Source organism: Foliimonas ilicis (genome assembly GCF_039939195.1).
Lineage (GTDB): Bacteria > Pseudomonadota > Alphaproteobacteria > Rhizobiales > Rhizobiaceae > Foliimonas > Foliimonas ilicis.
Genome location: NZ_JBDUUH010000002.1, coordinates 334,121 through 388,323, shown reverse-complemented (window position 1 = coordinate 388,323; position 54,203 = coordinate 334,121). Strand labels below are relative to the sequence as shown.

The following is a 54,203-nucleotide window of genomic DNA, read 5'->3' as shown; positions in this document are numbered from 1 at the left end:
GATCACATCCGCGATCGTGCCTTATTTGTTCTTCAAACGTCGCGGCTGGCTCTGAATCGAACTAAAAACCCCTCAAACTATGTTTTGAGGGGTTTTTGTTTTCAGAACGCCGTTTGCGCGCTGCGTTTTTCACGGTGGCTGAACCGCAGGATGATGTAACCCGCCAGACCGGCCACGAGCGAGCCTGCGAGAATGCCGAATTTAGCGCCGTCCTGCATGGCTGGATCGTCGAAGGCCAGCAGTCCGATGAACAGGCTCATGGTGAAGCCGATGCCGCAGAGCAGGGAGACGCCGAGCGTCTGCATCCAGCTTGCGGCGGCAGGCAGATCTGCGAGGCCGGCACGCACCAGAATGGCGACGGTGCCGAAGACGCCGACAAGCTTGCCGACGACCAGTCCCGCCGCGACGCCCAGTGTCAGCGGCCCGACGAGAACGGCAGGTGTCACGCCCGCGAATGAGACGCCTGCATTCGCAAAGCCGAAGATCGGAACGACGACGAAGGCGACCGGCTTGTGCAGGGCGTGTTCGAGACGATGAAGCGGCGAGATGTCAGGCGATGCCTCCGGCTTGCCGGGGGTGGCGCTGAGAGGAATGGTCAGCGCCAGAATGACACCCGCCAGCGTGGCGTGCACACCCGAACTCAACACGAGCACCCAAAGCACCGCGCCAAGCGCCAGATAGGGGAGAAGCCGGTTCACGCCCTGCCTGTTCATGAACGAAAGCGCGATCACGACCACTGCCGCACCGCCCAGCGCATAAAGGTTCAGGTCGGACGTGTAGAACAGCGCGATCACGATCACCGCGCCTAGATCGTCGATGATGGCCAGCGCCGCCAGAAATATCTTGAGCGAGGCGGGCACGCGCGGTCCGAGAAGCGAGAGAACGCCGAGCGCAAACGCAATGTCGGTGGCGGACGGGATCGCCCAGCCGCGTAAAGCTGCCGGATTGTCGAGGTTGAACGCGATATAGACCAGTGCAGGCACGGCCATGCCGCCCGCTGCTGCAGCACCGGGGAGAATTCTGCGGCTCCAGGTCGAAAGCTGGCCGTCCAGCATTTCGCGTTTGATTTCGAGGCCGACCAGCAGGAAAAACAGCGCCATCAGCGCATCATTGATCCAGTGATGCAGGCTCAACGGGCCGATATAACTGCCGAGCGCGGAGAAATATCCGTTCGCCAAAGGCGAGTTAGCGACCACAATGGCAAGCACGGCGACTGCCATGAGCACGATGCCGCCCGACGCTTCATTGTCGAGAAACTGGCGAAGGGTGAAATTCGTGCGGCCCTTTTTCTGGGCATTCGGCTGGCGGGTAGACATGGCTCTGCGTCCTCTCGGAGAAAAGGTTGTTCATTTCTCCGTATTGGGGTGAACCCCCGGCGCACGCAGCACACGCCGTGATCCGATTATATTACTCAAAGACAGGGTCTTTTGCCAGAAAAACCGGCTTTCGAACGCAGCTTCCAAAGAAAAAGCCGCCGGCAGGCGATACCTGCGGGCGGCTTTTCATAGATACAGCGTTTACTTGTTTGCCGTGACCTTCAAGCCAAGCTGTTTTGGCAGTTCCAGCGGCTGCGACATGCCAGTTGCAGCGATTGCCGCAAACGGCACCGGCTGCGGCGGAACGGCTGCGATTTCGAGGTTCTTCGGGTTATCGAGATACGCGTTGACCGCCGATGTGATCTGCGACGAGAGCTCCGGGTTCTGAAGCTGAGCCGTCAGGAAGGGCACGATCGCCTTTGCCTGATTGACGATGTCGGCAGGCTTCACGCCCTGCTGCTTGGCGACATAATCGACGACCTTGCCGGTCAGCGAATCGTCGGCAAAGTGGATCGTCGCGCCCTGGAAGTTGAGCTGCTGCATGAGGCCGAGCATCGCGATGCCCTGCGCGGATTTATCGGCTTCCGGCTGTTCGGCCATCTTCTTGCTCATGTCCTGGACGGATTTCAGGAAGTCGAGCGTATAGCCGTTGAGATCGAAGGTCAGGCCGATCGTACCGGCATTGTCGACCGTCACGTCATATTTGCTGAAAGTCATGCGGCCATCCGTTGGCTGCCACGAACCTTCCATCTGCATGTTTCCGTTTATGGTCTGGTAGCCAAGCGCGTCGATGGCATCCTTGGCTTTCGGATCTTTTACGGTCGTCAGATCGGCGGTGAATTTCTCCGCGGCTGCGGTGAATTCCATCGCCTTGCCATCCTGCGGCGAGGTGATGTCGGCCGACGCATTGGTCAGTGCGAAGACTTCCTTGTCGTCCTTCTTGACCGTTACGCTGGCCATTTTGGCGGTCTCGTAGAACAGCACTGATCCGAGCGGATCGGTCGACCCTTCCGCCGGCAGAACGACGCCGGAGAAGATTGCCGGGCTTACATCTACCGTCAGGCCGTTCGATACGATGTGGGCGGCATCGGTGGTCGCCGTCTGGATTTTATAGGCGCCATTGTCCTCGGTAATGCCTTCAAGCGTGAGATTGCCGATTGCGACACTTTCCTTGGGGCCGCTGCCGATCTTCACGCCCTCAAGCACCGTTTTCGAGGCATCGCCCGAAACGCTGGTCCAGGAGATATCAGTGGCTTGCTCGGCAAGCAGCACCTTGAGGCGTTCTGCGACGGCATTGGCGTCTTGTGCGAATGCCGGAAAGGATACGGATAAAAGTAAAGCTGAAACGGAAAGCGTGCGGAGTGCGGAGTTGCGGAGGCTCATACTGTCTTCCCTGTAAATAGGTTTTCGAATTCTTGTCGCTGATCTTTCCGCAAAGAAGTGGTCCGGAAAGAGGCAAGGGGCGCACAACGTTGAAATTGCGCCATCAGGCAAATAGGGGCGTTCAGGCGTTTCGGACAGGGCTTAGGTAGAATTCTTTGCGGAAAGTATTCAATAAGTTGCAATCGATCGAATGAAATGTGCGTTGCGCACATCGAAAAACCTGCATGCTCTTGCCGCGAATCACCCTCTCGGATAACCGGAAGCCATGGGAAAAGGGCTTACACCGCCGGGCTCCGGCGACGGCGATCACATTGAACCAGTCGATCTGCGCAAGGCGCTGGAAGAGCGTTATCTTGCCTATGCGCTATCGACCATCATGCACCGTGCTTTGCCCGATGTGCGCGATGGGCTGAAGCCTGTGCATCGGCGCATCATGCATGCCATGCGCCTGCTGCGCCTCAATCCCGACCAGGGTTTTGCAAAGTGCGCGCGTATCGTCGGCGAGGTCATGGGTAAGTTCCACCCGCATGGCGATCAGTCGATCTATGATGCGCTGGTGCGCCTGGCGCAGAGTTTCGCAGTCCGCTATCCGCTGGTCGACGGGCAGGGCAATTTCGGCAATATCGATGGCGATAATGCTGCAGCCATGCGCTACACCGAAGCGCGGATGACGGAAGTTGCGTCGTCGCTTCTCGAAGGCATTACCGAAGACGCGGTCGACTTCCGCCCGACCTACAATGAAGAAGACGAAGAGCCAACCGTTCTGCCGGGGGCGTTTCCGAACCTTCTGGCAAATGGATCGTCCGGCATTGCCGTTGGCATGGCGACATCCATTCCGCCGCACAATGCGGCCGAGCTTTGCGATGCGGCCCTTCACCTGATCGAGCACCCGGAAGCGACCGTCACCAAATTGATGGAATTCGTGCAGGGACCGGATTTCCCGACAGGCGGCATTATCGTCGACAGCCGCGAATCGATGCTCGAAGCCTATGAAACGGGCCGCGGCGGTTTCCGCGTCCGCGCGCGCTGGTTTCAGGAAGATCAGGGTCGCGGCACCTGGAATATCGTCGTCACCGAAATTCCCTATCAGGTGCAGAAGGCGCGGCTGATCGAGAAGATCGCCGAGCTATTGATTGCGCGCAAACTGCCGCTTCTGGAAGATATTCGCGACGAAAGCGCGGAAGACGTGCGCGTCGTGCTGGTGCCGAAGAGCCGGGCGGTTGATCCCGGCCTTTTGATGGAATCGCTGTTCAAGCTGACCGAGCTTGAAACGCGCATTCCCATGAACATGAACGTGCTTTCGCGCGGCAAGGTGCCGAACGTCCTGTCGCTAAAAAACGTGCTTCAGGAATGGCTCGAACACCGCAAGGATGTGCTGCTGCGCCGTTCGCGCCACCGCCTTGCCGAGATCGAGCGCCGTCTCGAAATTCTCGCCGGTTATCTGATCGCCTATCTCAACATCGACGAGGTGATCCGCATCATCCGCGAGGATGACGAGCCCAAGCAGGTCATGATGGCCCGCTGGGATCTGAGCGATGTTCAGGCCGAATCCATCCTCAATATGCGCCTGCGCGCATTGCGCAAGCTCGAGGAATTCGAAATCCGCAAGGAATTCGACACGCTTTCGGCAGAAAAAGCGCAGATCGAGGGGCTTCTGGAATCGCCCGAAAAGCAGTGGAAGACGATTTCCTGGCAGGTGCAGAAGGCGCGCCGCGACTTCGGCCCGGAGGAAAATCTAGAACTCGGCCCGCGCCGTACGACCTTTGCCGATGCGCCGGAACACGATCTGAGCGACATCCACCACGCGATGATCGAGAAGGAACCCGTCACCGTCGTCGTCTCCAACAAGGGTTGGCTGCGCGCGATGAAGGGTCACATGACCGATTTCGCGTCGCTCACCTTCAAGGAAGGCGACAGCCTCAAATTCGCGTTCCATGCGCAGACGACCGACAAGATCATCGTCTTCACCACAGGCGGCAAGTTCTACACGATCGGTGTCGACCGCCTGCCGGGCGGGCGCGGTCATGGCGAGCCGATCCGCATCATCGTGGATATGGAGAACGATCAGGATATCGTGACGGTTTTCGTCCACGATCCGGCGCGCAAGCTGCTGCTGGTTTCGCACGATGCCAATGGTTTCGTCGTTCCGGAAAGCGATGTCGCAGCCAACACCCGCAAGGGCAAGCAGGTGATGAATGTACGCTCGCCCGACGAGGCGGTGCGCTGCATTCCGCTGACCGGCGATCATCTGGCAATCGTCGGTGAGAACCGCAAGATGCTCGTCTTCGCGCTTTCCGAAATCCCGGAAATGACGCGCGGCAAGGGCGTGCGCCTGCAACGCTACAAGGATGGCGGCGTGCTCGACCTGAAGCCATTCGTCATGGCCGACGGGCTTTCCTGGCAGGATTCGGCAGACCGTACATTCGTGCGCACGCGCGAAGAACTGACGGAATGGCTGGGCAATCGCGCCGCTGCCGGTCGCATGGTACCCAAGGGCTTTCCGCGCACTGGCAAGTTTGGGTAAATTAATTATCTGATCGAAATCAACTAATTAGAGCGCTTCCCGGACTCTTTTTATTAGAGCGGTTCCTGTTTTGATGGAATCACGAGGCGCCCCCCTCTGTCCTGCCGGACATCTCCCCCACGGGTGGGGAGATTGGCTGACATAGCTCTCCGCATTCGTTCTGCAACGTCGGTAATTGCTACTGTGCTTTAATGACAGGGTAATCTCCCCACCTGTGGGGGAGATGCCCGGCAGGGCAGAGGGGGGCGCTGTCCCGCCAGCGTTTCCATCTAAAAATGAAGGGCTTTATGCGCTTCAAGTGGGATGGCGGACCATTGCTGCGGCACGTCGTTTCCGCCCATGCGCGATCTGCCACAGCGAATGTGCGATCAGCGTGACGATCAGGAGCGTGCCGCCGATCAGGCTGTTGCGGGAGGGGACTTCCGCAAAAATCATCCAGACCCAGATCGGTGCCAGGATGGTTTCGAGCAGGTAGAACATCGCGACTTCGGGTGCCGAGATGTATTTCGGTCCATTCGCCAGGCAGAAGAACGCGATGGGTATGATCACCGCGCCATTCAAAATGATCCACCACGGCGCTTCGACCTGAATGCCTGTCGTGCCGGCGACCATGAAGGCCGCAACGCTGAATGGCAGAATGACGCCCATCAATGCCGCAAAGCCCATATCCCTGCCGCTTGCCCGGCTGATCGTGATGGCGCTTGCCAGGAAGAAGGTGGAAATCAGCGCAATTATGTCACCGAACAGATTGCCGCTGCCGGCGCCATCGCCGACGATGATGAGCACGCCGACGACCATCAGCGCCATTGCCGCGAATGTGACGGGTCTTGGCCGCTCCTTGAGGAACCCCCATGAAAGCAGCGCCGCGAATACGGTGTTGAACGCCAGTATGAAAACCAGATTGGCGGTCGATGTGTTGAAAACGGCGGTGATGAAAGTAATGGAACTGAGGCCGTAAAGGACGGCCACCGCGAGGCCCGTTTTGCCCGGTATCAGTGCAGGCGCATTGCCTTTCAGGATGCGCCAGATGAACCAGACGGCGAGCGCAACGATGAATGTCGTGCCGGTGCGCAGCATCAGGATGGTCCACGGCTCGCCCTTGGCAAGCAGGATCAGGGGAATATCAACGGAAAGTACGAGCCCGCCGAAGGCGGTCAGCATCAGTCCTTTGGTATGAAGATCGCTATCCGCAGACAAATACGCTCCCGTCATGAATTCGAACGGCAGCGTTGATTACGGGCCAGTTCCTATTCCGATTGCCCGAAAGGCTCCCAGCCCTTGGGGCCGAGATGTTCCTGAGGCGTGAAGCGCACCTTATAGTCCATTTTCTTCGAGCCGTTGACCCAGTATCCGAGATAGACATGGGGCAAGCCGAGCGCGCGCGCCCGCGCAATGTGATCCAGAATCATGAAGGTACCGAGAGAGCGGTCTTCGAATTCGGGATTGTAGTAGGAATAGACCATCGAAAGCCCATCCGACATCTTGTCGGTGAGGGCGACCGCGATCAGCTCGCCTTCGCCGCGTCCGGTGATGAAGCTGTCCGGCCCGCGCCTGCGATATTCGATGACCTTGGTGTCGACATGGGTGTCCTCGACCATCATCGCATAGTCGAGCACGGTCATGTCCGACATGCCGCCCTTGCGATGGCGCGCATCGAGATAGGTACGGAAAAGCGAATATTGCTCGGTGGAAGGCTCGGCCTCGTGCATCGAGCCCATCAGATCGGAATTGCGCTGGATAGTGCGCTTCATGCTTTTCGTGGCGGTGAAGTCTCCGGCCAGGATGCGCACAGATACGCAGGCGCGGCATGTCTCGCAGGCGGGCCGGTAGGCGATGTTCTGCGACCGGCGAAACCCGCCCTGCGTCAGCAAATCGTTCATCTCGGCTGCGCGGTCACCGACCAGATGCGTGAACACCTTCCGCTCGAACTGTCCCTCAAGATACGGACAGGGCGAGGGCGCTGTCAGAAAGAACTGGGGGGATTGTTTCGGATGGTGCGTCATTTTCTGGTGTTCAGGCTCCCGCTGTTCCGTTCGCCGGATGCGATTTGATCTCTATGATTTTGAGCCGGTTTTCAGATTCTGCAAGATGCCATCGAACAAACAGTCGAACATATTGACGTGCCAGGCCGGATCATTGCGCCTACGCCATTCGGTAAGGCTTGGCACGCATGGCCTACTATCGGTCGGTGCGGGTAACCACGGTGCCAAGCAAAAGATCGTGAAGCGCGCGCTTGCGGTCGGTGAACAGCGTCACCAGAAGCACCAGCGGCGTCAAAATGACATTGCCGGCCCAGAACAGCACCGAATGGACGATTGCGAACATTCCGTCGACGGGTCGGCCATCCAGCCTGTCGAGGCGTATGCCCATCATCTGCATGCCGGTGGTTGCCTGCTTCGGCCCGCCCAGCGTGCTCCAGACATAGATCAGGGCAACGACGGGGCCGATGACGCCGAACAGCATCCAGCCCAGCCCAAGCGTAATAATGCCCAGCAGGAACACCACAATAGCAACTGGAATGAGCAGGAGGCCGACGATCAGATAATCGATGCAGAAGGCAAGGATGCGCCGTGTGCGCACGCCATCATAGGCGCGAACGTCCTCAAGTCTCGAATTGATAATCTCGCCGTCCAGAGTTCTGGTGTTCATGGGCTTCCCGTTCCAAGCGGACAATACCGCGTCTAGTCACAGTATTAGAAGTGGGAAATCCTGCCGAAAATTCAAGATTTGAGCATTTCGGCCACTCTTGGCGCGAAATAGGTGAGAATTCCGTCGCAACCTGCGCGCTTGAAGCACAGCAGGCTTTCCAGCATCGCCTTGTCGCCGTCGATCCAGCCATTGGCGGCTGCAGCACTGATCATCGAATATTCGCCCGACACCTGGTAGGCGAAGGTCGGCACGCGGAATTCGTCCTTGAGCGTCCTTATGATGTCGAGATAGGGCAGGCCGGGCTTGACCATGATCATGTCGGCACCCTCGGCCAGGTCCTGCTCGGTCTCGCGCACGGCCTCGTCGCTGTTGGCGTGATCGATGTAATAGGTGTTCTTGTCGCCCTTGAGCAGCCCGCTGGTGCCGATCGCCTCGCGATATGGACCATAGAAGGCCGAGGCGAATTTCGTCGCATAGGACATGATCGCGACGTCCTGAAAGCCGTTGGCATCCAGCGCCCGGCGGATCGCGCCGATGCGGCCGTCCATCATGTCGGAAGGTGCGATGATGTCGGCGCCCGCCGCCGCTTGAAGAACCGCCGCCGCCGTAACCTGCTCGACGGATTCGTCGTTGACGACGATGCCGTTGCGCAAAATGCCGTCATGGCCGTGGCTGGTGAAGGGATCGAGCGCGGCATCGGTGATGATGCCGATTTCCGGCACGGCGTCCTTGATGGCGCGCGTCGTGCGGTTAATGAGATTGTCCGGGTCGAGGATTTGCGAGCCGGTTTCGTCGCGCAGCGAGAGATCGACATTCGGGAAGGTCGCGATTGCCGGGATTCCGAGCTTTGCGGCGCGCTCGGCTTCTTTAACGGCCATGTCTATCGACAGGCGAAACACGCCGGGCATTGCCGAAATAGGGTCGCGGACATTCTTGCCCTCGACCACGAAGATCGGCCAGATAAGGTCGTCCACCGACAGGGTGTTCTCACGCACCATGCGTCGCGACCAGCCGGATTTGCGCATACGCCGCAGACGTCTGCCGCCTGTGATCTCGTCTACGCTGCTGGCGAGTGTGGATCGTGGTGGGTTATGCCTGTTCATCGATCGCCTCATTCAATCGCTGCTTTCTAGCACAATGGTTCTAAGGGGACCAATATCACCGGATCGGACGCGCGGCATTGACGCACCTAGCGGGCCTCCTTTAGCACTACCGCCAGTTTTGACCTCAGTTTGGGATTCTTGGCGATGGATTTTGGTGGCGGCGAAGAAATTCGCTTTGAACGAATTGGCAAGGCTGGTGTCGTCACTCTTACCAGGCCCAAGGCGCTCAATGCGCTGACCCACACCATGGTCAAGGCTCTCTCCAAGGCGCTCGACGCCTGGCAGAATGATGCGGATGTTCAGGCAGTCGTGCTGCGTGCCGAGGGCAGGGCGTTCTCCGCGGGTGGCGATATTCTCCAGGTCTACCATGCGCGCAACGATGCGGAGCCGCCTGCCGGGTTTTTCGCGGACGAATATGTGCTGAATGCCTCGATTTCACGATTCGAAAAACCGTATGTCTCCTTGATAGACGGCATCGTCATGGGCGGCGGCTTCGGCATTTCCGGCCATGGCTCGCACCGCGTCATGACCGAGAATGCGCAATTCGCCATGCCCGAAGTCGGCATCGGCTTTTTCCCCGATGTCGGCGGCAGCTTCATCCTGCCGCGCCTTAAAGGCTCGTTTGGCATCTATCTCGCCCTGACAGGCAACCGCATCCGCTATGGCGACGCGCTCTGGTGCGGACTGGCCACCCATGCGGTCGCTTCCGCCGATCTAGCTGCCCTGTTCGACGAGATTTGCGAGACGGGCCTGCCGGATCGGGTTTTGAGAAATTTCGCCAAAAATCCCGAAAGGGAAGCAGATGAGGCGGTCACGCATGCGATCACCCGTCATTTTTCTCTGGGCACGCTCGATGAGATATTGAAGAGCCTCAAAGACGCAGCCGCTTCCGACGAGTTTGCTGCCGCAACACTCGCCACGATCCTGAAACGCTCGCCGACCAGCCTGCGCGTGACCTTCGAACAGCTTCGCGCAGGCGCTATGCTGGAGATGGACGAATGCATGAAGATGGAATTCCGCATTCTGTGCCGCATGCTGGCAGGCCACGAATTCTATGAAGGCATAAGAGCGGCAATCGTCGAAAAGGGCGCGACGCCGCAATGGAAACCGGCGAAGATAGAAGATGTCAGCGATAGAGAGGTTCATGCCTATTTCGAACCGCTCGGTGAGAGAGAACTGATCCTTTGAGTGAAATCTTCGGCAGACACCTGTCTTTGGTGCCTTCCACGGTGCAGACCATCTTTGCGTGGTTCCAGCGCATCGTCGGCGTCTACTGCATGATTTTCGGCGTGCTCTATTGGGTGCGGCTCGTCGGCATTTATGACGGGCCTTTGTGGCGCTTCGACCTCATGCCCGTTTACTGGCAGATCGCCGCGGTCACGCTCGCAGGCTTCTTTCCGCTTGCCGGTATCGGCCTGTGGGCGCTCGCCTCATGGGGGCCGGTCATCTGGTTCATATGTGCTGCCGGCGAGACGATTATGTATGCCGGGTTCCCCGAACTTTTCGGCAGCCGCACGCTGATCCTGTTTTCGCATCTGGGCGTGGCGCTGCTTTATACGGTGCTGCGTGTGCTGATTGCCCGCGAAAAGCGCCGCGCGGCCGAACAGGGTTAACGGATACAACCCGATTGGTATTTCATTAAGTCTGATGTGAAGGGTGCCTCAGGTAAGCGCTTGTTAAGCCTAGCCTTTAAGTCGAATTTTATACGTATTCGATAGTGTCGCGATCAAGGTGAGAAACAAAAAACAATCACCGGGCGACAAACGAGAGGCAAGACAATGATCAATTCGCGTTCTGCGGCTAAGCCCGCTCAAGTATCAGACGACCGTAACGAAGCGATCCGCTCGCTTTACATGGAATCTCTTCAGCTTGTTGAAAGATTGCACCGCCGTTTGCTTGATGTAATCAAGGATGAATTCGACCGTAACGGCCGCAGCGACATCAATGCAATTCAGGCACTTCTGCTTTTCAATATCGGCAATGCAGAACTGACGGCCGGCGAATTGCGCTCGCGTGGCTACTATCTCGGCTCGAACGTTTCCTACAATCTCAAGAAGCTCGTCGACCTCGGCTTCATCAACCACCAGCGTTCGCGGATCGACCGCCGCTCGGTTCGTGTGAGCCTGACGGAAAAGGGTGCGGAGATCGCCGAAGTCGTCGGTGGCCTTTACAATCGCCACATCGGCTCGATCGAGCAGGTCGGCGGCATCAATCCCGACGAGTTCAAGCAGATGAATCGTGCCCTGCAGCGCCTCGACCGCTTCTGGAACGACACCATCGCCTATCGCATGTAATCCGGACCTCCAGTCGGGTTATCACCCAGCCGGTGCTCGTTTAGGGTGCCGGCTGTTGCGTTATGGACACGATTTGCGCCAGACCAGCCCCACTGCTGCCATATTCGGGTGGGTATCGAGTAGACGGGACATGCGCGTTCACGTTTTGATGTCCTCACCGAAAAGCAGTGACAATTCCCGTTCGTCTTCTATATCCGACGAAGGGAGCACGCATATTGCGGGCATGGTTGGCTAATTGTTAAGATTGGCCGTTTTAAATCCTGGGCGCAAAGACGTTTGTTGCGCGTCCGATTTAAGGACAGGAAACTCGATAGTGTCAGGAACGTCCATGAAAACCAGTCGCCGTTTCTTTCTCGCCGGCACGGGCGCGCTCGCCGCGACCGCATTGACCGGGCAGGCCAGAGCTCAGGATGTAATCAACGATATTCTCGGTTCGTCGCGTCGCGGCAATTGGGATACGCAGTTCGATGCGCGCGCCAGCGAAGGCGGAAAGGTTGCGACCACGCAGCCGATTTTCAGCCAGCAGACGGTTTCTTACGTCCAAAACGCGATCGCGAATTATCAGAACATCGTCGCGCAGGGCGGTTGGCCGGTGGTTCCGGCCACCAAGAAGCTCCAGCTCGGTGTTTCCGATCCCGATGTCGAACCGCTGCGCAAGCGTCTCATGGTTTCCGGCGACCTTTCGCCAAGCGCCGGCATTTCGCCTGCCTTCGACACCTATGTCGACAGCGCGGTTAAGCGTTTCCAGACCCGCCACGGTCTTCCTTCCGATGGTGTTCTCGGCCAGTATTCCTACGCCGCGATGAATGTCAGCGCACCGGTGCGCCTCGGCCAGTTGCAGACCAATCTGCAGCGACTGAGTGAGAAGGCCGGCACGCTTGGCGACCGTTATGTGATGGTCAACATTCCGGCAGCGCAGATCGAAGCCGTCGAAAATGGCCGCGTCGTGCTTCGTCACACCGCGATTGTCGGCAAGATCGATCGCCAGACCCCGATTCTGGACTCCAAGATCAACGAAATCATCGTCAATCCGTATTGGAACGCACCGGAATCCATCGTCCGCAAGGACATCATTCCGCTGATGCGCAAGAACCCGCAATATCTGGCGGACAACAGCATCCGTATTCTCGGGCCAAACGGCGAGATCGATCCGACGACCATCGACTGGAATACGGAAGACGCCGCGAAATTCCGCTTCCGCCAGGATCCGGGCAAGATCAACGCAATGGCTTCGGTGAAGATCAACTTCCCGAATTCACATGCCGTCTACATGCACGACACGCCGCAGCAGAGCCTGTTCTCCAAGCTCATGCGCTTCGATTCGTCGGGCTGCGTGCGCGTGCAGAACGTTCGCGATCTGGTCACATGGCTTTTGCGCGACACGCCGGGCTGGAGCCGTCAGCGTTTCGAGCAGACGATCAAGAGCGGCGAGAGCACACCCGTTCAGCTCACCAATCCGGTGCCGGTGCACTTCACCTACGTCTCGGCATGGTCGACGGGCGACGGCGTGGCGCAGTTCCGCGACGATGTCTATGCTCGCGACGGTGTTCAGGAATTGCAGATGTCGCAGGCTCTCTAGGCCTGACGACAATCTGAAAAAACAAAAGAGCGCGGCGTTTGCCGCGCTCTTTTTGTATCTGGTGCATTAAAAAAGTGCAGCAAAATGAGATGGATAGAGGCATTCCCTGAATCGCCTTCTCAATCTCTATGCCGAATATGTGAGCCTGAATTTTGAAACCAGAGCTTGCTTTTCGACGTTTCTGATCATGCTCGCTCCAGTCTGACATGGCGAATTGCGCTTCTCGTCAAACAGGCTGAGCAATCATGGCCCGGTTTTTGCTTGGCTGATTTTATTGTGGAAGAGCTTGCAGCGTAAGGCGTTGGGGCTGTTCAAGATGAAGGTAAGACAAACAAATGCGTGAAGGCCGATATGTTTGCGCTTGTGCACACAGTACGCGGCGAATATACAGGCCCAAAATTGGGGTTAGTTGGGTGAGTCGATGAACCAAATCGTTGATGCCAGTTACGTACCCTCGGAAGACGAGCCGTTCATGAGCGACCGGCAGAAATCGTACTTCCGATCCAAGTTGATGACTTGGAAAAGCGACATCCTGAGAGAGGCGCGTGAAACGCTGGAAATTCTTCAGCAGGAAAACGCAAACCATCCTGATCTGGCGGATAGGGCCTCTTCCGAAACCGATCGTGCAATTGAACTGCGTGCAAGAGACCGTCAGCGCAAGCTGATTTCCAAGATCGATTCCGCCTTGCAGCGGATAGACGAGGGAACATACGGCTTCTGCGAGGAAACCGGCGAGCCGATTTCGCTCAAGCGCCTCGATGCACGTCCGATCGCAACACTTTCGATTGAAGCGCAGGAACGCCACGAACGCCGCGAAAAAGTCTATCGGGACGATTGATCTTTCCGACGGAATATCTTCGAAAGAGATTTGATACGGGCGCCATCTTCGGATAGCGCCCGTAATCGTTTTAAGCATCAGCGGGGTCGCGCAATGCCGACATTGGCGGTTTATATCGGAGCGGCACTGGCCGAAATCGCCGGATGTTTCGCCTTCTGGGCGTGGCTGCGCCTCGATAAATCGCCGCTGGTCCTGATTCCAGGCGTTATCTTCCTGATGCTGTTCGCTTATCTTCTGACGCTGGTCGAAAGCGAATTGGCAGGCCGTGCCTATGCCGCCTATGGCGGCATCTACATTGCCAGTTCGCTGCTCTGGCAATGGGGTGTGGAAGGCGTCCGCCCGGATCGTTTCGACATCTCGGGCATGATTCTCTGCCTCATCGGCGCAAGCGTCATCATCGCCGCACCGCGCTAGGTAAAATTAGCGCTTGTTGGACAATTCGCCGAGCAGCCGCGACATTTCATCGTCCAGCGAAAGATCCTGAGCCTTTTGCTGCGGCGCTGGCGGAGCATCGTCGTCCAGCGAAAAATCGAGTTCTTTCAGCAATTCGTCGTCGAGATCGTCATCGGCAATGATCGGGGCTGTCGCCACCGATGCCGTGCGGATTGCCGGTGTGTAGGGCGGATTGACCACGACTGGCCGCGCCGGAACAGGTGCTGCAGGCGCCGGGTCCGGCTGGCGGTATGATTGCACTGGCGCGGGTGCCTGAGCGCGCGGCGGCTCGTAGGCCGGGGCCGCACGAACGGGTTCTGGAGCCGGACGCGGGGCAGGTGCAGGCATTGGAGCGACAGGGCGCTCGATGGGCCTTGCAACAGGTGCAGGCGCAGGTGCCGGGCGTGGAGCAGGCGCAATCTCTTCCGCACGCGGCTGCGAAACGGGTGCAGGGCGCTGCGGTGCCGGTGCGGCAGGTGCATCATTCGTAAGGGCAGGACGGCGTGAAGGCACCAGCCTGATGTCGCGTTCGACGACGATGTCGGTTGCGCCGCCGATGAGGATGAGATGTTCGATGTCGTCGCGTCGCACCAGAACCAGGCGGCGGTTGCTGTCGATGGCGGTGGCGTCCATCACGGCAAGGCGCGTCTTGCGATTGCGGCCGCCGGCAACGAATGTGCCGAAGGTCATGCCGCGCACGAGCTTTATGACGACCAGCACGATAACGAGAAGCACAAGTGCCAGCACCGTCCAGAGCAATGCCGCCCCGTAGCCGGGCCCCGCAATATTATCGAGCCATTCCATCAATTTCTCGCTTCCTTTTTCGTGATTGCGGGACAGTAAACTGTTGCGGGCAAGCTTCGCAAGTTGCTCTCACGAATTATAAAGCTTCTGAAATGAATTGAGCGGCACCGAGAAGGTTTTTCCTGAAGCAAAATCAGGCTAGGACTTTCAGCGGCGGTTGGAATGTGATTCAACCGGCTAAGGTCGAGACTCTGCAATGGGATCGGGCTTGAGGCAGGGGCTTCGGAAAAGCAGGCAAGGGGCGTATGGCCAAAGAAACGCGCGGCGATTTCTATCCGGTACCGATCGTCGATCAGAATTCACGCCCCGGCGCGATCACGCGCCTGATCATATTCATCGTGGTGCTGACCGGCGCCGCCATCGTTTTCGGCATTTTCCGCGAACGGCTCGGCGATCCGTTCCTGCTCGGCATGCTCGGCGTGCTGGCCATGATCGGCGTCGGCTATCTCTTCGCGACCGCCATCGGCTTCGTGCAGATCGCGCCGCGCTCCACGGCGGACGAACTTTCCAAGGCATTTGTTGATTCCATGGGGCAGGGCCTGCTGGTCACCGACAATAAGGGCCGCGTCATCTACGCCAACCGCGCCTATGCCGACATGACAGGCGTTGCCTCCGCCTCCGAGCTGAAGACCGTCGAGGCGCTTTTGTCCGATGTGCCGGAAGCTTCCGCGACGATCTACCGTCTGGCCGGTGGTCTGCGCGACGGGCAGAGCGGCGATGGCGAATTCCGGCTGGCGCAGGCGATCAAGCCGGGTTCCGAAGCCGGAGCGCATTGGTATCGCGTAAAAGCCCGCACATTCCGCGTTCCCGGCCACCGCATGCCGCTTCTGGCGTGGGAACTGGCCGATATTTCGCGCGAACGCGCCGAGCAGGAGCGTTTCTTCCTCGATCTCCAGAAGGCCATAGACCATCTGGACAAGGCGCCTGCCGGTTTCTTCTCCGCCGATCCCGATGGCCAGATCACTTACCTGAACGCGACCTTGGCCGATTGGCTGGGTATCGATCTGGCGAATTTCGCGCCGGGTGCGGTTCGTTTGCAGGAAATCGTTGCGGGCGACGGCATTGCGCTTGTGCGCTCGGTCAAGGCCGATCCCGGCACGACCCGGAACGCCATCATCGATCTCGATCTGGCAACCGTCAAAGGCGAGGCGCTGCCGGTGCGTTTCATGCACCGCGTTTCGGCAAGCCGCGACGGGCATCATGGCCCGAGCCGCACCATCGTTTTAAACCGCACGCAGGGCGAGGATGCGTCGGCAGCACTTCGCGCCTCGGAAGTCCGCTTCACGCGCTTCTTCAATTCCACGCCGATGGCAATCGCCGGGGTGGACAGCGAAGGCCGTATCGTGCGCACGAATGCGCCGTTCCTTTCGCTGTTTTCGAGTGTGGTGGATCGCGATGCGATCGACAGCCGGATCAGGCTCGACACCGTCATCCACGAACGCGACCGCGCAGCCTTCGATTCGGCGCTGGAAAAGGCCCGCCAGCGGCAGGCAGACATCGCGCCGATCGACACCGTTCTTCCCGACAATGAAGAGCGCCACATGCGCTTTTACGTCAATGCCGTTGCCGACGGCACCGGCGACGAGGAAGAATCGGCCATCGTCTATGCGGTCGAGACGACCGAGCAAAAGGCCCTTGAAGGGCAGATGGCGCAAAGCCAGAAAATGCAGGCGGTGGGCCAGCTTGCCGGCGGCATCGCGCATGATTTCAACAATGTGCTGACGGCCATCATCATGGCGTCGGATTTGTTGCTGACCAATCATCGCCCGTCGGACCCATCCTTCCCCGACATCATGAACATCAAGCAGAACGCCAACCGCGCGGCCTCGCTGGTGCGCCAGCTTCTGGCCTTCTCGCGCAAGCAGACCCTGCGCCCGGAAGTGCTTAGCCTGACGGATGTGCTGGCCGATCTGCGCATGCTTCTGGCCCGCCTTGTCGGCAATGAAATCCGCATGAAGGTCGAGCATGGCCGCGATCTCTGGCCGGTGAAGGTCGATATTGGGCAGTTCGAGCAGGTTGTCGTCAATCTTGCCGTCAATGCGCGCGATGCAATGCCGGAAGGCGGCGATCTGACGGTGCGCACGCGCAATTCGACGAAGGAAGAATCGGCTGCCTTCCCGTACAGGGAGCTTATCGCCGCCGATTACGTCATCGTCGAAGTCGAAGACACCGGCAGCGGCATCCCGCCGGATGTGCTGAAGAAGATATTCGAGCCATTCTTCACGACCAAAGATGTCGGCAAGGGCACTGGCCTTGGCCTTTCCATGGTCTACGGCATTATAAAGCAGACCGGCGGCTTCATTTTCTGCGATTCCGAAGTTGGAAAAGGCACTGTCTTCCGCATTTTCCTTCCCCGCTACATCCCCGAAATCAAGGCCGTGCCAGAGGGTGAGACCCAGGCCGCAACGCCTGCACCTGCAAAGGTTTCGGAAACCGCTGCCGCGAAAGACCTTTCAGGCTCGGCCACCGTGCTTTTGGTGGAAGACGAGGATGCCGTGCGCATGGGCGGAATGCGGGCGCTGACCTCGCGCGGTTATACGGTGCATGAGGCATCGTCCGGCGTCGAGGCGCTCGAAATATTCGACGAGCTCGAAGGCAAGATCGACATCGTCGTCTCCGATGTGGTGATGCCGGAAATGGACGGGCCGACGCTGCTTGGCGAATTGATCAAGCGGCAGCCGGACATCAAGTTCATCTTCGTTTCGGGCTACGCCGAGGATGCGTTTGCAAAGAACCTGCCTGCCGACGCAAAGTTCGGTTTCCTGCCGAAGCCGTTCTCGCTAAAGCAGCTTGCGACCGTCGTGAAGGACGTTCTGGAGAGCTAGTTTTACGGTTATTGCTTCGTGCACGTTGCGGCGGTGAACGCGCCTGCCGCATCGCGCATCACGACATCGAACGAGGCATTGTCTGCCTCGTTCGATGTCATCTGGCTCAAGCTGATGCTGTTGCCGCCGCTGGTGAAGCCGCCCAGCGGCCCCAACCAGGTGATCTCGCCGAAATCGTTCATCTGGTAATTATAGACGGGTCCGCTTGCCGGCGCGCCTGGCTCCCGGTAGGTGCGGCCGCGAATTGCGATATCGCCTAGCTGGAAAAACTGGCCGAGAATATACATTTCGCAGCGATAGGCACCGTCTTGCAAAACGCGCGAATTGACCGAGGGCTGCGCTTGCGCCGCACCGGTCAAGAGCATGATGCAGGTTGTGAGAGTCGCAATACCGATTGTCCTGTTCGTTCGTTTTGAAACGCCTTCGCTGCTCGGCATAAAACCTCGTTCCCATTTTTGCACAATTATTGTCCACCGATGATTTTCTGTGCGCAAAAAAGCTACAGGCAGTGCTTCGGCTTTTTCATGCGGCAGAACCCGATGTTGTTTTGGGTGAATATAAGCCGTTGAATCTCATTGAATAAAGAGCCTTCTTCGCAGTTGCGTACGAATTGGCACGACCGTTGCTTCGCTTCAACTGACAAGCCGATCGACGGACGCCATGCGCGCTCCGTCCCAGAGGTAGCCTTCGAGGGGAAGGCGCTCGGCCGGAGTGCGGCGAAATGATCGCGCCCGGCCGGGCCACGGCTTTCACCGATAATCCGGGCGAGTGGACAAGCGCTGCGAACATGCCCACCATGGCGCGAAGCCTAAGGATTCGAATGCCATGCTCAGGGTCGTAAAAGTACCTGTCGAAAAGATTTACGTGCCAACCGCAAGGCGCAAGCTTCTGCACCCCGAAACCGTCCGCTCGCTGGCCGAAGACATTCTGGAAAACGGCCAGAAGACGGCGATCCAGGTGCGCGATGACGGCAAGCGCTTCGTGCTCGTCGAAGGGCTACACCGGCTGGAAGCAATGAAGTGGCTCGGTGAGACGGAAATCGACGCCTATCTGGTGCAAGCCAAGCGGCATTGAGGACGCACCCAGATTCCACCACCCATCAACTTAAAGCTCCCAAAAACCCAACAGGTTTTTACACAAGCTAAACCCATGTTATTCTTGGTTATTGAGTGAGTCGGCCAGTTCTTGGGGTTGTCGGCGTGATGTTTGCGTTTCCTGCTGCGGGGCTGGATTTCAAGCGCAAGCATCGCTCAAGCTTCGTAGCGTATTTTACCTTTGTTCCTTGTGTTCTGAAAAGCCGGGCGAAGGAGAATGCCGATGCAATATATCATCGAAGACTGTGCCAAGCCTCGTTTGACTGAGCGCGTCGATATTCTGACGGCAGTCAACATCCTCAAGCTGCGAGGCTATGAGGAAGAGAATTTGATTTCCGAGATCACGCGACTGTTTTACGTCGATCTCGATGAATATAACGACGTGGTCCGCCATTCATAAATTGCTGTTCGAATTGCCTGCCTAGTTGTGGGTTTCCGCTGAACGAGGGGCGCATCATCCGGCCAAGGGTGATAGACCTTCTGCGAATTGCCGGTTGATCAGGGAAACATCATGAAAGTGGGCATCGAGATGGGGGCGACGCCGGGCGGACCGGCGGCCATGCTCGATTTGGAAGAGCTGCTGGCAACGCGTCTTCTCGTGCAAGGCAATTCCGGGTCCGGCAAATCTCACCTTTTGCGCCGTTTGCTGGAGCAGAGCGCGCCCTGGGTGCAGCAATGCGTCATCGATCCCGAAGGGGATTTCGTGACGCTGGCCGACAAATTCGGCCATGTCGTGGTCGATGCCGCCCGCACCGAACAGGAGCTGACGCGCATCGCGGCGCGCATTCGCCAGCATCGCGTTTCGGTGATTCTCAATCTTGAAGGTCTGGACGTCGAGCAGCAGATGCGCTGCGCCGCCGCTTTTCTGGGCGGCATGTTCGATGCCGAGCGCGATCATTGGTATCCGGTGCTCGTCGTGGTCGATGAAGCGCAGCTTTTCGCGCCTTCGGTTGCCGGTGAAGTGTCGGACGAGGCGCGAAAACTCTCGCTGGGTGCGATGACCAATCTGATGTGCCGTGGCCGCAAGCGCGGTCTTGCCGGCGTCATCGCCACGCAACGCCTTGCCAAGCTTGCAAAGAACGTTGCCGCCGAAGCATCGAACTTCCTGATGGGCCGCACCTTCCTTGACATCGACATGGCGCGCGCGGCCGATCTGCTCGGCATGGAGCGTCGTCAGGCCGAAATGTTCCGTGATCTTGGGCGCGGCAAGTTCATCGCGCTCGGCCCCGCAATGGCGCGCCGCCCGCTGCAGGTGGCGATCGGAGCCGTCGAAACATCGCCGCGCGCGACCAGCCCGAAGCTGATGCCGCTGCCGGAGGCGAACGAAGACACACACGATCTGATCTTCACGCCCGGCCCCGAAGAAATCAGACCGATCGTCCGGCGCGCGCCGACGCCGCCCACGCCAACCCCGACCGCCGATATTTTGGCACAGCTTTCGCGCCCGAAGCCTGTGCAGGACGAACTGCCGCAAACGCTGTTTCCAGAGATTGATCAGGCGGAACGCGACGAACAAATCTCCTCGGTTCTTCAGGAAATTCTTGACGACCCCGACGCCTCGTTCCGTTCCGATGCGGTTCTTTATCAGGATTTTCTGGTCCGCTGCCGCATACGCCGCGTGCCGGGTGAGCCGCTGGCGCTTCCTGCGTTCCGCAGAAAACTTGCCGTTGCGCGCGCCGATGTCGATGGCGAAACGGCTTCCGGCGAGATTTGGCCAAAGGCGCTGGAGCTTTCAAGCGGGCTGCCGGACGATGTGCAGGGCGTGTTCCTGATGGTGGCGAAGGCTGCGGTGCAGGGCGCTGCTTGCCCGTCCGACTCGGCACTTGCCCGTGCCTATGGTTCGCACTCAACGCGCCGCGCGCGCCGCCTGCTCACCTATTTCGAGGAGCAGGGGCTGGCGGTCGTGCGGATGGATTTTTACGGAAAGCGCGTCATCGCGTTTCCCGATCTCGGATGCGAAACCGCGCCCGGCGATCCCGAGTTGATCGAGCCGGAACACAACGCGGCCGCTGAATAGACGCGATTTTTAGCCCTTCTTCAAAGCTTTCGCTGCTTTTTTCGCGGGCTTAGGTGCGATATTCGGCGTTCCGAACGGGTTTTCGGCTAGAATATTCGCATCGATATCCCGAATGTCACGATGACCGCACAGCGCCATCGTTACGTCGAGTTCCTTGCGGATAATGTCCAGACATTGGGTCACGCCCTTTTCGCCGCCCGCGCCCAGACCGTAAAGGAAGGCGCGGGCGATGAAGACACCTTTCGCGCCCAATGCGATGGCTTTCAGAACATCCTGACCGGAACGAATGCCGCCATCCATCAAAACTTCGATCTTGTCGCCGACCGCATTGACGATGGCGGGCAATACCGAAATCGAGGACATCGCTCCGTCGAGCTGACGCCCGCCGTGGTTGGAGACGATCAGCGCATCCGCACCGCTTTTTACGGCAAGGACGGCGTCTTCCTCATCCATGATGCCCTTGATGATGAGCTTGCCGCCCCAGCGCTCCTTGATCCATTTCACATCGTCCCAGCTCAAGGCGGGGTCGAATTGGTCCGCAGTCCATGAAGAAAGCGACCGCAGATCCGTCACGCCTTTCGCGTGGCCCGCAATGTTGCGGAACGTGCGGCGGTTGGTGCGCAGCATGTTGAAGCACCAGCGCGGCTTGGTCGCCAGATTGATCATGTTCGGAATGGTCATGCGCGGCGGCGTCGTAAGGCCGTTGATAATGTCCTTGTGCCGCTGTCCGAGAATTTGCAGATCGAGGGTCAGCACAAGGGCCGAGCAACCCGCTGCCTTGGCGCGGTCGATAAGCTTGCCGATGAATTCGCGGTCTTTCATGACATAAAGCTGAAACCAGAACGGCTTGTCGCTGTTTTCGGCAACGTCTTCGATGGAGCACACGCTCATCGTGGAAAGGGTGAAGGGCACACCGGCCTTCGCGGCAGCGCGCGCGGCGTGGATTTCGCCATCGGCATGCTGCATGCCGGTAAGACCTGTGGGCGCAAGCGCGACCGGCATCGACACGTTTTCGCCGATCATCGTGCTGGCGAGCGTGCGGTTGCGCATGTCGACTGCGACGCGCTGGCGGAATTTGATGCGCGTGAAGTCGGCCTCATTGGCGCGATAGGTGCTTTCCGTCCACGATCCCGAATCACAATAATCGTAGAACATGCGCGGCACACGGCGCTTGGCGAGTTCGCGAAGATCGGAGATCGTGGTAATCGGCTTGGGCATGATAATATCGATCCGTTTATGGTCGGCTCTGTATGCTTTTATTTTCATCAAACTGCTGCATGTGCAATCCCCACGATGTTTTTCATGTGAATGATGAATTCAGATTTAAATTCAAACGATGCCGCAGGCCGGCTTACCAGGCAGATGGCGACCGGGCGAGGCAAGTGGAGCCTGGGCGCATTCGGCGCGATGGGCCTGTCCGATGGCTCCTCTTCAAAATCAGCGATCAGGCTCGAAAATCATCAAGATTTGAAACTGGTTGCATTTGAAACTATCAGCTCCGACCCCGCGTCGTGGAACCATGCAGTGGCGCTTTGTCTTCCTGAATTCGAAGCGCGGATGAGCGGACGCAAGGCAGTCACGTCTCTCGGATGCGATGTGAATGCGCTCCGCGACGAGGATCGCCGTCCAGAGCTTTTCGATCTGGGGCTCGGATACCGCTTTGCAGATATTTGCCTGCGGACGCGGGACGAAGCCACAATTCAGACTCTTCGGCGCTTTGAAGGCCGGTTGTTCACTGAATTGCCTGAAGCGCTCGGCGCCATCTCCATGGATCATGTCTTTGTAACGCAGGCAGGCCGGATCGAAATGTTCGGCCAGACCGGATTGCCGCCGCTGCTGCCTTCCTTGCTGAAAGACGGGAAGACACATGCGGCGACAAGCCCGATCCCGAAAGGCTTTATCCCATGCGGATATTTTTTCCCGCCGCATCCGTTAGACCGCGATCGAGGCAACAGCTTTGATCCTGGAATTCATACGGAATTCCAGAAAACTTTGCGCGATTACGGCCTGCCGCATCTTCATAAATTGAAAGAACGGGTGCGCGAAGCACTTGAAAACGGCGAAAAGCCGGGCGTTTTTTCATTTAACCGCGATCGTTTTTCGCTTGCCTGCATCCGTGTCACGCTTCGGCAGCAGCGCTTTTTGAAGCAGTCGCCATTGCTCGATGAATGGCAGGCGGTTTTTGAAAAGGCGTCTCGATAGGCATTCGACCAGTGAAAGGCGCAAAGCGGCAATGTTTTTTCGCGCGCTGAACGTGGCGAGGCAATTGCAAGTGTGTTAATCCGCGCCAAGCCGAACCCGCCCAAGCTTCCCGAAAGCTTTTAACGTCAAGGAACCACCGGAATGGCCACAGCTACGGACGCCGCAAAGCATCTCGATTCTTTCTTCACGACACCGCTCGAAGAGCGCGACCCGGAGATTTTCGGCGCGATCCGTAACGAGCTCGGTCGCCAGCGCCATGAGATCGAACTGATCGCGTCGGAGAACATCGTGTCCCGTGCCGTGCTTGAAGCGCAGGGTTCGATCATGACCAACAAATATGCCGAGGGCTATCCCGGCAAGCGCTACTATGGCGGCTGCCAGTTTGTCGATGTCGCCGAAGAATTGGCCATCGAGCGCGCAAAGAAGCTGTTCGGCTGCAATTTCGCGAATGTTCAGCCCAATTCCGGTAGCCAGATGAATCAGGCGGTGTTTCTGGCGCTTTTGCAGCCGGGTGACACCTTCATGGGCCTCGACCTGAATTCGGGCGGACATCTGACGCACGGCTCGCCGGTCAACATGTCGGGCAAGTGGTTCAAGGTCGTTTCCTACGGCGTTCGCAAGGACGATCATCTGCTGGATATGGACGAGGTTGCGCGCCTTGCCCGCGAGAACAAGCCGAAGCTGATCCTTGCAGGCGGCACTGCCTATTCGCGCATCTGGGACTGGAAGCGATTCCGCGAAATCGCGGACGAAGTTGGCGCTTATCTGATGGTCGACATGGCGCATATCGCCGGTCTGGTCGCAGGCGGCGAACATCCATCGCCGATCCCGCATGCACATGTTGTGACGACGACGACGCATAAATCGCTCCGCGGCCCGCGTGGCGGCATGATCCTCACCAATGATGAGGACATCGCCAAGAAGATGAATTCGGCCGTGTTCCCCGGCCTGCAGGGCGGCCCGCTGATGCATGTCATCGCCGCAAAGGCAGTGGCCTTCGGTGAAGCGCTGAAGCCGGAATTCAAGGATTACGCGCGCGCCGTGGTAAAGAATGCCAAGACGCTTGCCGAAAGCCTGAAGGAAACCGGCCTCGATATCGTCTCCAACGGCACGGACAATCATTTGATGCTGGTCGATCTTCGCCCGAAGAACGCCACCGGCAAGCGCGCCGAAGCAGCGCTTGGCCGTGCCAACATCACCTGTAACAAGAACGGCATTCCCTTCGATCCTGAAAAGCCGTTCGTGACTTCCGGCATCCGTCTCGGCACGCCAGCCGGCACGACGCGCGGTTTCGGCGAAGCCGAATTCAAGGAAATCGGCAAGCTGATCGCGGAAGTTCTCGACGGTCTGAAAGCTGCGAATTCCGACGAGGGCAATGCTTCGGTCGAAGCCGCGGTAAAGCAGAAGATCATTGCACTGACGGACCGTTTCCCGCTCTATCCTTATCTGGGATAGTCTCTTTCGCCGTTGCGCCCCTCATCCCCCTGCCGGGACCTTCTCCCCGTGAACGGGGAGAAGGGGAAGCGTCAACGTAGCGGCCAGCCTACTTCTCCCCGTTCACGGGGAGAAGGTCCCGATAGGGGGATGAGGGGCAGCGCCTACGGTTCAAAAAAGTCTGGCGCTGCATGTTCATTCTGAAAAGCAGTTTCCACTTTTTGCGATCATGCTCTAAGCCTTGGACCAGAGGAATCGTGAAGAACAAAGGCACTGAATGCGCTGTCCATATTGCCAGTCGGAAGATACGCAGGTGAAGGATTCCCGTCCGGCTGAGGACGGGAATGCCATTCGCCGCCGCCGCATCTGCCCTGTTTGCGGCGGGCGATTCACCACGTTCGAACGCGTTCAGCTTCGCGATCTGGTCGTGGTGAAAAAATCCGGCCGCAAAGTGCCTTTCGACCGCGACAAGCTTTTGCGTTCGGTGGAAATTGCGCTGCGCAAACGCAATGTCGAGCCGGACCGTATCGATCGTGCCGTCAGCGGCATCGTGCGCCAGCTTGAAAGTTCGGGCGAATCCGAAGTCGCTTCCGGCGAAATCGGCCGTCTGGTCATGGAAGCGCTGAAATCGCTGGACGATGTTGCGTATGTCCGTTTCGCATCCGTCTACCGGAATTTCCGCGAAGCGAAGGATTTCCATGACGTTCTTGGCGAGCTCAAGGGCGACGAGGACGCCGGTTGAGCGATGGTATCGTCGCAAAAGTCTGAGCAGGAAGTGCTGGACCGCCGTTTCATGGCAGCGGCCATCCGGTTTTCCCGCAAGCATGCCGGTCTGACATCGACAAACCCTTCGGTTGGAACGCTGATTGTCCGCAACGGGGCGATCGTCGGGCGCGGCGTGACCGCGATCGGCGGGCGGCCGCATGCGGAGCCGCAGGCGCTTGCCGAGGCAGGCGAGCTGGCGCGCGGCGCGACCGCCTATGTCACGCTAGAGCCTTGCGCCCATCATGGCCGCACGCCGCCTTGTGCGAATGCGCTTGTAACGGCGGGCATTACCCGCGTTGTCGGTGCGGCCAGCGACCCGGATTCGCGCGTTTCGGGCAAGGGCTATGCGATCCTGCGCGAAGCGGGCATCGAAGTCGTCGAACGCGTGATGGCCGATGAAGCCGCAGAGCAGCTTGCGCCTTATCTCGCCCGCTCGGTCAAGAAACGCCCGGAAGTGATTCTAAAGCTTGCCGTTTCCAAGGACGGCATGATTGGCCGCCTCGGTTCGGGGCAGGTGCCGATTACCGGCCCGATCTCGCGCCGTCAGGTGCATATGACGAGAGCGGAAGTCGATGCGATTATCGTCGGCATCAGAACAGCGATTGCCGACGACCCGGAACTGACCGTGCGTCTGCCCGGATTGGAAGCGCGCTCGCCTGCGCGCATCGTGCTCGACCGCGGCCTGCGTTTGCCGCTTACCGCCAAAATGGTGGCGACCGCGAATGCCGTTCCGGTTTTCGTCACCGCTTGTCCTGACGCCGATGCCAAAAAACGGGATGCTCTCGAAGCGGCAGGCGTGAAATTTCTGGCGGCGGAAGTCTATGATGGGCGTATCGCCCTGCCGGAACTTCTGGAAGATCTGGCCTCGCAGGGCATGTCGAGCGTGTTGCTCGAGGGCGGAGCAGCGACCGCAAAGGAATTTCTCGAAGACGGTCTGGTCGATCGCATCATGCTTTTCGAAGGAAAGCTTGAGATCGGTGCGCAGGGCATTGCGTCGCCGGTCCGCCGCGACCACATGCCGGGAGGTTTTACGCTGTTGCGCGAGGCGCAATTCGGCGACGATCTTTATTCGGAATGGCTGAGGGTTGAGTGATGTTTACGGGAATTGTTACGGATATCGGCACGGTCGCAGCGACATCGCCGCTGGATGCGGGCGTGAAACTGCGCATCGAAACGGCCTATGACCCTGAAACCATCGCAATCGGCGCGTCGATTTCCTGTGGCGGCGTGTGTCTGACCGTGACGGCACTTCCCGATAAAGGCGCGAATGCGCGCTGGTTCGAAGTCGAGGCGTGGGAAGAGGCTTTGAGGCTGACCACCGCTTCGAAATGGAATGCAGGCACGCGCATCAACCTCGAACGCGCCTTGAAGATCGGTGACGAGCTTGGCGGGCATATCGTGTCCGGCCATGTCGATGGCATGGCCGAGATCGTTGCGCGCGAAGACGAGGGCGAAGCGGTGCGCTTCACGCTCGAAACGCCGATGGAACTCGCAAAATTCATTGCTCCAAAAGGCTCCGTCGCGCTCGATGGTACGTCGTTGACGGTCAACAAGGTCGAAAAGAACCGCTTCGACGTGTTGCTGATCCACCATTCGCTGCAGGTCACCACATGGGGCGACAGGCAGGTGGGCGACCGCATCAATCTGGAGGTCGATACGATGGCGCGTTATGCCGCGCGGCTTGCGGAAGCCGCCAAAGACGCCTAAGGCATCGGAATTCTCATTTCATTCATCGCCGGAACCATTTTTTATGTCAGACGCAACAGCGCCGAAGCTGCTTATCATTGAGGCGCGCTTTTACGACGACCTCGCAGACGCTCTTTTGGACGGCGCAAAGGCCGCACTCGACGCCGCAGGCGCGACCTACGATGTCATCACCGTGCCGGGCGCATTGGAAATCCCCGCCGTCATCTCGTTCGCTCTTACGGGCGGCGAGGAATATGACGGCTTTGTCGCGCTGGGCTGCGTCATTCGCGGCGAAACCTATCATTTCGACATCGTCGCAAACGAATCGTGCCGTGCTCTGATGGATCTGGCCGTTCAGGAATCGCTTGCCATCGGCAACGGCATCCTGACTGTCGAGAATGACGAGCAGGCCTGGGTGCGGGCAAAACGCTCGGAAGGCGACAAGGGCGGTTTTGCTGCCCGTGCCGCGCTTACCATGATAAACATCCAGAAATCCTTTGGGGCGTGAATCGTGACTGAGCCCGAACAAGATCGATCGACCGTCAAACACGCCAACAAGCGTGGCGCTGCGCGTCTGGCTGCCGTTCAGGCGCTCTATCAGATGGATGTGGCAGGCAGCGGATTGCTCGAAATCACCGCCGAATACGAAGCTTTCCGGCTCGGCAAGGAAGTCGATGGCGCGCAGTACCGCGAGGCGGATGCGCAGTGGTTCCGCGCGATTCTTGCTGGCGTCGTCGAAAACCAGAAGGTGCTCGACCCTGAAATCCGTCAGGCTTTGATGGATGACTGGCCGCTTTCGCGACTGGATTCGACCTTGCGCGCGATTCTGCGCGCTGGCGTCTATGAATTGATGAAGCGCGGCGATGTGCCGGTGGCCGTCATCGTTTCCGAATATGTCGATATCGCCAAGGCGTTCTATTCCGAAGACGAACCGAAGCTCGTCAATGCAGTGCTCGACCGCGTGTCGCGGCGCATGCGCGGCGAAGGCCGGGGCAAGGGCGCGCCACAGGCATGACCGCGCAGAGCGAGGCTCGCCGCACGGCGCTTATCCTCGCTTCGGCGCAAGCCATTCTCGGCTCGGCAGCACCGATCTGCATCTCGATCGGTGCGCTCGCCGGATACTATCTTCTCGATGCCGACAAATCTCTGGCGACTGCGCCCGTCACCGGCTTCAATCTTGGCGTTGCCATCGGCGCGCTGCCCGCCGCCGCGTTGTTGCGGATGTTCGGTCAGCGCAACGGCTTCCTGATGGGGGCCTTCATCACCGGGCTTGGCGGTGTGGTCGCGACGCTCGGCCTGTTCCGCAGCGAATTCTGGCTGTTCGCCTTCGGCCTGTTGGTGGTTGGCATGGGCGGCGCTTTCGTACAGCAATTCCGCTTTGCCGCAGCCGACAATGCGCCCGCTGAATTCAAGGCACGCGCCATTTCCTTCGTGCTGGCAGGCGGCGTGATAACGGCCATTCTCGGGCCGCAGATCGTCATTTTCACGCATGAACTCTTTGCGCCGGTCATGTTCGCCGGTTCGTTTGCGAGCATTCTCCTGCTTGCGGCAGCGGGTGCCGTGCTGATCATGTTCCTGCGAACGCGTCCGAAATCCGAGGGCGAAGGCGCGCAGCTGGAAGAGGGGCGTCCACTCAGCGAGATCATCACGCAGCCGCAATTCGCGGTCGGCCTGATATGCGCCGTCGGCACTTTCGCACTGATGAGCTTTGTGATGACCGGCGCGCCGCTTGCCATGGTCGGCTGCGGCTTTTCGGCGGACGAAGCGACGCTCGGCATTTCCTGGCACGTCATGGCGATGTTTGCGCCGAGCTTCTTTACTGGGCGTCTCATTCATCGCTTCGGCGCAAACACCATCGTCTTCACCGGTATTCTTCTTCTGATCGGCTGCGCGCTGGTTGCACTGTCCGGTATCGAGCTCTGGCATTTCTGGACATCGCTTATCCTGCTCGGCCTCGGATGGAATTTCGGTTTCATCGGCGCGACGGCGATGGTGGCCAGCACTTACCGTCCCTCCGAAAGGGGCAGGGCGCTGGGCTTCCACGACTTCGTCCTGTTCGGAAGCGTGGCGTTCGCATCGCTGATGTCGGGCGCGGTTTACAATTCCTATGGCTGGGACATGCTCAACATCATCGTGTTCCCGATCAGCGCGATCTGCATCATCGCGCTCGGATGGCTGACATTCTTTAACGGCAAAACAAAACCTGCCTGACGCAACCGGACCTTGCGTAATCCAAAAGTGTCGAAAAGACGGCCGAAACTCAACAACACCTTGACGACGCCGATTCGGTTTCGGACAGTATGACTGACCGGAATTCGAACTCTCGAGACTGCCGGTAAAGTCCAACGTCCGGGGAGGGGAATTCCGGACAAAATCAAGGGAAGAAATCGGCAATGACCATGCTTTACGTCGTCATCGCCTGCGGCCTGCTCTCTGTCCTTTACGCCATATGGGCGACTCAGTCGGTACTTGCTGCCGACCAGGGCACTGCACGCATGCAGGAAATTTCAGCGGCCATCCGTGAAGGAGCGCAGGCCTACCTTTCTCGTCAGTACACAACCATCGCCATCGTCGGCGTGGTCGTTTTCCTTCTCGCCTGGTGGCTGTTGTCGGGAACGGCGGCAATCGGCTTCCTGATCGGCGCGGTGCTTTCGGGCGTGGCCGGTTTCATCGGCATGCATGTGTCCGTGCGCGCAAACGTACGCACCGCGCAGGCCGCATCGAACAGCCTCGCAGCCGGTCTGGATATCGCGTTCAAATCCGGCGCGATCACCGGAATGCTGGTCGCGGGCCTCGCTCTGCTGGGCGTTGCGATCTATTACCTCGTGCTCGTTTCCTTCCTTGGCCACGCGCCGGATGACCGCGTGGTCATCGATGCGCTGGTTTCGCTGGGCTTCGGCGCATCGCTGATTTCGATCTTCGCGCGTCTCGGCGGCGGCATCTTCACCAAGGGCGCCGATGTCGGCGGCGATCTGGTCGGCAAGGTCGAGGCGGGAATTCCCGAGGACGATCCACGCAACCCGGCAACGATTGCCGACAATGTGGGCGACAATGTCGGCGATTGCGCAGGCATGGCAGCCGACCTTTTCGAAACCTATGCGGTGACTGTGGTTGCCACGATGGTTCTGGGCGCGATCTTCTTTGGCGGATCGGCCATTCTGGGCAGCGTGATGCTCTATCCGCTGGCCATTTGCGGTGCATGTATCATCACCTCGATCGTCGGCACCTTCTTCGTCAAGCTGGGCTCCAATGGCTCGATCATGGGCGCGCTCTACAAGGGCCTGATCGTGACGGGCCTGCTCTCCATCATTGGCCTTGCTGTTGCCACGTCGCTGACCATCGGCTGGGGTGAAATCGGTACTGGCGGCGGCGTCGTCATCACCGGCACAAACCTGTTCATCTGCGGTCTGATCGGCCTCATCGTGACGGGCCTGATCGTCGTCATCACCGAATACTACACCGGCACGGACAAGCGCCCGGTCAATTCGATCGCGCAGGCATCCGTCACCGGCCACGGCACCAATGTCATCCAGGGCCTTGCCGTCTCGCTGGAATCGACGGCGCTTCCGGCAATGGTCATTGTTGGCGGCATCATCTCGACCTTCCAGCTTGCAGGCCTTTTCGGCACGGCAATCGCGGTCACGACGATGCTCGGCCTTGCCGGCATGATCGTCGCGCTCGACGCATTCGGCCCGGTGACGGACAATGCGGGCGGTATCGCTGAAATGGCTGGCCTGCCCAAGGAAGTCCGCCAGTCCACCGATGCGCTCGATGCGGTCGGCAACACCACCAAGGCCGTCACCAAGGGCTACGCGATCGGTTCTGCCGGTCTGGGTGCATTGGTGCTGTTTGCGGCCTACAGCTACGATCTGCAGTACTTTACGGCGCGGGCGAATGAGGCGGGATCGACCCTTTATCCGTATTTCAAGGATATAGGCACGGTGTCGTTCGATCTTTCCAACCCGTATGTGGTTGCGGGCCTGATCTTCGGCGGCATGATTCCCTATTTGTTCGGCGGCATCGCGATGACGGCTGTTGGCCGTGCTGCAGGCTCGATCGTCGAGGAAGTGCGTCGCCAGTTCCGTGAGGATCCGGGCATCATGCAGGGCACCTCCAAGCCCAACTATGCACGTGCCGTCGATCTGCTGACCAAGGCGGCGATCAAGGAAATGATCATTCCGTCGCTGCTGCCGGTTCTGGCGCCGCTCGTCGTCTATTTCGGCGTGTTGCTGATCTCCGGCTCCAAGGCGTCAGCATTCGCAGCCCTCGGCGCTTCGTTGCTCGGTGTCATCGTCAACGGCCTGTTCGTCGCAATCTCGATGACCTCGGGCGGCGGTGCTTGGGACAATGCCAAGAAGTCGTTCGAAGACGGCTTTACCGACAAGGATGGCGTGAAGCACCTCAAGGGTTCGGAAGCACACAAGGCCTCCGTGACCGGCGATACGGTCGGCGATCCGTACAAGGATACCGCTGGCCCCGCCGTCAATCCGGCAATCAAGATCACGAACATCGTGGCCTTGCTGCTGCTGGCCGTGCTGGCGCACTAAGCGCTGACCTCAACGCAATAAAAAACCGCGGGATTTTCCCGCGGTTTTTGTTTGAGCAGAAGTTTGTTCGGTTAGCGCGTAGGTGCGCCTGCACCAGCGCCCGGCAGGCTCGGCGTTGCGCCTGCGCCAGAAATAAGCTGGCCGATGAAGGTCTGGTCCTTGCCGCCGGTCGGCGTCGTGCGGGAAATGAAGTCGAAGACTTTGCCGTCCTGCTTGCCGTAATGCGCGATGTTGTTCACGCGGCCATCGTCGCCGAAATAGACGGCGAGAACGCGCTGGTCCACGAGGCGCGCATTGGCGAAGGCGACCGAGCGGCGGCGGGTCTGCGAGATGTAGTAGAATACCTCATTGTCGAATGTCGCCGTTGTCGAAGGAGAGCCGAGCGACAGGAGAACCTGCTCGCGGCTGGAACCTACCGGCACGGAATCGATGGCATCCTGATCGATGACATAGCCTTGGGTTATCGTTTCGCCGGGGGTTATGTTTCCCAGCGTATCGGCGGAATTGCAGGCCGAGAGCCCCAGAGCAGCCACGAGGACTGACATGGCGGTCGCAGACTTCAGCGAAAAAACGGTCTTGAAATTCAGCGAGTCCAACAACAACTCCATCAAAGCTATTTGCGCTCCACCTTGCGCGGAGCCGCAAAACGGGTAAACCAGCTTGCGCTACGATGCAACACACCGCCCTGTAAACGGCGCCCAAACACGTCCCGGAGAGGCCCCCTCACCATGTTTCGACGACTTTTCGGCAGCAAAAGCCGGATCAATCGTTCTATTACGAATGCGCTCTACGCTGAAATCGTGGCAGCCGCGCGGCAGCCAGTCCTTTATTCGAACTGGAATGCGCCCGATACGCCGCTTGGACGCTTTGAGATGATTGCGCTGCATATGTTCCTGTTTCAGCACCGCATGCGCGATGAAACGGGACCGCGCCGCGAGATCGCGCAGATCCTGATCGACGAGTTCTTTTCCGATGTCGAACATTCACTGCGCGAACTGGGTATTGGCGATATGGGCGTGCCCAAGCGCATGAAGAAATTCGGCCGCATGTTTTATGGACGGACCGCAGCCTATGCCGATGCGCTGGAGCGCGACGACAGCGAAGCGCTGGCGGCTGCCCTCAGCCGCAATATCCGGCCCGATTCGAAAGATGAATGGCCAGAATCGGTTGACCTCGCAGCCTATGTTATAGAAGCGGAAAAGGCGCTTCTGGCGCAGGATGTAAGTGAAATCGAGGCCGGAAAAATCCGTTTTCCGGACCTTTCGGGCGTTTGAAGGGAGGAAATGCAGTCATGAACAACAATGAAACTCGAAGCCCCGTTTCCTTCGTCGTCAATGTGGCGCGACTGCCGAAAAGCGGCCTGCCGGTAAAGATCGTGGCCGATGAAAGCCAGAGGGCGGAACTTGCTGAAGCGCACGGCCTGCTTTCGGTTGAAAACTACCGTGCGGATTTGGTGGTGACAGCCTGGAAGCGCAACGGCGTTCGTGTGAGCGGCACCGTGCAGGGCGCGATCACGCAAGCATGCATCGCCACGCTGGAGCCGTTGCAAGCCACTGTAAAAGAAAAGGTTTCCGGGATTTTTCTGCCCGAAGATTCAAAGCTCGGAAGGTCTGGTTTCGAGGGCGGCGGCGAAATCCTTCTGGATTTTGACGGTCCTGACAGCCCTGAAACCTTCGCCGGCGATACGCTGGATGTCGGCGCGCTGGCGGAAGAGTTTTTTGGCCTGGGCATCGATCCCTATCCGCGCAAGTCCGGACTGCCTGCCGGACCGGAAGGCGAAGCCGAGGAAATTGCCAAGCCGAGGCAGGATTGGCAGGAAAAGCTACGCCGTTTGACGCAAAAATCCTGAAAACAATTGGTGTTTTTCTAAATCGCAGTTGTGCGAAGACCCAAAAACGCTATTTTCCCGGCGTTGCAGCAAACCATTTTAATAGAGATGAATCGCGCGTGATCAGAATTTCCATCGATGCCATGGGCGGCGATCACGGGCCAAGCGTGATTGTTCCGGCGCTTGCCAGGGTCGCGACCAGACGCAGCGATGTAAGGTTTCTCCTGTTCGGTCAGGAAGCGGCGGTTCGCCCCGAGCTTGAAAAGCACAAGAATCTGGCGGCGATAACCGAGTTTTTCCATTCGGAAGTTTCCGTCGGCATGGAAGAAAAGCCGAGCCAGGCACTGCGCCATGGACGCGGCAAATCCTCGATGTGGCAGGCGATCGAAGCGGTCAAGGACGGCCGTGCCGATGCCTGCATCTCCGCCGGTAACACCGGCGCGCTGATGGCGATGTCGAAATTCTGCCTGCGCACCATGGCAAACATCGAACGCCCGGCGATTGCCGCACTTTGGCCGACAGTGCGCGGCGAAAGCGTCGTGCTGGATGTCGGCGCGACGATCGGCGCGGATGCGCAGCAACTGATCGACTACGCCATTCTGGGAACGGCAATGGCGCGGGCGCTGCTTGGCACGGATCGGCCGACAGTCGGGCTGCTGAATGTCGGTGTTGAGGAGATCAAGGGCCAGGAAGAGGTCAAGGATGCGGGCCGCATGCTGCGCGAAGCGAACCTGCCTTCGATGGATTATCGCGGTTTTGTAGAAGGCGACGATATCGGCAAGGGCACGGTCGATGTCGTCGTGACGGAAGGCTTTGCCGGCAATATCGCGCTGAAGACGGCCGAAGGCACCGTGCGGCAGATCGCAGGCTATCTGCGCGCCGCGATGAGCCGGACCCTGATGGCCAAGATCGGCTACATGTTCGCCAGGGGCGCGTTCGAGCGGCTGAAAGAAAAAATGGATGTGCGCCGGGCCAATGGCGGCGTATTCCTTGGTTTGAACGGAATCGTCGTCAAAAGTCATGGCGGTGCGGATGACGAGGGCGTAGCCGCGGCCATCGAGCTTGGTTACGACATGGTTCGAAACGGGCTTCTGGATCGCATCAACGCCGATCTGGAAAAGTTTCATGCGCAGAATATGAAAGCTGCGGAAAAATCAGTCGATCCGGTAGACGGCGGCAAGGAATAGGGCTCGAAATGATCAGATCAGTTGTGCGTGGCATAGGATCCGCCCTGCCGCGCCGCCTCATGAAGAATACCGATCTCGAAGGCGTTCTGGAAACCTCCGACGAATGGATCGCCCAGCGCACCGGCATTCGCCAGCGTTACATCGCCTCCGATGATGAGACGACGGCATCCCTGGGTGAAGCCGCAGCGCGCGCCGCGCTCGATGCATCCGGCCTGACGCCTGCCGATATCGACCTGATCGTGCTTGCGACATCGACGCCCAACAACACCTTTCCCGCGACCGCTGTCGAAATCCAGAACCGGCTCGGCATGCATCACGGCTTCGCATTCGACATGCAGGCGGTGTGCAGCGGCTTCGTCTATGCGGTGACGACCGGCGACCTCTATATTCGCGGCGGCATGGCCAAGCGCGTGCTGGTCATCGGATCGGAAACCTTCTCGCGCATTCTCGACTGGAAGGACCGCTCGACCTGCGTCCTGTTCGGCGATGGTGCCGGCGCGATCGTTCTGGAAGCGCAGGAAGGCGAGGGCACGATTGCCGATCGCGGCGTTCTGGGCGCTGCCCTGCGTTCCGATGGCGTGCACAAGGACAAGCTCTATGTCGACGGCGGCCCTTCGACGACCGGTACGGTCGGCGTGTTGCGCATGGAAGGCCGCGAGGTCTTCAAGCATGCCGTAGGCATGATTACCGACGTGGTCGAGGCGACCTTCGCGGAGGCCAACATCACCGCCGAGGATCTCGACTGGTTCGTGCCGCATCAGGCCAACAAGCGCATTATCGACGCTTCTGCGAAGAAACTGGGCATTGCCGACGAGAAAGTCGTCGTGACCGTCAATCTGCATGGAAATACGTCCGCGGCATCGGTTCCGCTGGCGCTTTCCGTCGCGGTTGCGGATGGCCGTATCAAGAAGGGCGACCTGGTTCTTCTCGAAGCGATGGGCGGCGGATTCACCTGGGGTGCGGTGCTGCTGCGCTGGTAGTTTAAGCACATACGCCACCAGAGCGCCGTGCGTCTTTTCAGACGCATAAAGGACGCTCTGGCAATTGAATCTGCCGCGTCGTGCTTACCTCAATCGATTCCGATTCTCGGGCCGATGCAGTAGTCGCTAAGCCCTTGACCGCGCTTGTACAATTCCCTAACGTCTCGTCGTTGCAAAAGAAATTCTTGTTTTGAGGGATGGTTGACGTCGCATGGGGGGAAAGACACTTACGCGCGCCGACCTAGCGGAGGCTGTCTATCGAAAGGTGGGGCTGTCGCGAACGGAATCGGCGGAACTGGTTGAAACCGTACTCGACGAGATTTGCGAAGCCATCGTACGCGGCGAAACCGTCAAGCTTTCGTCTTTCGCGACATTCCATGTGCGCGACAAGAACGAGCGCATCGGCCGCAATCCCAAGACCGGCGAAGAAGTGCCGATCCTGCCGCGCCGCGTCATGACCTTCAAGGCATCGAACGTGCTCAAGAGCCGCATTCTGAGAGCCCATCAGGGCGGCAAGACCAAGGGCAGCAAATAGCGGTCCTACGGCCTTTTGAGCCACAGAAGCGGTTGATAACATCGCACGAATTGCCGTTTGGCTTGAAACTCAGGCGATAAACCGCTGAAATCAAGGGCGAATCGGTTCAAGAGAGCGGAAGTTTCTGCCATGGACAAGAGCCCCGACGCATTCAGAACCATCAGTGAGGTCGCCGAAGACCTCGATCTGCCCCAGCACGTCTTGCGTTTCTGGGAAACGCGCTTCACCCAGATCAAGCCGATGAAACGCGGTGGCGGCAGGCGTTATTACCGCCCGCAGGACATCGATCTCATCAAGGGCATCCGCCACATGCTCTATGAGCAGGGCTATACGATCAAGGGTGTGCAGAAGCTTCTTCGCGACAATGGCAACCAGTTTCTGGTGGCGATCGGCAATGGCGATCTCTCTGCCATGGAGGCGATCACGCAGCGCAAGCAGGCCGAAGCCGCATCGCTCGTCACGCCATCGGCTTCGCCCTCGCGTGGCGGCGACGACGAAATGCTGGTCGGTGAGCCCAAGGTAAAACCGAGCAGGCGTTTCTTTGGTCTTGGCAAGCTGGAAGAAGACGGCCCTGTGCAGGCGGATGCGGGAAAGCTTTCCAGAGACAATCGCGCATTGCTTCAGGAGGCGCTGTTCGACCTCCTCGAATGCAAACGCCTTCTCGATCAGGTCCGCTAATCAAAGCTCAGTGCAAATCCTGATCCGGGGCAAGAATCTCGGATTCCTTTGCCGCTTCGATGAAGGCGTCGCGTGCGTCTGACGTCGAGCGATGGCCATCCAGAACCTTCAGGCAGGCATCGAGCGCTTCGCCATGACGCGGGCCACGGTTTAGCGGCCAATCCGTCAGAAGACACTCGGCGGCTTCTTTCGTTGATTTGACCATGCGATGACTTCCGATTGGCCCAAGTTCGACCTTCACAGGATTGTCGAAAGGTTTGATGTCGGCCTCCATCTCAGTCGTCCTTCACCGTCGTTTCCGGGCGGTCATGGCCATCGGCCACTTCCTCATGCCATTCGCCGGACGCGTGCTGATAAACGATGCCGTCGGTAGATCCGGCAACGCGTTGCTCTGCTGCCGCGTTTTCTGCAGCCTTGGTCGCAGATGTCTTGTCAGGGAAGGTTTCGGAAAAGACGTCCCCGACCTTATAGGCCCAGCCGCCATCATGTTCGACGATCGTGTAGGTAACTGCCATGACTGCCTCCAGATTGCTGGACTGGAAACGGCAATGGTGGAGTTCGGTTCCACAAGCAGCCGTGTGAGGTCACCGCACTTGCCCCACTGGCGGCCAAGCAGCAATCGGCACTCATTCGCGCCCAAAGGTTGCGGCATGAATCTCGAACTGTTACGCTTGGAAACAAATCGCGAGAAAAGGAGGTCGAAAATGTCAGATTTAGAGAAAAGCGCCGTTTCCTATTCGCTGATCATCGTCGGCATCAACGCTATGCTCGCTTACGGGCTGATGATTTTCTAAAGCGTGTCAAGCAACCGACTGGCAGACATCCACCCACTCGGCGGAAACGAGTTCCGCCATACGTGCCGGACTAATATGCACGGCCGCATTCGTGGCGCCCGCCGCCGGCACGACCTCCGCAAACTCCTGCAATGAAACGTCGCAATAGACGGGCAGGGCAGTTGCCAGCCCGAAAGGGCAGACGCCGCCGACAGGATGGCTTGTCAGGGAAACGACCTGCTCGGCGTCGAGCATCCGCGCCTTAGCGCCGAACCTGTCCTTGAACTTCCTGTTGTCCAGCCGCGCATCGCCGCGCGTGACGATCAGCATCGTCTGTTCGCCTGCCCGAAGGCAGATCGTCTTGGCGATCTGGGCAGGTTCCACACCATGCGCTTCGGCAGCCAGAGCTACCGTGGCCGAACTTGCCTCGGTGACTACGACCTCGATGTCGGGTGCATGTGCGGCGAAAAATGCGCGTACGGATTCCAGGCTCATGATCTGAAATTAGTCGGGCGCTCAGCGGAAAGGCAAGCGTTTCACCAGCCAAAAAATCACGCTTTGCACGAATCACGTCTTCGCCTATCAATTTGGTGATGCGGCGGACCTGACTTGAGGCAATATGCGCAAATCATCTCGATTTCTGACTGTCCTGAGCCTTGCCGTTCTTTTTCCGATCATGTCATTTGCCGATGAGAATAAATCGGGCCTTCTGGAGTTCGGCAAGAATGCCGATCGCTGGGAAGCGCGTTTTGGAGGCGCGTTTTATGACAGCGGTCCGTTCTCCTCCCAAATATTTTCCGGTGGCGTGATCAACGGAGAAGTCCTTGCGCCGTCACCGAATTTTCTTTCGGCAATTGGTTCGCCGCGGCCATATGTCGGCACGGACATTGCGCTATCGGATCATGAGATCCACGTTCTTTATGCGGGGCTGAATTGGGAAGCCTACTATACCAAGCGGCTTTATCTCGGCTTCAGCGCGGGCGGCTCGGTCAATTCCGACAAGAGCAAAGCCAATGATTTTGGCGAGGTGAAAGACCTTGGTTCGTCGGTCTTGTTCCACTTGCAGGCGAGCGCGGGTTTCGACATCACGCCAAACCTGACGGTGCAGGTCTATCTGAACCATTTTTCGAACGCCAATCTGGCCGACTCCAATGATGGTCTGGAATCGACCGGATTTCGCCTCGGAATGCGGTTTTAATCCGCAGCGACGCGCACGACCAGCTTGCCGAAATTGCGTCCTTCGAGCAGGCCGATAAAGGCTTGAGGCGCGCTGTCCAGTCCGTCCACGATGTCTTCCTTGTAGCGCAGACGTCCGGAAGCGATCCACTCGGATGCCTCACGGTAGAAGCCTGCGCGCTGATCGACGAATTCGCGCTGGATGAAACCGCGAATGAGCAGGCTTTTGCTGAGTATCGCGCGCATTAAAGTTGGCAGGCGATCGGGGCCTGAATGAGCCGCACTATTGTATTGGGCGATGAGCCCGCAAACCGGAACACGCGCAAACTCGTTCAAAAGCGGCAGCACTGCATCCCACACTTTGCCGCCGACATTTTCGAAGTAAACGTCGATCCCATCCGGGCAGGCGGCGGCGAGCTGCGCTTCGAAATCCGGTGCGTGGTGATCGACGACTGCGTCGAAGCCGAGCTCGTCGCGCACGAAAGCGCATTTTTTCGCGCCGCCCGCAATGCCGACGGCGCGCGCGCCCTTGATCTTGGCGATTTGGCCAACGGCGGACCCGACTGCGCCGCTTGCGGCTGCGACGACCACCGTCTCACCTGCTTTGGGTTTTCCGATGGTCAGCAGACCGGCATAGGCAGCAAAGCCCGGCATGCCGAGTACGCCAAGTGCGGTGCTGAGCGGTGCAGCCGAGGGGTCGAGTTTTCGCAATCCCGTTCCATCGGAAATGGCAAAGCTCTGCCATCCGGAATGCGATAAAACGACATCGTCTTCCGCAAAATCGGGGTGACGGGATTTCACGACGCGCGCGACCGTGCCGCCCTCCATGACATCGCCGATTTCGACCGGCCTGGCGTAGGATTTCGCAGCGCTCATGCGCCCGCGCATGTAAGGGTCGAGCGACAGATAAAGGATTTTCAGCAGGACTTCGCCATCCGAAGGCTCGAGGACAGGAGCATCCTCGAATTTGAAACTGTCGGGTGTCGGTGCGCCTAAAGGTCTTTCAGCGAGGAGAATTCGGCGATTTTTCCCAGAAGAAATTGTCATCGTGTTTTTGATCTCCGTCACTGCACTTGTGGCAAGCTAAAGCCGAGGCGGGTTTTTTGCCAGAGCAGAGCGTGATTCCGGGATTTTTCGTTCCGAAAACGGGAATCTGAACATAGGTGTTCGTTTTCCGCCCCGGTTTTGGGGGAAGGAAATTGGAAAACGCAACGTCGATTTTTCGAGAAAATTGGTCGGAGTGGCCGGATTCGAACCGACGACCCCTTGACCCCCAGAGTGAGCGTCGTCTGTCCAATTTTTCCCGGAAATCGGCACGTTACGCAACCCCCTTCTTGGCAATCGTGGGGATAATCGTGGGGGTGCTAATATCGTGGAGTGCCGCCGCAACCTCGTCGTCAAGAACGTGCGCATACTTCACGGTCGTCTTAATGTCCGAGTGGTTCAACGCCTTCTGCACGAGTTTGAGATTGCCGGTCTTCCGAAGCAGCTTTGTCGCCACGTCATGGCGGACATCATGGAAGCGGAAGTTCTCGACTTTGGCCCGCGCCTTCGCCCGACGCCATTGCGTCTTGGCTCCTTCCGGGGTGATTGGATACCGACTGCCCCTGATCTGACCGTCGCGCGGGCGCTGACAGATGAAGGTGAAAACGGCCTCTGGATGGTCGCCCTTGCACTGGTCCAGGATTTCTTGCACCGCTGGCGTAATCGGCGTGTGAACCTCTTTTCCGCCTTTTCCGATTGTCGTAATGCGCTTCGCAAAGATGTTGACGTTGCTCCATCTGATAAGCGTCTCATTACGGCGAAGGCCGGTGAGGCGGGCAAATCGGAACCACAGCTCGTAATCGTTCCGGTGTTCCTTGCGCTGGTGCTTATTCGTCCGCTCATGCTGTCCTGCGAAGGCAGCGTCCAAGGCTACAGCCTCGTGATCATCCAGATAACGGACACGCTCCTTCGGCTCTTTCAGAAGGTGCTTGCCCCATTTGGGTTTGCGTGGAAACGCATGATCCCAATGCCCTTCTGCCCGTGAAAAGATCGCGCGTAGCAGCATGGTGGTCGAGCGGTTGACGGTTGCCGGTGCAAGCAATTTCACTTGGTTTCCGGCATTATCGACCTTCCGTCCTTTTACGGTATGTGCCCGACGCCATGCGACCAGCTTTGCAACATCATCATTTGTGATCTGATCAAGGCGCTTGTCCTTACCGAGATAGCCGATCAGGCGTTCAAGATCGGTCCATGTGGTAGCGGCGTTGGCGTGGTGCTGTCCAACTTCTGACCAATACCGGCCCCCGGCAAAGTCGAGAACAATCGGACCTTGGCCGATGCGCTTCTCTTGTTCGATGTCCGCTTTGGCTTTGCCCCTCATTTCCCCTTCGATGCGAAGTGCATCTTTTTTGTTCCGGGCTTCGGTAACGCCGAAAAAGCGACGACCGTTGACGACGAAATCGTAGCGGTAGTGTGTGGAGTTTTTTTGCTTGTAGACTGACACGGCGCGATCTCCCGGACCTTCTGATTTTCGATGAAGCTGGCGATGTTCTTGTCGGTGAAGCGGCGCGTCGTGCGCTTCTTTCCGACGCCCACGACGATGTATCGGATGCGACCGAACTTCACATTCTCGCGTAGGGTCTTCACCGATATGCCAAGTATCTTGGCTGTTTCGTCTGGGGTGTGAAGGGGTTCCGCGGTCACGAGACAACCCCTTTCTTATCGGTTTCTGCCTTTCTAATAGTCTTTAAGAGGGCGAGGATTTCACCATTCATTGTACGGCAGTTGGCCTCGGCGCGGGTTTTCAGCCACTCTTTCACGTCACGAGGAACTCTGACTTTAAGATCGTCTACGGGCATGTATCGCTTCCTTTAATGGGTAATAGATAACCCAATAAGGGTAATTCAATTTTCTCCTTCCCGTCAACCCCGCATCGGGGTATCAATTACCCATGACCACTATCGCACCTGACATGAAACTGCGCATTTCTGTTGAGCTTCGACAAAAGATCGAGGAAGCTGCAAAGCAGAATGGCCGCACAATGAATGGCGAGATTAACGTGCGGCTGGAAGCATCATTCGCCGCCGATGACCCGATTGAGGCAAAGGTGAAGGCGCACGACCGCGAACTATCGCATCTACGAAAAAAAGTTGAGGCGCTGGAATTACGGCTGACGCGTGGCGTGCCTTCGCTACCCGTTAGAAACAACTTATAAGGCGCGTCAATGGCGGGGAAAAAGGCGGGTCAGTTTCGTCATAATCACTATGTTCCTGAATGGTATCAGAAACGTTTCCTTATGCCGGGCGAGACACGGTTTCATCATCTCGACTTGGCCCCCGAAAAAATTACTGTTGCAACGGCTAAAGGGCCTAAAACTTACTCTCGCAACGAGGTCCACGAATGGGGGCCTGACATGTGTTTCGCAGAGGAAGACCTTTACACTACCAATTGGGCGGGCACTGCCAACACAGACATAGAGCAGTTCTTTTTCGGAGATATTGATGACAAGGGTCGCAAAGCGGCAGAGTTGTTTAGCGCTTTCGAATATGATCACCCCGGCATCAATGAAGGCTTTCATCACTTACTGCGCTACATGAGTGTTCAGAAGCTGCGGACGCCCAAGGGACTAGCGTTTTTGTCAGCGGTCGCGAGAACCAACAATAAGGCGCTAAACCTTCTTCTGCTTCAGCGAATACAGTCAATGCATTGTGCGATTTGGACGGAGTGCATTTGGCAAATCGCTGATTGCTCACAGTCTCCGACCAAGCTGATAATTTCGGATCACCCTGTCACAGTGTACAATCGAGAATGCTTCCCAATGTCGCGATACTGCAGTGGGTCTCAAGACCCCGACATAAGGTTCGTCGCGACGCACACCTATTTTCCCTTGTCGCTCGACAAGCTCCTGATCTTTACGAACAAGTCTTGGCTGCGAGACCCATATCAAAATGCTTTAGCCGTTCGCCCCAACCCGGACCTTTTCCGTGGCGCAATGTTCAGTTGGCTGGACATACAGACTGGACGTAAGCTCACAGAGGATGAAGTTCTCAAGGTAAACTACATCACTAAAAAACGGGCTTATCGCTATATTGCTGCGGGTAAACGTGAGTGGTTGTATCCTGAGCGGCGGATGAAACATGATCATTGGCGAAAGTTCGGAGACGGCCTGCTGTTGATGCCCGAACCGCGCCATCATCACATGGGTGGCGAAATAATCATCGGTTATAAGGACGGCAGTTCGGACGCTTTCGGTCCCTACGGGCACAAACCTTGGCAAAAAGGCTACAAGGACGGCAACCGCGAAGCCCGCGAAAGTAGCTCACTTGAACGGTTCAAAGCTGAGTGGGCGGCGAAGCATGGCCCACGCTACACCGCTGTGGATTGGGGTTTTGGTGCGAGCAGGGACAATCCGCCTAGGTCGAGTGACAGCAAGGATTTTCATCAACACTACCTTGAAGAAGACGCTGTAAATCTGAAGCGACCGGGAGAACGGGCGCGCCGACGCAGGCTGAAAGAGTAATAACGCGGCATTAAGTCAGCCCTCAACAGCGCTCACTTAGGCTGAAAACGCTCTTTCGAGCGATGATGCCATAGGGTCACATCTCGTCCCAGAATTGGAAGTGAAGAATTGAGCACGACGTACGCTGGGAGGGCCAACATGCTCACATTTACTCTCGACACAAATTGCATAATCGACGTGGCCGATAATCGACCTGAAGCAGATGGGGTTATTGCTCTGGCAAAAGCACATGCCGAAGGAAAAGCGGACGTTGCATTTGTGGCCGTGAGCGCGTCGGAGCGTCAGCCCGGCGACAGATACTTGGACAGCTACAGCGATTTCCATGGGCGACTAGAAGCGTTGGGACTGGACCATTTGACCGAATTAAAGGGCATAGCGTACATGGACATCAGCTATTGGGATCATTCGATGTGGGGTTCCGACGAGATGACGGCGCGCGAGGAAGCTATTCACAGAGTGCTGTTTCCCAACATAGCGTTCCGGTGGACCGACTTCGCCACGTCATTGAAGATTGATGTCAATGCCATCAAAGATGAAAAATCCAAGCGGTGGCGTAACGCATTCTGTGATCGACAGATGTTCTGGGCGCACGATCATGGAAAGAGAGACATCTTTGTCACCAGTGACGCAAATTTTCAAAGGCTAGCTGGCCATACTGATTTCCCAAACGCCGTCATTTTTAGCCCCAGAGAAGCCTTCAAACATATCTCGTGACTACGTTCCGAACCTCTTTCTAGCGATGCTGCCTTGCGGGCGCATCTCATTCTGCATCATCTCGGCAATTTCTGTCTGGACCATGCCACGCAGGGCTGTCGCCGTAGCTTCGGCATATTCACGATCCTTGTTCGGATCGCCCGACGATCCCTGCGTCGTGACGTTGATGGTCGAATTGTAGGTGGCATTGCGGGTGCTGCCTCCTGCGATAATGCTGCCGCCCCCGACTGATCCGCCATTCGCAAAAGCCGGGACGCCCCCGCTGTTGATCGCTTCCAAGAGTGAACCGTGTTTCCGGGTTGCGGCGGCGTTCACCACATATTCCCCGTCTGAAAGCATGGCGGGGATGCGATCAGCCTTTGGTCCACCCGGTCCACTGACACGGCCACCGGATGCGAGTTTCAAACCGCCGAATAGCGATCCGAACAATCCGCCACCGCCAGCGGTGCCAAACATGCCTGCAAGAGGACCCTGACCAAGCAAAGCGGCTTGCAACGTCACCTGAATGAGTGAGTTCAAAAGCTGTTGCAGCGCCTGTTCAAGCGTCGTGGTACCGGTGGCGAGGCCGGTCAGGGCGTTGGCAAACGACTGTCCAAAATAGTCCTGGGCTTGCAGCACCCCGTTCGTCGTCTCAGCCGCTGCGGCGGTTTCCCGTGACAGTTGCTGAGTGAGCGTGAGCTTTTCGCGCATCTGGTTAAGCTCGGCATCGGTGAGAGTGAGGCCGTTGCGCTGGGCGTCCTGCTGATATTGGAAAAGCTGCAATTCGACCTGTTGCCGCTGGGCGCTCAGGCCGGAAATGGACTGTTCGAATTGAGCGAGTTCGAGATTTTGCTGGATAGTCTGATTGAGGCTTTTGCGCGCCTCATCCTGCTGCTTTATCAGGTCTATCTGTTGCTGCTGACCTTCGGTCGGGGCGAGCTTCTGGGCTGCGACAGGTGTGCCGCCATATGCGGCGCTGATCGTGCCGTCATCGACACGGCGAAGTCCTTCCCATTCGTTGCGGAGGCCAGCCGGATCGTTGCCGCGACGACGAAGCAGCGCACGGGCAAGTTCGTCCTGCGTTGTCTCATCAAAAAGCCTGTCGCCAGAAAGATTGAGTTCCTGCATGAGACCTTTGAGGGTCTTGCTGACGATCTGGTATCTGCCTGCTGCCGATGAATTGAAGCTGTTGTCGGGGTGCGCCAGCATCTGCTTTTGCATTGCCAGCACTTCATTCAAGGTCATGCCGGTGAGGTTCACCGCGCCGCCCGTATACGCCCCATATCCCAGCGTTTCGTTGTACCCCCGGCCTTTATCGGTGCCCTCGGCGGCTCCGATCAGGTCCAGCATGTTGCTGTGCTTGCCGAATTGGGCGATGGACTTGGCTCGGTTCGCGATGTCCACCGCGCCCATGAGTTCCGACATCGTGCTTGCGTTGCCCGCGACCTTACGGAACGCGGCGTCGATGGCGTCGAGTTTGCCAAGCTCATCAAGTTCGGCCTTCAACTCCGGCACGAGGCTTTTCAGTTCGGCCAGCGATGTCTTGAAGTTCAGGGCAGCGGTTGCCGTATTGTTGAACGCCGAACCGGCTTCCTGCGTGGTTGCGGGGAGTTCCGAGATAGCATCTTCAAGCGCCTTGACCTGTTCCTCTGCGGCCTGAAGGTGTCCCTGCAATATGCGCAGTTCCAAGTTCTTCGTGGCAAAGTCCGGGCCGTCTGCAAGGCTCTTTATCTGGGCCTGTATGGCGTCCCTGTTTTTGCGGGCTGCGGCGAGCTGGGCCGCATCGGATTTGAGATAGGCAAGCGCATCTTCCTGCGACTGGTATCCGGGAAGCCATTCTCCACGTAGCGCGCCGATGATCTTGCTGGCGTAACCTACGCCCTCGATAGCGGCTTTCTTGCTGTAGACCTGCACGTTGCGCCAAAGGGTCTCGAACTCGGCATCAATCTTCTTAGCCGCCGCGATCTGCTCATCGGTGAAGGTCGCTGCCTCTCCGCGAAGCTTCTGAATTTCCGAGACGGACAAGCCCAGCACCTTCGCCAACTGTTCGGCCCCGGTGCCGCCGAATATCTCATCGAGCGCGCGCGTCTGGCTGGCGCGGTCAAGCCTCTGTAGCTTGCCAATAATCTCGTCCAGAAACCGGCTGGGGTCTTGGAGCTTCTTTCCGACTTCCTCTGCCGTGTAGCCCAGCCGCTCAAACCATTCAGCGCCGCCACCCTTGCCGGTCTGAGCGAACTCGTTTCCTCGGATATTCAGTTCTTTCAAGGCATCGGTCACGCCGTCGATGGTCGCCCCGGTTGCCGCTGCGACGTACGTCCAACGCTGCCACACCTGTGCGGAGACGCCAGCTTTTCGGGCTTCGCGGTCCACCTCGGCTATGCTTTTGGAAATCTCCTTCACCGCCATGGTCGCGCCAACCACGCCAGCGAACACGACGCCACCGCGCATGAACGGCGCAAACATGCTGTTCATGTTGCCTGCCAGCTTTGAGGCTGAACCGCCAAGAGCGCTTTCCATGCGGTCGCCTGACTGCTTGGCACGTCTCTCTATATTGCCGAAATTGTCGTTGGCGGTTTTGTTCGCCTTCTGGAAATTGCGCTCGAAATCCCGAATGCGGGCTTCGAGTGCGATGACGAGACGTTCTTGATCGGTTGCCATGGTCGGGCTTCTTTCTACCAAACGAGGTCTTGGGCGGTGACGGTAGGATCATCGAAGATGGATTTGCTGCTTCCTTCTCCGGTCGCTGCCCGCCCCACGGCCATTGCAGCGGCAACAGCGCCGTCGATCCGGTCGCGGGATTTGCCTTTGTGGAATGCCTTGTTCCCGGCTTTATCGATTTCGACGGCGATGTTATCGACATTCCAGCGCAGGACCGGATGCCCGCCGTGCCGGAACTTCCCAGCGATAATTGCCCGCTCCATCTCTTTTACCGGCGCGGACATCGAAACCCAGCCTTGGCGGTGCTCAATCGCGGGATAGCCGTCTTCAGCAAGTGTGCTCATCATGACGCGCGCCATATGCGGATCAAAGGCGATTTCCCGCACTTCGAACCGCTCGCAGAGGTCGCGGATCGTATCTTCAACGGTGCGAAAATCGACCACGTTGCCGGGGGTCGGTTCGATGAAGCCTTGTTCTGCCCAAAGCGGATAAGGCACGCCATCACGTTCCGCCTTCCGCGTCAGGTTGTCGGCAGGACAGAAAAACCACGGATGCACGATGTAGCCGCCTTCGCCGTCACGCCATGCCGCCACGATGACGGTCAGGTCAGAGTTGGAAGATAGATCGACCGCCAGCCAGCAAGGTTCATGCTCAAGGTCCGACAGGTCGAAAGTTTCGGCTCCTTTGTCATAGTCCGACATATCGACAAACGGGTCCGACGAATGGTCGAGCCATATATTGAGGTGCAGTTGCCGGAATGCTTCCCGGTCGGCAGGCCGTTGCGCTGCCTCACGGGCAAGCTGGCGAAGTCCTTGAAGATCAGGATAGCCGTAAGCGAGGCCGGGGTTCGCCGCATGCCAGACAGTTTCATCTTGCCAGTCGGCGTCCCGGTCTGTTTCGAACAGGATTGGCAGCGTAGCCGGATCGTCAATCTCGCCGCGCGCCACCTTCCGGGCATAGTCGATCACGTCGAAAGCGATGTTTTCCTGCCCGCGTCCCGCTGTCGTGATGACGACAGACAGGGAGTTTGGAACCTTCACAAGGCCGGTGCGGATCACGTCCCAAAGATCGCGCTTCTTCCAAGCGTGGAGTTCATCGATCAGAGCGAAGACAGGCGTGCGCCCGTGCTGTGTCCCGGCGTCATTCGACAGGGCTTCGAGGAATGAACCGTTCGGGAAGCTGATCCGGTTCTTGTATTCCTGAAGTTTGATGTGGCCGGTTGCGTCGAAGCGGCGGGACGCCTGACCTTTACGCCACATATGGCCACCGGCCCCGATGATGCTTTCGGTCTCGCGAAATCCGATCTTGGCTTGTTTCTGATCCGATGCCGCGAACAATGCTTCGCCACCGGGAACGGCTTCCGGTCCCATCGTGTGCAGAAGCGACAGGGCAGCGCCAAGCGAGGTCTTCCGGTTGCCGCGCGGGAGCAACATCACCACGTTGCGGACGATCCGATTGCCGAACTCGTCGCACGGTCCATAGATCAGACGAACGACGCGTTCCTGCCAAGGATCAAGCTGGAAACGCCGGTCGGGCTGGCGGGACTTCGGGTGCTTGAGGCCGCGCAGAAAATCGACCGCTCGCTGACCGTGGCCAAGCGGATCGGGAATTTCCGGGAAGGGATTGGCGACCTTCTTGGGCTTGAACTTCAGCTTGATTGGCATGGCTCAGGCTCCTTGCGCCACGCATCGAAGGTCCAGCCCCTCGCGCCGTCCAAGCTCCTTCACTTCCTTAATGTCGTGCTGTCGTCCGCCATACGTCACACGATCAGCGGTGGTCAGGCCGTCTATATTGCGGATGCGGAAGACAACGGCTGTCTCCGACGACACGCCAAACGACCGCATAAACTCCTCGGTGCTGGCCTGTATGATCTGGGCGCGGACGGTGGCGACCGTGGTCCAGTCCTCAATTACCGTGCCGTATTCATCCACGGTCGAGGTGAAGCGATCAATGGTGATTGTCTTGTCGAGCTTTCCAGCGCGCATCATGCCACCTCAATCAATCGGCATTCGAGGGACAGGATTGCATGAGAGTGCAGCCCACCCGGATCACGGATGAAGCGGGTCGAGGCGATGCGCAAATCCGCGACATGGTATCCTGCCACGGTCAGAGGGCCATCATTCAGGGCATTGCGGATTGCACCGACGACCTGTTTCGCCCCGACCGTGCCGGGTTCTCTGCGCCATATATGGAGGTCGGCCAATACCTCATGACGGTTGCGGGCAACACCATCGTCGGGGATCGTCTGTCCTTCACCTATGACGATGGAATGATCCAGCGCGGGCGTGGCATTCCGATCCACGATAGCGGTTGCGGGAATGATGGCTGTCACCGCCGACGATGCGACGAGACGCGCGCGAAGTGCGGCTTGGACTGCCAGCGACGGTTCCATGTCACGCCCTCCATGTCTCTTTGACGGCCTTGGAGATGGCGCGTTTTGTGCGGTTGCTGGTACGCTTCTTCAGTAGCCGATAGGACGGCAGGAAGAACGGTTGCGGCAAGGCGGTGGTCGTGCCGAACTCCACCCAACGGGCGTAGAATGCTGCGTCGGAACCGGCATAGATCGTGATGCGCAGCACCGCACCCTTGGTCGCTGCAAGGACTATCGTGCCTTCGGGTGCATCGCCCCACGTCCAGCCGATGCTGTCCCGCAACTCTCCCTGATCGACAGGGCATAGCCGCTTGGCGAGGGCCACGATCTCTTGCGCCGATTTCTCCATCGACAGTTCGACGGCTCGTTTCGCCGCGATGGGGATCGCGTTGAGACGTTTCTGCAACCGTGCAAGCTGGGGGGATTGAGCCATGTCAGAAGCTCCATGCCCGGTGCTGATCGATGATCTCCCGGAAGCCTAGCGGCAATTCGTCGGCGGAAATCCCGACTAGGGACGCTTCCCGGTTCTCATAGAAGTGTCCGACAAGCTGGCGGATGGCTTCTTTCAGGTCGGCAGGGACCGGCGTCATATCTGCCAGTTTCGTTTCCAGCCACCTATCGACATAGGCTTCCGCCGCTTCGATCTTGGCTATGATCAGGGCATCGTCGGCGTCGGTGATGATATTCAGATGCGCTTTTGCATCGTCCAGAGTGATGACGCTCATGCCGGTGTCCCTTCGGATTGCAAATCACGCGCGATGCACCCCGCGCCGGTCCCTACGGTGCGGTCGGAAATTGGAGACCGCCCCCCGGTTAGTATGACGAATGCGATACGGCGGATGGTGCGATGGTTCTTCTGATAGATGATGCGCTGTCCGGCCTGCATGACGGGCTCAGTCAGGGCGCGTTTCAGTGACCATCCATGTCGGAGGCGCTGATAGAGGCTGTCCTTTGGGATGCCTATCAACTTCGCCCAATCCACGATTGAATGTGTTTGGCCTCGGAAAGCGAGCAGCTTTGCATGCGCTGGCACCTCTTTGACCGGATCGATCAGTTCGTCACTATCAAGCACACGGTTGCCGCAACGGCGGTTGTAAGCTGTTCCCTCGGATACGCCAGCGAGCTTAGCGATGTCCTTGATTGAAAGGCATTGCCCCCTGAAATCGTAGAGCACTGGTCGACGGTAGAAGCGCGGCCCGCCATTGTGTGCGACGGCTTCCTCTAGTGTGAAGCCATACTTCAGAACTCGGCTCCGCAACGTGAAGAAGTTGACGCCTGTCACTTCTGCGATCTCGCGCAACGTCCGAGCTTGGTCCCTGAACGGATAGGCTTTCGGCTCCATGGTCACGCCTCCACGCTTTGCCGGAAGGCGGTGGACATGCGTCGGATCAGGCGCTGATTACGCCTACGATCCGCGCGCTGTATTGCGTTCATCACGGGTTCGGTCAGGGCACGCTCTAGCGGCCATCCATTTTGTGTAATCCTCTCCCACAAGGTCGGGGCGTTGATCCCCGTTTCCTTCGCCCATTGAGTGAGGCTCATGGTTTTCCCCGCGAAGGTGTATAGCTTCTTTCGCGGCGAACGCTGGGGTGACACGCTGGACAACATCTCTGGGGAAGGACGCTTAAAGTTGAGCTTAATGACCCTCATCGCCGCTTCTCCTGCGATTGCAGCGGTCCATCGTGGCAAGGCTGGCAGGCGGGAACCCACTTGCTGCGGTCCCAGAAGATGGCCTTGTTGCCTCGGTGCGGGGTGGAGTGATGGACCACGATCGCGCGCGCTCCGCACCGAGAGCAATCAGGGTGCTTGGCGAGGAAGGCTTTGCGGGCCTGATCCCACTTGCTGTCATATCCACGCTGGCGGGCTGTTGGCCGCGTCTGATCAAACGCAGCCTTGCGCTCTTTGTCCCGCGCAACAGCATGAGAACATTTCTGGCCCGGTGCGACGACGCATCCGCATGCCCTGATTGACGGTGCTGCGAAGGGCATTATGCGGCCTCGCTATCGGGTCGCCTGATCGCGTCGAGGTCATAACCGAATACCGCAAGGATGCTTTCGAGCTGGCTGATCTTGAGGCTGGCGATACCTTTCAGGAACCTGTTCACTGTTGCCCTGTTTAAGCCCGCGCGCATGGACAAGCTGCGCACGGAAACCGACTGTTCGCGGCGTAGATCGTTGATGATGCAACGCCATTGGCTGGACGGGCGCATGTTAAGCTGCCTCCGCTGCTTTAGTTCTGGCTCTGGCCGTGAAGGCGAAACGTGATCCCCAATCTCCCTTGGGCTGGCTGTCTTTTTCAGCCCCGCCGAATATCGAGCGTAGGAGTTCCACACGTCCTTTCGCGGCTTGCATGATTTCGGCAGGCGTGGCGTCTAGGGTCTGAGTTGGCGTCCATCCAATATGGCCCGAACCGATGCGGAATAGCTGGGTCAGGTGATCCGCGAAGGGGACCGAGTTGCCCTTGCGTTCGGATGGCGACTGGTCTGGATCGACGCCCGTGCATGCGAGAACGTAAGTCAGTAGCGGCCCGCGAAGATCAGGGAGCGCGGCAAGGATTGCCTTCTGCATGACCGGCGTAATAGTGGTGTGATCGCTGATCAGGTCACATGCAGCGGTAAAGCTATCTTCCTGCACCTGTTGAATAAGCGCGGCGAATGATCCGCGACGTTCGAGGCGGATGGCAAAGCGAAGGCGGGGAATGAGACGGATATTCTCACTCCCGATCATCACCACTATGTCATCCGCCAGCCGCATTCTTCATGCTCCGATCAGGCGGTCGCTGCCGGGATTTCGAGGATCGCTCCATCGATTGCCAGCGCAAAGTTGATCTTTGTGATGTCGTCGGAGCCGCCGCCTTGGACCTTGGCACTGGCGACGAATGCCTTGAAATAGAAGATGCTGTTCGTGCCACCGGGTGCGGGCTTATCGTCAAGCTCGACCTTAATGTTGTAGGTGAAATCTGTCTCGGAAGCTGCTTTCGCTGCGATCTGTCCGGCATCGCTGGCGTCGAATGCCGCGACGACATTCATGGTCCCGGAATTTCTCGATCCGGGAAGCTTCCTCACAAATTGCTGATCCACGAAGTTGCCTTCAACTACGTTCGTTTCAGTGCCGAATTCTCCCACGTCTTCAACGTGAGAAATCACCGTGTATGTGTCAGCCGCGAAGGTGGCGGCATCGGTGGCGACGGCGGTCGTGCCAATGGAGATTTTCGATCTGGCAGTAGTGGTAATTCCCATGATGAAAGTCCTTTGCTGAATTGGGGAATGACGGCGGAGACTGGCCCCGCCGTATGATTGTCAGGATCAGGAAGCGGCGATCTTCAGCTTCACGAACTTGTCTGCATGGGTGACATCGCCACCGACACGCTTGCGGGCATGGAAGACGGTGATGCCGTTTTTCGCACGGGTGAACGGGTCGGTGAGAATGGACAGGCCGACACGATCCACGATGCGATAACCAGACCAGTCACCGAACACGATTGGGAACTTGCCAGCCGCAACGCTGTCCATATCCACGGCTTCGATGACCGGACGGCCAAGCAGGGTCGAAGGCTGGCCCGCCTGAATGCCCGGTTGCCAGAGATACGCGCCCTGCGCATCCTTCAGCTTCCGCACAGATGCCAGCGTCAGGCGGTTCATGAGCCATGCGCCGTTATTCGCATAGGCGGTTGGCAGCTTGGCCATGAGGTCAATCAGAAGATCGCCGGGTGCTGAGCCAAGCGTGGAAGCGTGGCCCGACACGACTTCAGCGATGCCGGTTGCGTTGAGGATGCCGTTCGGCTTGCCGACGCCGTCGCCGGAAACGAATGCGGCACCTTCCTTCGCACCGAAATCCTCTGCGACAGCGTCACGGATTTCGCCTTCCACGTCATAGGCCGAATCTTCGAGAAGCTGCTTCGAGACTTCCACGAACGTCGCTAGTTCGTACGGGGTGAGCGTCACCTGACCATAAGTCGGCGCGCTTTCCGGGCGGTTCGCGATCTCGGCCACCCAATCGGCATTCGTTCCGGTCAGTCGCTTCGGATATTTGATCTCCGGTCCTGCGATCTGGACGACCTTCGCGTAATTGCGGATAGGGCTGTATTCGGCAAGGGTTTTCAGGATTTCGTTGCCGAACGTCTCCGGTGCAAGGAAGCCCGCGCTGGTATCGTTGCCGACAGTCAGCGCACGGCGTTCGACTTCCGACAGGCCAGCATCGCCACGACGCAGATAGATGCCGAAAGAGCGCTGTTCATCCGAAGGCTCGTTTCGGTCTTCCTGCTGGGTGCCTGGACGATTGAGCCGTGTTTCAAGCTGGGCGATCCGGTCAGTCAGGCCGCGCACTTCGGTCTGGTGTGCCGTATGGCGCTGTTCGGCTGCGGAGCGAATTTCTTCCACCGCTGCCGTGGCGGCGACAAGCGGGTCATTCTCGTCACTGCGGATTTCCAGCGGCTGGGCCGAACGTGTTTCGATTTTCTGGTGCTTGGTCATGATTTCAGTTTCCTTTGAGTGCGAGCGCGGCCCTGCGGCAGGATGCAACAAAGGCCGCTGCGCTCTTGTCGCGGCCTGTTTCGGTGAAGGTTCGAATTGATGTGACCTGCGATCCCGGTACGCTTGGCATGGCGACGAATGAGACTTCGCGCAGTTCTGCCTTGGTGATGTGGCGAACCCCGCCTGAGCGGGCTTCATCCTTCAGGCGCTGGAAACCGATGCTGAGACCAGCAATGTCACCGGCCTGAAGCATCGAGCGCACTTCGCGGGCGCGCTGTACATCGAGATTGAGACGACCCCGAATTTTCAGGCCAGCGTCTTCCACGACGATAGAGCGCACGGAACCGACGACATCACCGGGATTGTGCGACCATAAAAGCGGAAGGCTGCGTCCTTCCCATGCAAAGGCGTTTCGGTCGAAGCTCGTCTTGTAGCTGTCTACAGTATTGAACCGGACAGCGTATCCTTCGATGGTGCCGTCATCGTCGGTAGCTGCGAACCGCACCTCCGTCATGTCGAGCTTGTCGTTGTGAGCCGCTTCACGGACTTCGTGTGCAAGCAAAGTCATTGCATGAGGCTCCATTCATAGACGTAGCCGGTGGCGTTGACGCGACCCTTGCGGGTCTTCGTGAAAGCGAAACCACGTTCGGTAAGCTGTCGGATTGCGCGGAGGATGCTGTTGAGTTCGAAGACATCGACGCGACCATAAATCGCTTGTGCAAGCTGGGGCGTGGTCCTCTTGCTATGTGTCTGCAATGCAGAGATGACGCCCCGCTGGATGCGCCCTAGCTGTTCAGCATTTGCATTGACTTCGATTGCGTGAGGCTCGCTGGTCATTTGCGGCCTGCCTTCTTGGC

61 protein-coding genes and 1 pseudogene (2 of these 62 running past the window's edge) are annotated in these 54,203 nt (G+C 58.3%); 31 read left to right on the top strand and 31 right to left on the bottom strand.

Annotated elements, in window-relative coordinates:
• Positions 1-55 carry the 3' end of a magnesium transporter CorA family protein gene (locus ABFT80_RS07475; protein WP_347971244.1) on the top strand. 926 nt of this gene lie to the left of the window's left edge, so the window shows 55 of its 981 coding nt (coding positions 927-981); the start codon falls outside the window, past its left edge; it ends in the stop codon at positions 53-55.
• Positions 56-101: 46 nt separating this feature from the next.
• Here the strand turns inward: ABFT80_RS07475 and nhaA are convergent, their stop codons facing one another.
• Together nhaA and ABFT80_RS07465 are read right to left on the bottom strand one after the other, a co-directional pair.
• Positions 102-1,316, bottom strand: coding sequence for a Na+/H+ antiporter NhaA (nhaA, locus tag ABFT80_RS07470; protein WP_347971243.1), 1,215 nt, complete (start codon positions 1,314-1,316; stop codon positions 102-104).
• A gap of 201 nt (positions 1,317-1,517) precedes the next feature.
• Complete coding sequence (locus tag ABFT80_RS07465; RefSeq protein ID WP_347971242.1) at positions 1,518-2,699, bottom strand: hypothetical protein; 1,182 nt, start codon at positions 2,697-2,699, stop codon at positions 1,518-1,520.
• A gap of 265 nt (positions 2,700-2,964) precedes the next feature.
• Here ABFT80_RS07465 and parC point away from each other — a divergent pair, with 265 nt between their 5' ends.
• Complete coding sequence (gene parC / locus ABFT80_RS07460; protein WP_347971241.1) at positions 2,965-5,223, top strand: DNA topoisomerase IV subunit A; 2,259 nt, start codon at positions 2,965-2,967, stop codon at positions 5,221-5,223.
• A 294-nt stretch (positions 5,224-5,517) separates the two neighbouring features.
• Here parC and ABFT80_RS07455 read toward each other — a convergent pair whose 3' ends face one another.
• The 4 genes from ABFT80_RS07455 to hemB form a co-directional block, all read right to left on the bottom strand.
• Positions 5,518-6,435 (bottom strand): DMT family transporter, encoded by a 918-nt coding sequence (locus tag ABFT80_RS07455; RefSeq protein WP_455189891.1) that lies wholly within the window; start codon positions 6,433-6,435, stop codon positions 5,518-5,520.
• Positions 6,436-6,470: 35 nt separating this feature from the next.
• A complete protein-coding gene (locus ABFT80_RS07450; protein ID WP_347971239.1) occupies positions 6,471-7,226 on the bottom strand; it encodes an arginyltransferase in 756 nt (251 codons plus the stop codon).
• A gap of 175 nt (positions 7,227-7,401) precedes the next feature.
• Positions 7,402-7,872, bottom strand: coding sequence for an RDD family protein (locus ABFT80_RS07445; protein WP_347971238.1), 471 nt, complete (start codon positions 7,870-7,872; stop codon positions 7,402-7,404).
• Positions 7,873-7,943: 71 nt separating this feature from the next.
• Complete coding sequence (gene hemB, locus ABFT80_RS07440; RefSeq protein ID WP_347971237.1) at positions 7,944-8,975, bottom strand: porphobilinogen synthase; 1,032 nt, start codon at positions 8,973-8,975, stop codon at positions 7,944-7,946.
• A 144-nt stretch (positions 8,976-9,119) separates the two neighbouring features.
• Between hemB and ABFT80_RS07435 the strand changes: the two genes are divergently transcribed.
• The 6 genes from ABFT80_RS07435 (at position 9,120) to ABFT80_RS07410 (ending at position 14,100) form a co-directional block, all read left to right on the top strand.
• Complete coding sequence (locus ABFT80_RS07435) at positions 9,120-10,163, top strand: enoyl-CoA hydratase/isomerase family protein (protein ID WP_347971236.1); 1,044 nt, start codon at positions 9,120-9,122, stop codon at positions 10,161-10,163.
• Positions 10,160-10,588 carry a DUF6163 family protein gene (locus ABFT80_RS07430; protein WP_347971235.1) on the top strand — a complete coding sequence of 143 codons (429 nt, stop codon included), beginning with the start codon at positions 10,160-10,162 and terminating at the stop codon, positions 10,586-10,588. The genes ABFT80_RS07435 and ABFT80_RS07430 overlap by 4 nt, the downstream gene beginning before the upstream one ends.
• Before the next feature lie 165 nt (positions 10,589-10,753).
• Positions 10,754-11,269 carry a transcriptional regulator LdtR gene (ldtR, locus tag ABFT80_RS07425; protein WP_347971234.1) on the top strand — a complete coding sequence of 172 codons (516 nt, stop codon included), beginning with the start codon at positions 10,754-10,756 and terminating at the stop codon, positions 11,267-11,269.
• 328 nt (positions 11,270-11,597) lie between these two features.
• Entirely contained in the window at positions 11,598-12,848 is a 1,251-nt protein-coding gene (locus tag ABFT80_RS07420; protein WP_347971233.1) for a L,D-transpeptidase family protein, read from the top strand.
• Between the two features lie 421 nt (positions 12,849-13,269).
• On the top strand, positions 13,270-13,686 hold the full coding sequence (gene dksA / locus ABFT80_RS07415; RefSeq protein ID WP_347971232.1) for an RNA polymerase-binding protein DksA: 417 nt from the start codon (positions 13,270-13,272) through the stop codon (positions 13,684-13,686).
• Positions 13,687-13,779: 93 nt separating this feature from the next.
• Entirely contained in the window at positions 13,780-14,100 is a 321-nt protein-coding gene (locus ABFT80_RS07410; protein WP_347971231.1) for a YnfA family protein, read from the top strand.
• Positions 14,101-14,106: 6 nt separating this feature from the next.
• On the opposite strand, the gene ABFT80_RS07405 is transcribed toward ABFT80_RS07410, so the two are convergent.
• Positions 14,107-14,922 carry a hypothetical protein gene (locus ABFT80_RS07405; RefSeq protein ID WP_347971230.1) on the bottom strand — a complete coding sequence of 272 codons (816 nt, stop codon included), beginning with the start codon at positions 14,920-14,922 and terminating at the stop codon, positions 14,107-14,109.
• 245 nt (positions 14,923-15,167) lie between these two features.
• Between ABFT80_RS07405 and cckA the strand changes: the two genes are divergently transcribed.
• Positions 15,168-17,747 (top strand): cell cycle histidine kinase CckA, encoded by a 2,580-nt coding sequence (gene cckA, locus ABFT80_RS07400; protein WP_347971229.1) that lies wholly within the window; start codon positions 15,168-15,170, stop codon positions 17,745-17,747.
• An 8-nt stretch (positions 17,748-17,755) separates the two neighbouring features.
• Here the strand turns inward: cckA and ABFT80_RS07395 are convergent, their stop codons facing one another.
• On the bottom strand, positions 17,756-18,184 hold the full coding sequence (locus ABFT80_RS07395) for a hypothetical protein (RefSeq protein WP_347971228.1): 429 nt from the start codon (positions 18,182-18,184) through the stop codon (positions 17,756-17,758).
• A 388-nt stretch (positions 18,185-18,572) separates the two neighbouring features.
• On the opposite strand from ABFT80_RS07395, the gene ABFT80_RS07390 reads away from it, so the two are divergent.
• From ABFT80_RS07390 to ABFT80_RS07380, 3 genes are all read left to right on the top strand, one after another.
• On the top strand, positions 18,573-18,821 hold the full coding sequence (locus tag ABFT80_RS07390) for a ParB N-terminal domain-containing protein (protein ID WP_347971227.1): 249 nt from the start codon (positions 18,573-18,575) through the stop codon (positions 18,819-18,821).
• Positions 18,822-19,064: 243 nt separating this feature from the next.
• A complete protein-coding gene (locus ABFT80_RS07385) occupies positions 19,065-19,241 on the top strand; it encodes a hypothetical protein (RefSeq protein WP_347971226.1) in 177 nt (58 codons plus the stop codon).
• A 111-nt stretch (positions 19,242-19,352) separates the two neighbouring features.
• The gene (locus ABFT80_RS07380) at positions 19,353-20,858 is read left to right on the top strand and encodes an ATP-binding protein (protein ID WP_347971225.1); all 1,506 of its coding nucleotides are present in this window, start codon (positions 19,353-19,355) and stop codon (positions 20,856-20,858) included.
• A 9-nt stretch (positions 20,859-20,867) separates the two neighbouring features.
• On the opposite strand, the gene ABFT80_RS07375 is transcribed toward ABFT80_RS07380, so the two are convergent.
• Positions 20,868-22,076 carry an alpha-hydroxy acid oxidase gene (locus tag ABFT80_RS07375; protein ID WP_347971224.1) on the bottom strand — a complete coding sequence of 403 codons (1,209 nt, stop codon included), beginning with the start codon at positions 22,074-22,076 and terminating at the stop codon, positions 20,868-20,870.
• Positions 22,077-22,220: 144 nt separating this feature from the next.
• On the opposite strand from ABFT80_RS07375, the gene ABFT80_RS07370 reads away from it, so the two are divergent.
• The 9 genes from ABFT80_RS07370 (at position 22,221) to ABFT80_RS07330 (ending at position 31,492) form a co-directional block, all read left to right on the top strand.
• Positions 22,221-23,060 (top strand): DUF6925 family protein, encoded by an 840-nt coding sequence (locus ABFT80_RS07370; RefSeq protein WP_347971223.1) that lies wholly within the window; start codon positions 22,221-22,223, stop codon positions 23,058-23,060.
• Between the two features lie 141 nt (positions 23,061-23,201).
• Positions 23,202-24,515, top strand: coding sequence for a serine hydroxymethyltransferase (gene glyA / locus ABFT80_RS07365; RefSeq protein ID WP_347971222.1), 1,314 nt, complete (start codon positions 23,202-23,204; stop codon positions 24,513-24,515).
• 256 nt (positions 24,516-24,771) lie between these two features.
• Positions 24,772-25,236 (top strand): transcriptional regulator NrdR, encoded by a 465-nt coding sequence (nrdR, locus tag ABFT80_RS07360; RefSeq protein ID WP_347971221.1) that lies wholly within the window; start codon positions 24,772-24,774, stop codon positions 25,234-25,236.
• Between the two features lie 3 nt (positions 25,237-25,239).
• On the top strand, positions 25,240-26,352 hold the full coding sequence (gene ribD / locus ABFT80_RS07355; RefSeq protein ID WP_347971220.1) for a bifunctional diaminohydroxyphosphoribosylaminopyrimidine deaminase/5-amino-6-(5-phosphoribosylamino)uracil reductase RibD: 1,113 nt from the start codon (positions 25,240-25,242) through the stop codon (positions 26,350-26,352).
• Complete coding sequence (locus tag ABFT80_RS07350) at positions 26,352-26,966, top strand: riboflavin synthase (protein ID WP_347971219.1); 615 nt, start codon at positions 26,352-26,354, stop codon at positions 26,964-26,966. The genes ribD and ABFT80_RS07350 overlap by 1 nt, the downstream gene beginning before the upstream one ends.
• A gap of 43 nt (positions 26,967-27,009) precedes the next feature.
• Positions 27,010-27,453, top strand: coding sequence for a 6,7-dimethyl-8-ribityllumazine synthase (locus tag ABFT80_RS07345; protein WP_347971218.1), 444 nt, complete (start codon positions 27,010-27,012; stop codon positions 27,451-27,453).
• A 3-nt stretch (positions 27,454-27,456) separates the two neighbouring features.
• The gene (nusB, locus tag ABFT80_RS07340; RefSeq protein ID WP_347971217.1) at positions 27,457-27,960 is read left to right on the top strand and encodes a transcription antitermination factor NusB; all 504 of its coding nucleotides are present in this window, start codon (positions 27,457-27,459) and stop codon (positions 27,958-27,960) included.
• The gene (locus tag ABFT80_RS07335; RefSeq protein ID WP_347971216.1) at positions 27,957-29,156 is read left to right on the top strand and encodes an MFS transporter; all 1,200 of its coding nucleotides are present in this window, start codon (positions 27,957-27,959) and stop codon (positions 29,154-29,156) included. The genes nusB and ABFT80_RS07335 overlap by 4 nt, the downstream gene beginning before the upstream one ends.
• 182 nt (positions 29,157-29,338) lie before the next feature.
• On the top strand, positions 29,339-31,492 hold the full coding sequence (locus ABFT80_RS07330) for a sodium-translocating pyrophosphatase (RefSeq protein ID WP_347971215.1): 2,154 nt from the start codon (positions 29,339-29,341) through the stop codon (positions 31,490-31,492).
• Between the two features lie 71 nt (positions 31,493-31,563).
• Here ABFT80_RS07330 and ABFT80_RS07325 read toward each other — a convergent pair whose 3' ends face one another.
• The gene (locus ABFT80_RS07325) at positions 31,564-32,100 is read right to left on the bottom strand and encodes an outer membrane protein assembly factor BamE (RefSeq protein WP_455189890.1); all 537 of its coding nucleotides are present in this window, start codon (positions 32,098-32,100) and stop codon (positions 31,564-31,566) included.
• 120 nt (positions 32,101-32,220) lie between these two features.
• On the opposite strand from ABFT80_RS07325, the gene ABFT80_RS07320 reads away from it, so the two are divergent.
• The 6 genes from ABFT80_RS07320 to ABFT80_RS07295 all read left to right on the top strand — a co-directional run bounded on the left by ABFT80_RS07320 (position 32,221) and on the right by ABFT80_RS07295 (position 36,700).
• Complete coding sequence (locus ABFT80_RS07320; protein WP_347971213.1) at positions 32,221-32,766, top strand: ubiquinol-cytochrome C chaperone family protein; 546 nt, start codon at positions 32,221-32,223, stop codon at positions 32,764-32,766.
• Between the two features lie 17 nt (positions 32,767-32,783).
• Positions 32,784-33,341 carry a YceD family protein gene (locus tag ABFT80_RS07315; RefSeq protein ID WP_347971212.1) on the top strand — a complete coding sequence of 186 codons (558 nt, stop codon included), beginning with the start codon at positions 32,784-32,786 and terminating at the stop codon, positions 33,339-33,341.
• 98 nt (positions 33,342-33,439) lie between these two features.
• A complete protein-coding gene (gene plsX / locus ABFT80_RS07310) occupies positions 33,440-34,507 on the top strand; it encodes a phosphate acyltransferase PlsX (protein WP_347971211.1) in 1,068 nt (355 codons plus the stop codon).
• Between the two features lie 8 nt (positions 34,508-34,515).
• The gene (locus ABFT80_RS07305; protein ID WP_347971210.1) at positions 34,516-35,487 is read left to right on the top strand and encodes a beta-ketoacyl-ACP synthase III; all 972 of its coding nucleotides are present in this window, start codon (positions 34,516-34,518) and stop codon (positions 35,485-35,487) included.
• 211 nt (positions 35,488-35,698) lie between these two features.
• Positions 35,699-36,022 (top strand): integration host factor subunit alpha, encoded by a 324-nt coding sequence (locus ABFT80_RS07300; RefSeq protein ID WP_347971209.1) that lies wholly within the window; start codon positions 35,699-35,701, stop codon positions 36,020-36,022.
• 129 nt (positions 36,023-36,151) lie between these two features.
• Positions 36,152-36,700, top strand: coding sequence for a MerR family transcriptional regulator (locus ABFT80_RS07295; RefSeq protein WP_347971208.1), 549 nt, complete (start codon positions 36,152-36,154; stop codon positions 36,698-36,700).
• A gap of 7 nt (positions 36,701-36,707) precedes the next feature.
• On the opposite strand, the gene ABFT80_RS07290 is transcribed toward ABFT80_RS07295, so the two are convergent.
• The 3 genes from ABFT80_RS07290 to ABFT80_RS07280 all read right to left on the bottom strand — a co-directional run bounded on the left by ABFT80_RS07290 (position 36,708) and on the right by ABFT80_RS07280 (position 37,968).
• Positions 36,708-36,974, bottom strand: a complete 267-nt coding sequence (locus tag ABFT80_RS07290; RefSeq protein WP_347971207.1) for a DUF982 domain-containing protein — start codon at positions 36,972-36,974, stop codon at positions 36,708-36,710.
• 1 nt (position 36,975) lies between these two features.
• On the bottom strand, positions 36,976-37,215 hold the full coding sequence (locus ABFT80_RS07285) for a hypothetical protein (RefSeq protein WP_347971206.1): 240 nt from the start codon (positions 37,213-37,215) through the stop codon (positions 36,976-36,978).
• A 285-nt stretch (positions 37,216-37,500) separates the two neighbouring features.
• The gene (locus ABFT80_RS07280; RefSeq protein ID WP_347971205.1) at positions 37,501-37,968 is read right to left on the bottom strand and encodes a YbaK/EbsC family protein; all 468 of its coding nucleotides are present in this window, start codon (positions 37,966-37,968) and stop codon (positions 37,501-37,503) included.
• Between the two features lie 124 nt (positions 37,969-38,092).
• On the opposite strand from ABFT80_RS07280, the gene ABFT80_RS07275 reads away from it, so the two are divergent.
• Positions 38,093-38,671, top strand: coding sequence for an acyloxyacyl hydrolase (locus tag ABFT80_RS07275; RefSeq protein ID WP_347971204.1), 579 nt, complete (start codon positions 38,093-38,095; stop codon positions 38,669-38,671).
• Here the strand turns inward: ABFT80_RS07275 and ABFT80_RS07270 are convergent.
• The 4 genes and pseudogenes from ABFT80_RS07270 to ABFT80_RS28060 all read right to left on the bottom strand — a co-directional run bounded on the left by ABFT80_RS07270 (position 38,668) and on the right by ABFT80_RS28060 (position 41,492).
• The gene (locus tag ABFT80_RS07270; RefSeq protein WP_347971203.1) at positions 38,668-39,696 is read right to left on the bottom strand and encodes an NADP-dependent oxidoreductase; all 1,029 of its coding nucleotides are present in this window, start codon (positions 39,694-39,696) and stop codon (positions 38,668-38,670) included. The genes ABFT80_RS07275 and ABFT80_RS07270 overlap by 4 nt on opposite strands.
• A 271-nt stretch (positions 39,697-39,967) precedes the next feature.
• Complete coding sequence (locus tag ABFT80_RS07265) at positions 39,968-41,137, bottom strand: tyrosine-type recombinase/integrase (RefSeq protein WP_347971202.1); 1,170 nt, start codon at positions 41,135-41,137, stop codon at positions 39,968-39,970.
• A 32-nt stretch (positions 41,138-41,169) separates the two neighbouring features.
• Positions 41,170-41,337, bottom strand: a pseudogene (locus ABFT80_RS28065) (hypothetical protein); the annotation flags it as partial.
• Positions 41,334-41,492 (bottom strand): Arc family DNA-binding protein, encoded by a 159-nt coding sequence (locus ABFT80_RS28060; RefSeq protein WP_455189889.1) that lies wholly within the window; start codon positions 41,490-41,492, stop codon positions 41,334-41,336. The pseudogene ABFT80_RS28065 and the gene ABFT80_RS28060, both read right to left, overlap by 4 nt.
• A 92-nt stretch (positions 41,493-41,584) precedes the next feature.
• On the opposite strand from ABFT80_RS28060, the gene ABFT80_RS07260 reads away from it, so the two are divergent.
• The 3 genes from ABFT80_RS07260 to ABFT80_RS07250 all read left to right on the top strand — a co-directional run bounded on the left by ABFT80_RS07260 (position 41,585) and on the right by ABFT80_RS07250 (position 43,867).
• Positions 41,585-41,848 carry an Arc family DNA-binding protein gene (locus ABFT80_RS07260; RefSeq protein WP_347971201.1) on the top strand — a complete coding sequence of 88 codons (264 nt, stop codon included), beginning with the start codon at positions 41,585-41,587 and terminating at the stop codon, positions 41,846-41,848.
• Between the two features lie 9 nt (positions 41,849-41,857).
• Entirely contained in the window at positions 41,858-43,153 is a 1,296-nt protein-coding gene (locus ABFT80_RS07255; protein ID WP_347971200.1) for a hypothetical protein, read from the top strand.
• Positions 43,154-43,291: 138 nt separating this feature from the next.
• Complete coding sequence (locus ABFT80_RS07250) at positions 43,292-43,867, top strand: hypothetical protein (RefSeq protein WP_347971199.1); 576 nt, start codon at positions 43,292-43,294, stop codon at positions 43,865-43,867.
• Here ABFT80_RS07250 and ABFT80_RS07245 read toward each other — a convergent pair whose 3' ends face one another.
• The 14 genes from ABFT80_RS07245 to ABFT80_RS07180 all read right to left on the bottom strand — a co-directional run.
• Positions 43,868-46,504, bottom strand: coding sequence for a lysozyme family protein (locus ABFT80_RS07245; RefSeq protein WP_347971198.1), 2,637 nt, complete (start codon positions 46,502-46,504; stop codon positions 43,868-43,870). It lies immediately after the preceding gene.
• A gap of 14 nt (positions 46,505-46,518) precedes the next feature.
• Positions 46,519-48,168 carry a terminase large subunit gene (locus tag ABFT80_RS07240; protein WP_347971197.1) on the bottom strand — a complete coding sequence of 550 codons (1,650 nt, stop codon included), beginning with the start codon at positions 48,166-48,168 and terminating at the stop codon, positions 46,519-46,521.
• A 3-nt stretch (positions 48,169-48,171) separates the two neighbouring features.
• Entirely contained in the window at positions 48,172-48,492 is a 321-nt protein-coding gene (locus ABFT80_RS07235; RefSeq protein ID WP_347971196.1) for a phage head closure protein, read from the bottom strand.
• Positions 48,489-48,896 carry a DUF3168 domain-containing protein gene (locus ABFT80_RS07230; protein ID WP_347971195.1) on the bottom strand — a complete coding sequence of 136 codons (408 nt, stop codon included), beginning with the start codon at positions 48,894-48,896 and terminating at the stop codon, positions 48,489-48,491. Before ABFT80_RS07230 ends, ABFT80_RS07235 begins: the two co-directional genes overlap by 4 nt.
• A 1-nt stretch (position 48,897) precedes the next feature.
• Positions 48,898-49,308 (bottom strand): HK97-gp10 family putative phage morphogenesis protein, encoded by a 411-nt coding sequence (locus ABFT80_RS07225; protein ID WP_347971194.1) that lies wholly within the window; start codon positions 49,306-49,308, stop codon positions 48,898-48,900.
• Between the two features lies 1 nt (position 49,309).
• Positions 49,310-49,600: a head-tail connector protein gene (locus ABFT80_RS07220; RefSeq protein ID WP_347971193.1), complete on the bottom strand. Its 291-nt coding sequence runs from the start codon at positions 49,598-49,600 to the stop codon at positions 49,310-49,312.
• On the bottom strand, positions 49,597-50,217 hold the full coding sequence (locus ABFT80_RS07215; RefSeq protein ID WP_347971192.1) for a helix-turn-helix domain-containing protein: 621 nt from the start codon (positions 50,215-50,217) through the stop codon (positions 49,597-49,599). The genes ABFT80_RS07220 and ABFT80_RS07215 overlap by 4 nt, the downstream gene beginning before the upstream one ends.
• A gap of 645 nt (positions 50,218-50,862) precedes the next feature.
• Positions 50,863-51,084, bottom strand: a complete 222-nt coding sequence (locus ABFT80_RS07210; RefSeq protein WP_347971191.1) for a helix-turn-helix transcriptional regulator — start codon at positions 51,082-51,084, stop codon at positions 50,863-50,865.
• A 1-nt stretch (position 51,085) separates the two neighbouring features.
• On the bottom strand, positions 51,086-51,628 hold the full coding sequence (locus ABFT80_RS07205; protein ID WP_347971190.1) for a hypothetical protein: 543 nt from the start codon (positions 51,626-51,628) through the stop codon (positions 51,086-51,088).
• A gap of 14 nt (positions 51,629-51,642) precedes the next feature.
• Positions 51,643-52,113, bottom strand: coding sequence for a phage tail tube protein (locus ABFT80_RS07200; protein ID WP_347971189.1), 471 nt, complete (start codon positions 52,111-52,113; stop codon positions 51,643-51,645).
• 66 nt (positions 52,114-52,179) lie between these two features.
• Positions 52,180-53,346, bottom strand: coding sequence for a phage major capsid protein (locus tag ABFT80_RS07195; protein ID WP_347971188.1), 1,167 nt, complete (start codon positions 53,344-53,346; stop codon positions 52,180-52,182).
• Positions 53,347-53,350: 4 nt separating this feature from the next.
• Complete coding sequence (locus ABFT80_RS07190; RefSeq protein ID WP_347971187.1) at positions 53,351-53,914, bottom strand: HK97 family phage prohead protease; 564 nt, start codon at positions 53,912-53,914, stop codon at positions 53,351-53,353.
• Positions 53,911-54,183 (bottom strand): hypothetical protein, encoded by a 273-nt coding sequence (locus ABFT80_RS07185; RefSeq protein WP_347971186.1) that lies wholly within the window; start codon positions 54,181-54,183, stop codon positions 53,911-53,913. Before ABFT80_RS07185 ends, ABFT80_RS07190 begins: the two co-directional genes overlap by 4 nt.
• Positions 54,180-54,203, bottom strand: the final stretch of a protein-coding gene (locus ABFT80_RS07180; protein ID WP_347971185.1) for a gene transfer agent family protein. The gene runs 312 nt beyond the window's last position; only the last 24 of its 336 coding nucleotides appear in the window; the start codon falls outside the window, past its right edge; it ends in the stop codon at positions 54,180-54,182. Before ABFT80_RS07180 ends, ABFT80_RS07185 begins: the two co-directional genes overlap by 4 nt.

Excerpts from the sequence above, each read along its gene's own strand:
- nhaA (WP_347971243.1), bottom strand. The coding sequence starts at position 1,316 with ATGTCTACCCGCCAGCCGAATGCCCAGAAAAAGGGCCGCACGAATTTC.
- ABFT80_RS07465 (WP_347971242.1), bottom strand. The coding sequence starts at position 2,699 with ATGAGCCTCCGCAACTCCGCACTCCGCACGCTTTCCGTTTCAGCTTTA.
- parC (WP_347971241.1), top strand. The coding sequence starts at position 2,965 with ATGGGAAAAGGGCTTACACCGCCGGGCTCCGGCGACGGCGATCACATT.
- ABFT80_RS07455 (WP_455189891.1), bottom strand. The coding sequence starts at position 6,435 with ATGACGGGAGCGTATTTGTCTGCGGATAGCGATCTTCATACCAAAGGA.
- ABFT80_RS07450 (WP_347971239.1), bottom strand. The coding sequence starts at position 7,226 with ATGACGCACCATCCGAAACAATCCCCCCAGTTCTTTCTGACAGCGCCC.
- ABFT80_RS07445 (WP_347971238.1), bottom strand. The coding sequence starts at position 7,872 with ATGAACACCAGAACTCTGGACGGCGAGATTATCAATTCGAGACTTGAG.
- hemB (WP_347971237.1), bottom strand. The coding sequence starts at position 8,975 with ATGAACAGGCATAACCCACCACGATCCACACTCGCCAGCAGCGTAGAC.
- ABFT80_RS07435 (WP_347971236.1), top strand. The coding sequence starts at position 9,120 with ATGGATTTTGGTGGCGGCGAAGAAATTCGCTTTGAACGAATTGGCAAG.
- ldtR (WP_347971234.1), top strand. The coding sequence starts at position 10,754 with ATGATCAATTCGCGTTCTGCGGCTAAGCCCGCTCAAGTATCAGACGAC.
- ABFT80_RS07420 (WP_347971233.1), top strand. The coding sequence starts at position 11,598 with ATGAAAACCAGTCGCCGTTTCTTTCTCGCCGGCACGGGCGCGCTCGCC.
- dksA (WP_347971232.1), top strand. The coding sequence starts at position 13,270 with ATGAACCAAATCGTTGATGCCAGTTACGTACCCTCGGAAGACGAGCCG.
- ABFT80_RS07410 (WP_347971231.1), top strand. The coding sequence starts at position 13,780 with ATGCCGACATTGGCGGTTTATATCGGAGCGGCACTGGCCGAAATCGCC.
- ABFT80_RS07405 (WP_347971230.1), bottom strand. The coding sequence starts at position 14,922 with ATGGAATGGCTCGATAATATTGCGGGGCCCGGCTACGGGGCGGCATTG.
- cckA (WP_347971229.1), top strand. The coding sequence starts at position 15,168 with ATGGCCAAAGAAACGCGCGGCGATTTCTATCCGGTACCGATCGTCGAT.
- ABFT80_RS07395 (WP_347971228.1), bottom strand. The coding sequence starts at position 18,184 with ATGCCGAGCAGCGAAGGCGTTTCAAAACGAACGAACAGGACAATCGGT.
- ABFT80_RS07390 (WP_347971227.1), top strand. The coding sequence starts at position 18,573 with ATGCTCAGGGTCGTAAAAGTACCTGTCGAAAAGATTTACGTGCCAACC.
- ABFT80_RS07385 (WP_347971226.1), top strand. The coding sequence starts at position 19,065 with ATGCAATATATCATCGAAGACTGTGCCAAGCCTCGTTTGACTGAGCGC.
- ABFT80_RS07380 (WP_347971225.1), top strand. The coding sequence starts at position 19,353 with ATGAAAGTGGGCATCGAGATGGGGGCGACGCCGGGCGGACCGGCGGCC.
- ABFT80_RS07375 (WP_347971224.1), bottom strand. The coding sequence starts at position 22,076 with ATGCCCAAGCCGATTACCACGATCTCCGATCTTCGCGAACTCGCCAAG.
- ABFT80_RS07370 (WP_347971223.1), top strand. The coding sequence starts at position 22,221 with ATGGCGACCGGGCGAGGCAAGTGGAGCCTGGGCGCATTCGGCGCGATG.
- glyA (WP_347971222.1), top strand. The coding sequence starts at position 23,202 with ATGGCCACAGCTACGGACGCCGCAAAGCATCTCGATTCTTTCTTCACG.
- nrdR (WP_347971221.1), top strand. The coding sequence starts at position 24,772 with ATGCGCTGTCCATATTGCCAGTCGGAAGATACGCAGGTGAAGGATTCC.
- ribD (WP_347971220.1), top strand. The coding sequence starts at position 25,240 with ATGGTATCGTCGCAAAAGTCTGAGCAGGAAGTGCTGGACCGCCGTTTC.
- ABFT80_RS07350 (WP_347971219.1), top strand. The coding sequence starts at position 26,352 with ATGTTTACGGGAATTGTTACGGATATCGGCACGGTCGCAGCGACATCG.
- ABFT80_RS07345 (WP_347971218.1), top strand. The coding sequence starts at position 27,010 with ATGTCAGACGCAACAGCGCCGAAGCTGCTTATCATTGAGGCGCGCTTT.
- ABFT80_RS07335 (WP_347971216.1), top strand. The coding sequence starts at position 27,957 with ATGACCGCGCAGAGCGAGGCTCGCCGCACGGCGCTTATCCTCGCTTCG.
- ABFT80_RS07330 (WP_347971215.1), top strand. The coding sequence starts at position 29,339 with ATGACCATGCTTTACGTCGTCATCGCCTGCGGCCTGCTCTCTGTCCTT.
- ABFT80_RS07325 (WP_455189890.1), bottom strand. The coding sequence starts at position 32,100 with ATGGAGTTGTTGTTGGACTCGCTGAATTTCAAGACCGTTTTTTCGCTG.
- ABFT80_RS07320 (WP_347971213.1), top strand. The coding sequence starts at position 32,221 with ATGTTTCGACGACTTTTCGGCAGCAAAAGCCGGATCAATCGTTCTATT.
- ABFT80_RS07315 (WP_347971212.1), top strand. The coding sequence starts at position 32,784 with ATGAACAACAATGAAACTCGAAGCCCCGTTTCCTTCGTCGTCAATGTG.
- ABFT80_RS07305 (WP_347971210.1), top strand. The coding sequence starts at position 34,516 with ATGATCAGATCAGTTGTGCGTGGCATAGGATCCGCCCTGCCGCGCCGC.
- ABFT80_RS07300 (WP_347971209.1), top strand. The coding sequence starts at position 35,699 with ATGGGGGGAAAGACACTTACGCGCGCCGACCTAGCGGAGGCTGTCTAT.
- ABFT80_RS07295 (WP_347971208.1), top strand. The coding sequence starts at position 36,152 with ATGGACAAGAGCCCCGACGCATTCAGAACCATCAGTGAGGTCGCCGAA.
- ABFT80_RS07290 (WP_347971207.1), bottom strand. The coding sequence starts at position 36,974 with ATGGAGGCCGACATCAAACCTTTCGACAATCCTGTGAAGGTCGAACTT.
- ABFT80_RS07285 (WP_347971206.1), bottom strand. The coding sequence starts at position 37,215 with ATGGCAGTTACCTACACGATCGTCGAACATGATGGCGGCTGGGCCTAT.
- ABFT80_RS07280 (WP_347971205.1), bottom strand. The coding sequence starts at position 37,968 with ATGAGCCTGGAATCCGTACGCGCATTTTTCGCCGCACATGCACCCGAC.
- ABFT80_RS07275 (WP_347971204.1), top strand. The coding sequence starts at position 38,093 with ATGCGCAAATCATCTCGATTTCTGACTGTCCTGAGCCTTGCCGTTCTT.
- ABFT80_RS07270 (WP_347971203.1), bottom strand. The coding sequence starts at position 39,696 with ATGACAATTTCTTCTGGGAAAAATCGCCGAATTCTCCTCGCTGAAAGA.
- ABFT80_RS28060 (WP_455189889.1), bottom strand. The coding sequence starts at position 41,492 with ATGCCCGTAGACGATCTTAAAGTCAGAGTTCCTCGTGACGTGAAAGAG.
- ABFT80_RS07260 (WP_347971201.1), top strand. The coding sequence starts at position 41,585 with ATGACCACTATCGCACCTGACATGAAACTGCGCATTTCTGTTGAGCTT.
- ABFT80_RS07255 (WP_347971200.1), top strand. The coding sequence starts at position 41,858 with ATGGCGGGGAAAAAGGCGGGTCAGTTTCGTCATAATCACTATGTTCCT.
- ABFT80_RS07250 (WP_347971199.1), top strand. The coding sequence starts at position 43,292 with ATGCTCACATTTACTCTCGACACAAATTGCATAATCGACGTGGCCGAT.
- ABFT80_RS07245 (WP_347971198.1), bottom strand. The coding sequence starts at position 46,504 with ATGGCAACCGATCAAGAACGTCTCGTCATCGCACTCGAAGCCCGCATT.
- ABFT80_RS07240 (WP_347971197.1), bottom strand. The coding sequence starts at position 48,168 with ATGCCAATCAAGCTGAAGTTCAAGCCCAAGAAGGTCGCCAATCCCTTC.
- ABFT80_RS07235 (WP_347971196.1), bottom strand. The coding sequence starts at position 48,492 with ATGATGCGCGCTGGAAAGCTCGACAAGACAATCACCATTGATCGCTTC.
- ABFT80_RS07230 (WP_347971195.1), bottom strand. The coding sequence starts at position 48,896 with ATGGAACCGTCGCTGGCAGTCCAAGCCGCACTTCGCGCGCGTCTCGTC.
- ABFT80_RS07225 (WP_347971194.1), bottom strand. The coding sequence starts at position 49,308 with ATGGCTCAATCCCCCCAGCTTGCACGGTTGCAGAAACGTCTCAACGCG.
- ABFT80_RS07220 (WP_347971193.1), bottom strand. The coding sequence starts at position 49,600 with ATGAGCGTCATCACTCTGGACGATGCAAAAGCGCATCTGAATATCATC.
- ABFT80_RS07215 (WP_347971192.1), bottom strand. The coding sequence starts at position 50,217 with ATGGAGCCGAAAGCCTATCCGTTCAGGGACCAAGCTCGGACGTTGCGC.
- ABFT80_RS07210 (WP_347971191.1), bottom strand. The coding sequence starts at position 51,084 with ATGCGCCCGTCCAGCCAATGGCGTTGCATCATCAACGATCTACGCCGC.
- ABFT80_RS07205 (WP_347971190.1), bottom strand. The coding sequence starts at position 51,628 with ATGCGGCTGGCGGATGACATAGTGGTGATGATCGGGAGTGAGAATATC.
- ABFT80_RS07200 (WP_347971189.1), bottom strand. The coding sequence starts at position 52,113 with ATGGGAATTACCACTACTGCCAGATCGAAAATCTCCATTGGCACGACC.
- ABFT80_RS07195 (WP_347971188.1), bottom strand. The coding sequence starts at position 53,346 with ATGACCAAGCACCAGAAAATCGAAACACGTTCGGCCCAGCCGCTGGAA.
- ABFT80_RS07190 (WP_347971187.1), bottom strand. The coding sequence starts at position 53,914 with ATGACTTTGCTTGCACACGAAGTCCGTGAAGCGGCTCACAACGACAAG.
- ABFT80_RS07185 (WP_347971186.1), bottom strand. The coding sequence starts at position 54,183 with ATGACCAGCGAGCCTCACGCAATCGAAGTCAATGCAAATGCTGAACAG.